A 44,045-nucleotide genomic window follows, 5' to 3' on the forward strand; every position below is an offset into this window, starting at 1 on the left:
CGTCTCCTGCGCGAAGAGGTCGGTGACCCGGCTCAGCGCCTGGGGGAGCGACGCGTCCTGGAGCGCGACCGGCGCGAAGGCGGCCACCAGGGCGCGTGCCTCGGCGAGGTTCTCCCGGGCCGTGTCCTCCATGACCTCCAGACGGTCGCGCACGGTTCCCTCGTCCCCGACGTCGAGCGCCGCCGTCGCAGCCTGCGCCTGCATCACCACGCTCGTGAACCCCTGCGCGAGGGTGTCGTGGATCTCCCGGGCCAGGCGCTCACGCTCGGCCAGCACACCCGCCTCGTGGTTGGTCCGCGCCAGCTCGGCCTGAGCTGCCTGCAGCTCGTCCAGCAGGCGCGAGTGCTGCTCCGCGCGCCGCATCGCCACGTGGAACCACAGGCCCAGCCCGATCGCGAACACGAGGGTCACGAGCATCTGCGGCACCACCTCGGCCAGCACCGCCAGGTCGGAACCCGACCCCACGACGATGCCTCCCGCCACCGCCGTCCCCAGCGCCACGCAGCCCACCACGCCCTGGCGGATCGACTCCAGGAGCATCCACGTCTGCGCGAACGCGATGAACAGCAGCAGCGACGCCACCCCACCCTGCGACACCGTCACCGCCGTGCCCACGACCAGGACCACCAGGTACGCCCTCGCCTGCCGCTGGTCACGGGTCCGCGCCGCCCGCGCGCCCCACGCCACGTACGCCACCACGATCGCGCCCATCGCCGCCAGGGCGACCGCGAGCCGCACACCCCGCGTGCCCTCCAGGACCAGGGCCACGGCGGTCAGCACCACGATCACCCCGAACGCCGCGTCCCACCACCGCACCTGCTGGTCCCACCCGGCGTACAGGCGGTCGACGGCAAGCTCCTCCTCGCCGGCGGGCCGGGCTTCGTCAGCCGTCATCGTGCCGTCGCCAGCGGAACGTCCGGGTGCCCACCAGGAGCGCGACGACCAGCCATGCCGCCAGTACAGCAGCCGTCGCCCCGGGCTGCCAGGCCCCGGACGGCTCGGCCGCCGCGAACGCGTCCGGCAGGAACACCGACCGCATGCCCTGCGCGATCCACTTGAGCGGGAACAGCGACGACAGCTCGATCATCCAGTCCGGGAGCTGGCTGACCGAGAAGAACACGCCCGAGGTGAACTGCAGCACCAGGAGCGGCGTCACGACCACGGCGCTCGCGGACCGCCCGGACCGGGGGACCGACGAGTACGCGACGCCGCACACGGCCCCGGCGGCGGTGCCGAGCACGAAGACCCACGCGAACGTGACCCAGCGAGCCGGGTCGTCGGGGAGGGGGACGTCGAAGGCCAGTGCCGCCACGGCCAGCAGGAGCGCGGTCTGCACCAGCACGGTGGTCAGCGACAGGAAGACCTTGCCCAGGAAGTACGACGTCGCGGGCAGGGGCGTGCCGCGCAGCCGCTTGAGGCTGCCGTCGTCGCGGTCGACGGCGATCGAGATCGCCAGTGTCTGGTAGGTCGAGAGCATGACCCCTGTGGCGACCATGCCCGGCAGGAAGTACTGCGCGAAGCTGACCGTGACGCCGTCCGCGACGATCGGGTCGTCGTCGCCGAACACCGTCGCGAAGATGGCGAGCATGACGATCGGGTAGGCGAAGCCGAAGATGACCGAGTCGCGCTCGCGCACGTACTCCAGCAGCTCCACGCCGCCGCGCACCAGTCCGAGGCGGAGCGTGCCGGGCAGCCGCCAGGCTCGGGCGTCCGTCGTGGGGGCGGTGCTGCCGGTCGTCGTTGTCGTCGTGCTCATCACGCCGCCTCCGTGTTCGCGTCGTCGTTGTCGTCGGGGTCCGTGCCCGCGGCGTCGTCCGCGGTGGGCTCACCGATGAGGGAGAGGTACACGTCCTCCAGGGTCGGCCGCGTCACGGACAGGCCAGGCACCTCGCCGTCGGGCCCCGCCGCCGCGATCAGCTGGGCGACGAGCGCCGTGGGCCGGTCGGTCCGCTCGGTGCGCCGCGCGCCGTCCTGCTCCCACGCGACGAGGGGGGTGCGCGCCGCGGGGCCGCCCAGCGTGTCCGGCGTGCCCTCGGCGACCACCACGCCGTCCCGCACCACGACCACGCGGTCCGCGAGGTACGCCGCCTCGTCCAGGTAGTGGGTCGTCAGCAGGATCGTGGTGCCGGCGTCGCGCAGGCCGGTCACGAGGTCCCAGAAGGAGCGCCGGGCCTGCGGGTCGAAACCCGTGGTCGGCTCGTCGAGGAACAGGAGCTCGGGCCGGCCGACGATCCCGAGCGCCACGTCCAGCCGGCGCCGCTGCCCGCCCGACAGCATGCGCATCCGGGCCCGTGCCTTGTGCTCGAGGCCGACTGCGGCGACGACCTCGGCGGGTTCCCGCGCGTCCGGGTAGGCCGCCGCGGTGGCGCGCACCTGCTCCAGTACCGTGAGCTCGCTCATGTCGCGCGAGTCCTGCATGACGATGCCCGTGCGCGCCCGCCAGCCCCGGCCCGCGCGCCGGGGGTCCTCGCCGAGCACCGCGACCTCGCCGGCGTCCCGGTCACGGAAACCCTCGAGGATCTCGATGGTGGTGGTCTTCCCGGCCCCGTTCGGGCCGAGCACTGCGACGATCTCGCCGTGCGCTACGTCGAGGTCGAGCCCGGCCACGGCGTCCTTGTACCCGCTGCGGGGGGTGCCGTACCGCTTGCGGAGGCCGCGCACCCGGACGGCCCCGGAGTCGTTGTTCTGCATGGTGCGAGCATGCTCCGAGGGGCGGGTGCGGCGGGACGCCCGTTCGGCTGCACCTGGTGTCCGTCGTTCGGTGGACACCGCTCCCGGGGCCGTTCCCGGGGCTGGTGGGAACGGGTTCGACCTACGGCCGTGGGTACCGTACAGTTGTGCCTCGGTGATCGATGCTCACCTGATGTCCTGCGCCCCTCGGGGCACGGTGCGTGGACATTTGACAAGGCATCGGACACAGAGGGTAGTGGCGCAATTGGTAGCGCAGCGGTCTCCAAAACCGCAGGTTGCAGGTTCGAGTCCTGTCTACCCTGCCAGCGTGAACCCCAGCGGGGCCGCGCGCAGCGGGCCCACGTGAGTGGACCTGGCAAGCCAGTCCGCGCCGCCCGGGCGCGCCGGGCCACAGGAGTGGGGTAGCAGTGAGCGACACCGAGGTGATCCAGAGCGCCGCGGAGCGTCCGAGCAAGGGCAACGGCAACATCTTCGCCCGTATCGCGCTCTTCGTGCGCCAGGTGGTGGCCGAGCTCAAGAAGGTCGTGTCGCCGACGCGTTCCGAGCTCGTCACCTACACGACGGTGGTGCTGGTCTTCCTGGTCGTGGTCATGATCTTCGTGGTCGCGCTGGACTACGCCTTCGGCATGCTCGCCGGCTGGGTCTTCGGCTGACCGAGCAGATCCGGGCCGGTCGCTGAGGCGACCGTCGTCGGCCCAGGGCCTGCGGCCCCGATCCGGTCGGGGTGCGCCACGCCGGGGCATGGTGCACGCTGCGCAGTATCTCGCTGTGATCGTTCTCGCCTGTCGCCGATTGTTCCTTCGCGGTGTTTTCGCGCGACAATGAGCGGATACAGCTCGTAGAGGTACGCACACCCGTGCCGGGCGCAGCCCCGGCGCACGAAGAGAAAGCAGGTTCGTTCGTGTCCCAGGACTCTCTGGACCAGACGGAGAACGCCTCGACGCCCGACGGCGACGAGGCGGCCGTCGATGCGCCCCTGGACGCCGAGAACGCTGACGTGCCTGCGGACGCCGAGACTCCCGACGAGGCCACCGAGGAGCGAGTCGTCGACGCCGACGGCGACGTCATCGTGGACGAGGTCGAGGAGTTCAAGCGGACCCTCCGCAGCCAGCCGGGCGACTGGTACGTCATCCACTCGTACGCGGGCTACGAGAAGCGCGTGAAGACCAACCTCGAGAACCGCATCCAGAGCCTGAACATGGAGGACTACATCTTCCAGGTCGAGGTTCCGATGGAAGAGGTCGCCGAGATCAAGAACGCGCAGAAGAAGATCGTGAGCCGGGTCCGCATCCCGGGCTACGTCCTCGTGCGCATGGACCTGACCGACGAGTCGTGGGGCGCCGTCCGGCACACGCCGGGTGTCACGGGCTTCGTCGGGCACACGCACCAGCCGGTCCCGCTGAGCTTCGACGAGATCTACTCGATGCTCGCGCCGTCGATGCTGCCGCAGCAGACGCAGGGTGGCCAGCCCGCAGCGGGCGCCGCCGCGGCGTCGACCGCGGGCAAGGCCCCGGTCCACGTCGACTTCGAGGTGGGCGAGTCGGTGACCGTCACGGACGGGCCGTTCGACACGCTGCCCGCCTCGATCTCCGAGATCAACGTCGAGGCCCAGAAGCTCAAGGTCCTCGTCTCCATCTTCGGCCGGGAGACCCCGGTCGAGCTGGGCTTCAACCAGGTCGCCAAGATCTGACCGTTCGTCCCAGCATTGCAACCGGGTCATCGCCCACGGCGTAGGCCCACCCAACAGAAGGTAGACAACGCATGCCCCCGAAGAAGAAGGTCTCCGGCCTCATCAAGCTGCAGATCCAGGCCGGCGCCGCGACGCCGGCTCCGCCGATCGGCCCCGCGCTGGGTCAGCACGGCGTGAACATCATGGAGTTCTGCAAGGCGTACAACGCGGCGACCGAGTCGCAGCGTGGCAACGTCATCCCGGTCGAGATCACGGTGTACGAGGACCGCTCGTTCACCTTCATCACGAAGACCCCGCCGGCCGCCGAGCTGATCAAGAAGGCCGCCGGTGTGGCCAAGGGCTCCGCGACGCCGCACACGGTCAAGGTCGCCTCGATCACCAAGGACCAGGTCCGCGAGATCGCCACGACCAAGCTGCCGGACCTCAACGCGAACGACCTCGACGCCGCGTCGCTGATCATCGCGGGCACCGCCCGCTCGATGGGCATCACCGTCTCGGAGTGAGCTGAAGGACCACGGTGACCCGGCGAACGGCGTCGGGCGCCACAGTGGCAGGGCCGCGAGGCCCGCTACGACCACAAGAGGAGAGAAACATGGCAAAGCGCAGCAAGGCGTACCTCGCCGCCGCGGAGAAGATCGACAGCGAGAACCTGTACTCGCCGCTCGAGGCCATCCGCCTGGCCAAGGAGACCGCCACGGTCAAGTACGACGCCACCGTCGAGGTCGCGTTCCGGCTGAGCGTGGACCCGCGCAAGGCGGACCAGATGGTCCGCGGCACGGTCAACCTGCCGAACGGCACGGGTAAGACCGCCAAGGTCATCGTGTTCGCCAACGCCGCCAAGGCGGAGGAGGCCCGCGCGGCCGGTGCCGACGAGGTCGGTGGCGACGAGCTCATCGAGAAGGTGGCCGCCGGCTACACCGACTTCGACGCGGCCGTGGCCACGCCGGACCTCATGGGCAAGGTCGGTCGTCTCGGTAAGGTGCTGGGCCCCCGCGGCCTCATGCCGAACCCGAAGACCGGCACCGTGACCATGGACGTCACCAAGGCCGTGTCCGACATCAAGGGCGGCAAGATCGAGTTCCGCGTCGACAAGCACGCGAACCTGCACTTCATCATCGGCAAGTCCTCCTTCTCGGAGGCTCAGCTGCTGGAGAACTACGCCGCCGCGCTCGACGAGGTCCTGCGCCTCAAGCCGTCGTCGTCGAAGGGCCGCTACATCAGCAAGGCCACGATGACGACGACGATGGGCCCCGGCATCCCGCTGGACCAGAGCAAGACCACCAAGCTGCTGGAGGAGCTCTCGGCCTGAGCCGAGCAGCTCTCCTGAGCACAAGGAGGCCCGCATCCCGACAGGGATGCGGGCCTTTTTGATCTGTGCTCAGTCCGATGTATCGAACCTGGTCCTCGTCCCTCTTGTCTGGTGAGCGGCACCCTGCCGCCGTGCGCCGAGGAGAGAGGAGTGCCTGGTGGGCACGGTCTTCCACCTCCCCGGAGCCACGGCGTCGGTCGTAGACTCGGCTGGTCCAAGTACTCCACGTCCTGTGCCGGATGTGGAAACATCCGCCAGCAGAGAATCCCGTGGTGCAATGACAGGATCAAGGGAGGCCCTGCCCGACGTCGACGGGTCTGGTCTCACACTCGGCGATCGCGCGGCGATCGCACTGACCGACTACCGCGAGGGCAACCCCCAGGCGCTGGGCGACCTGGTGCGCGAGGCGACACCGCTGCTCTGGCACACGGTCCGCGCGCAGGGCGTCGAGCCCGACGCCGCAGAGGACGTGGTGCAGAGCACCTGGGTCGCCCTCGTCCGGCACGCGGAGACCATCGCCGAGCCCAAGGCCGTGCTGAAGTGGCTCCTGGTCACCGCGAAGCGCGCCGCCTGGGAGGCCGTGCGCAAGCACCGTGACGACGAGAAGCGCCGCACCGAGCTTCCGGACGACAGTCCTGAGCACCCGGCGTCGCTCCCCGCGAAGGACCCGCTGCCCGATGCCGAGGTCCTGCGCGACGAGCGCGACCGCATCCTGTGGACGTCGCTCCAGAAACTTCCCGGACGCTGCCAAGAGCTGCTGCGTCTGGTGTCGCTCGCCGACCGGCCGGACTACCGGTACATCTCGGCGGCGATCGGAATGCCGATGGGTTCCATCGGCTCGACCCGTGGTCGCTGCCTGGCGAAGCTGCGCACCATCCTCGATGAGCAGGGGGACTTCTCGTGGACCTGACGCCGGAACCGAACAAGGACGACGAGGCCGTGGGGGACCTCTCGTTCGACCCCAAGGGCGTGCTGGACGCCGGGGACGGCGCCGTGCTGACCCGTCTCGCCCGGCTGGTGGAGACGGTGGACCCCGTGCCGGACGACCTCGTGGAGCGATCGCTCTTCGCGATCACGCTGGCCGGCCTGGAGGCCGACCTGATGGAGGCGGTCTACCTGGACACGCCGCTCGCGGGCGTCCGGGGGGCCGCCGCCGCAGCACGTGCCGACGACGCCGCACCGGCCGAGGCCAAGACCATCACCTTCACGCACGACTCGCTGACCGTGATGATCAGCCTGTCGCCGGCTGCCGGTGGCCGCGTTCGCATCGACGGCTGGGCGGCCCCGGCGGCGGGCCTGTCCGTCGAGCTGCACCGCCCGGGGGTCGACGTCGTGACGACGGCCTCCGACGAGGACGGCCGGTTCGCCTTCGACTCTGTCGAGCGAGGGCGCGCGAGCCTGGTGGTGCGCCGGACCGATGGCGGGGGCGGGGCCGTGAGCACGCCGGTCATCGAGCTGTGAGCTGCTGAACTTCCTGAACATCCTGTACTGACTCGGCCGAGGGGCGCGGCCGGGCACTGTCGAGCAATCGTTGTCAATGGAGAGGTATTGCTGTGAGTGAGCCCATGCCCGAGCCGGAGTTGCGCGTACGGGACCATGCCGGGGGGTGGCGGCCGGTCCGTGAGGTGGACCCTGCCTCGGACCGCCTCCCCGGCGGCGGTCGGGTGGCTCCGACCCGCTACGTGCGCGACCGTGTCATTATCCGTGGCGATGTAGAAGGCGGCCACGACGCGCTTTTGGAACTGATCACCGCTCGTGCGCGAGAGAACGGTGTGACTGTATCGACCGGTGAGTTCGACCAGGCGCCATCGCGCCAGAGCGCGGACGTCTTGGGTACGCGGCCCGACGTCGAGGTGCGACTCGACGACGTGCGAGACGGCTGGGACGCGCTTGGGCTCGTGGCGTCAATTGCGGATGACGCCGGGAGCGCACGTACTCGGGTAGCGCTGGACCATGTGGTTACAGGGCACAAGAACCAGGGCGGCTTCGGTGATCCGACCAAGCGCATCCCGGCGACATATCCAGGGCCCGCGCCGGTCCGCCTGCCAGATGGCACGTCGCCCCTCGTGACACTTGAGGGTGTCGACCGGCCAGTTGTGGCGATCCTGGACACGGGTATCGGGCAGCATCCCTGGTTCGACGAGCCAGGAACTGTTGTCCTTCGCAACGTGGATCTCGATGGTCGACCAATTGGCACCTTTCCCGAGGAGGACATCGACGCGGAACGTGAGGGACGTAGGGACGGCAACGCGTCTCCATTGGACCCGTACGCCGGTCATGGCACCTTCATTGCGGGAGTCGTCCACCAGACTTGCCCGGATGCGGCGTTGCTGCCGGTGCGCGTGTACGGCGGAGATGGCACAGCATCAGAGTGGGATTTCGCTCGCTCGCTGGAGCGGCTCCTGGAGTTTCATCTCCGTGGTCTATCAGGAGTTCCGGGGTACTTTCCCATCGACGTCGTAGTGATCGCCAGCGGCTATTACCTGGAGCATCCTGAAGACGACGACGACTACGAGGGCATCTATCGCGGTCGGCTTAGGGATTTGCGCCGCGCGGGTGTGCTGGTGGTCGTCTCTGCAGGAAACGACGGGTCCTCCCGCCGGACCTTCCCAGCAGGTTGGGCACCGCAGGTTCGACGTACGAGACACGGTGCTATCCCGATCGATCCGCACGATCTCAACCCGCACTACACGCCTCTGCTCGGGGTGGCTGCTTCCAACCCAGACGGGACGCTGGCTGATTTCAGCAATGACGGCCCTTGGATTTCTGTGGTGCGCCCCGGCGTACAGGTCCTGAGCACTATGCCGACGACGTTCGACGGTGCCGCAGAGGGACGGCGGACGGCCGACGGCCTACGGCACGCGGTCGATCCGGACGACTTCACAAGTGGATTTGGGACCTGGAGCGGCACGTCGTTCTCAGCACCCTTCCTCGCAGGTCAGCTCGCTGCTGCGATCTTCGCGGGTCGCATCGGCGGCGAGGTTCCCGCAACGGATGCGCGGGGTCGTGTCGCCGAGGCCTGGCATGCTGTGGTCCAGGTCGAGGACCTCTACGCGGAGGTACCAGGGGTGTCGGTGACATGAACTGAGGCAGGGGTGCGGTGAGCAGACGTGGGTAGTACAAGACTCGATACGCTCGCAGAGCGATTCGAGCGGGCACGGGAATGGAACGTCCGTGCCCGCCCGCGTCGCGCTCGTCGTGAATTCCGGGCACTTCTCCGTGATCTTGGACAGCACGACGAGGCAGTCCTGTCCGACGACGATCGCGTGACATGGGCGTGGCTTGTCGCTCGCTCTTGGATGGGGCTCGCGCAGGCCGATCTTGCTTGCACAGGCGACCTTCAAGCAGCACTCCGATCGCTCGATCGAGCGCGTGGTGTTGCTGAACTGCTAGAGGACGAGCACCGGCAACGCATCGAGGCCGTAACGGCGGGGCAGCGTGGGAAGTTCTTGCTTGATGCAGGTGAGCCGATGGAGGCGGTTCGGCTCTTCGATCGAGTGCTTGCGGTCAGCGGAGACGGGGAGCCGCGTGACTTGGCCGTTGCATACCTCAATCGAGCGTTCGCGCTGTCGGACCTTGGTGACGTCGAGGGGGCGCTGGCGGACGACCTGGCGGCAGCGCAGCATGCGGAGATAGCTGACGCTCCGATGTTGGTAGCGTTTGCGCGGCATAACGCGGGTTTCGACCTAAGCATGCTCGGTGACGCTCCCGCAGCGCTCGCTGAGATGGCGGCTGCACGGGAGATCGCGCCTCACCAGGACGACGGGATTCCGCTTCTTGGCCGCGCGGAAGTGCTCTACAGCGTGGGTCTGCTGTACGAGGCTGACTTGCTGCTGGAAGAAGCGATTCCACAATTGCTGAAGGCGGGGCGACGCACTGACCGCGCCATCGCTGAGTACTTCCGAGCCAGGTGCTCACTTGCCCTGCGTCGCTTCGACGATGCATCGGTATTTGCCGCTCGAGCACGCAAGCATTTCACGGCCGCGGGCTACGAGCAGTGGGCAACGCTGGCGCGGGTCCTGGAGCTTGAGGCAGCTTTCGTCCCGGTGCGGCGCGGAGCACGGGGGATGACGACGGCTGCTATCCGCCGCCGGGCGGGCTATGCGCTCGCCGCAGCCGGCGAGGGTGACGCGGCAGGACCTGTGCTTGGCCAGCACCCCGGCCACGCAGCGCGTCTGGTCGCGGCGCAATGGTTCCTCCTCGCCGGCGACTTCGATGCTGCCCGCAACACGCTTGCTGAGCTGCCTCGACGACTGACAGGGGCGCCGTTGACCATGCGGATCCAGAACTACACCGCTCGTGCGGAACTCGCGTTTGCGGAGGGCGACCGAAGTGGCGGTCTCCGCGCTGTGCAGGCGGGTCTGGGCTTACTCGCTGACCACCGCAGCCGTCTGGGCTCAGTCGAGTCGGTGACGGCCGCTGCCGCGCATGGTGTGGATCTGACTCTCGTCGACCTGGAAGCGGCAGTCCGGACGGGAAGGCCCGCGGCGTTGTTCGACGCGCTGGAGCGAGGCCGTGCCACGTTTGCTGGTACCGGGCGGGTCAACCCACCCGATGACCCGAAGGCGGCGGCACTTCTCACCGAGGCGCGGGGCCTGTTGGTCAAGGCCCGGGAGCTCGGTACGACTGATTCGAAGGAACGTGAGCGGCTCACGCGTCGGGCCAGCCGGATTCAGAACGAGGTGCGCGAGCGCTCGTGGCGGCATGCCGGAAACGCAGGCTCTGTACGGCGCCCAGTCACTGTACGTGAGTTGGGGCGTGTGCTTGCCCAACGTGATGACGAAGGTCACGTGGTCGCGAACTTCGCGTTGATCGAAGGCACCCTCCGCTGCGTCCGCGTCGATGCCACCAGCGTCACCACCGTCGACATCGGCCCGGCCGACGAAGTCATCGAACGCGTCCGCCGCCTCACCGCCGACTTCGCCATGGCCGCCAACGACCTCATCCCGCCCCCGCTGCGGGCGGCGGCGACGGCATCCCTGGAACGTAACCTCAAGGCCCTCGACGCCATCCTGCTCGCCCCGCTCCGCGCCGACGGCGACCTGTACGTCGTCGCCCGTGAGCCACTGCTCAGCGTGCCGTGGGCGGCGCTCCCGTCTCGCAGCGGCCTGCGCACCTCCGTGAACTCCTACGTCGCGCGCGGACGTACCCACGCGCGACCCACCGGCGAGCGCAAGCTGCTCGCCGCAGCAGGCCCCGGGGTCCGGCACGGTGCCGACGAGGCCCGGGCCGTCGGTGAGCAGTGGCCCGGTGCAACCGTGCTGACCGGCAAGGACGCAGTCACCCAGCAGGTCCGCAAGGCCCTCGCCACGCACGACGTCGTCCACCTCGCCACGCACGGCCAGCACGACGCCGACAACCCCCTCTTCGCGAGCATCGACCTCGCCGACGGACCGCTGTTCGCCCACGAGCTCGACGGCACACCGCTGCCCGGGTCGGTGGTGATCCTGTCGTCCTGCGAGGTCGGCGGGTCGACCCAGGTACTCGGCGGAGAGCTCCTCGGCCTCACCTCCGTGCTCCTGCGCCTCGGCGCCCGCGCCGTCATCGCCTCGGTCGCCAAGCTCTCCGACGAGCTCGCCGCCCGCGTCATGCCCCGCCTGCACGCCCACCTGCGCGAGACCGACGACCCGGAGGCGGCGCTCGCGGCCGCGCTGACCGACGTCGCCCAGCCCGTGCCTCTCGTCTGCTTCAGCTCGGTCGAGGGACTCACCGCGGGGTGATTCCGCCCCACGGCGATCGTCTTCACCCGAGCCCGACGCGCTGACCTGCGCCGTCGTAGCGGGCGATGACAGCGCCCGTCCCGCCCCGCTATCGTGTCCCGCCCGGCGCCCCACGAGGGCCCGCAGAGGCAAGGGGACAAGCATGTGGCCGGAACTCGAGGCGGAGCTGCTGGCCGCCCGGGAGCTCAACTCCCGGTCGCGGCCCGGCGATGCTCTGCCGCGGTTCCGGGAGGTCCTCGACCGGCTGCGTGTCGTCGATCTGGCAGCGCTCGGTCCCACCGACCGCGAACGCTGGGCGGAGGGCATGGTCCGTTCCCTGGCGGGGGAGGCGGTCGCCCTCCACGCCGTCGGCGAGACGCTGGACAAGCCCCTCGCCCTGCTCGACGACGCCGACGCCCGCGCCGAGTCGGCCCCGCCGCGGGTCCGGCGGCGGCTCACCGCCGTCGTCGACGGCACGCGCGGCCTGCTGCTGCAGCGCGCCGGCCGGCTCGTCGACGCCGTGGCGGCCTTCGACCGGGTGCTCGCGGACGTGGCGGTGCTTCCCGTGCGCGACCATGCGACCGCGCTGCTCAACCGGGGTGCGGCCGCCATCGAGCTCGGCCGGCTGGACACCGCGCTCCGCGACTTCGACGCCTGCCACGAGCTGGCGATGCGTGCCGACCTGCCCGGCATCGCGTCCCTCGCCCTGCACAACACGGGTTTCGTCCGGTACGCGCTCGGCGACCTGCCGGGCGCGCTCCAGGCCATGGCCGCCGCTCGCGCCGTCGACCCGGAGCGTGCCGACGGCGTGCTCGACATCGGCCGCGGCGCCGTCCTCTACGAGGCCGGGCTGCTGGAGGACGCCGAACAGGTCCTCACCCAGGCGATCTCCCGCATGGTGGTGCCTGGCCGCGCGCACCACCGTGCCGAGGCCGAGTACTTCCGCGCCCGCTGCCTCATGGCGCTGCACCGCTGGGACGAGGCCCGGGCGGGAGCGGCCTTCGCGCGGCGGTACTACACCGGCGTCGGCCATCCGCAGCGTGCCGCCGTCGCACGCGTCGCCGAGCTGGAGGCGATCCTCCTGCCGATCCGGCGCGGCGAGGCCCCCGTGCCCGACGACGCCCGCCAGCGGGCCGAGCAAGCCATGGCCGCCGCCGAGGCGGGCGACGAGGTGGACCCCCTGCTCGGCCAGCATCCCGGCCTGACCGCACGGTTCGTCGCCGCTCACTGGTACCTGCTGGCGGGCGACGTCCCCGCGGCCCGGGCCGTGCTCGACAGCCTCCCGGCCGCCATCGTCGACGCCCCGCTGTCCACCCGGATCCAGCGGCAGACGGTGCTCGCGCAGCTCGCGTTCGCTGCCGGCGACCGGTCGGCCGGCATCGAGGCGGTGAGCACGGGCCTCGGCCTGCTCGCCGACCATCGCGTGGGTCTCGGCTCGGTGGAGTCCGTGACCGCCGCGGCCGTGCACGGCGTCGACCTGCAGTGGACCGACGTGCGTGCCGCGCTGCAGACCGGTCGGCCGGACTGGCTGTTCGAGGCCGTCGAGCGGGGGCGGGCCACCTTCGCCGGGGTGGGCGGTACCACCGCACCGGACGAACCTGCCGTCGGGGCGCTCGTCACCGAGGCTCGCGGCCTCGTCGCCCGCGCCCGGACGCTCACCGACCGGGACGGCGCGACCGAGCGCGCCTACCTGTTCGAGCGATCGCGCAGGCTCCTGGCAGCGGCACGCGAGCGCGCCTGGCACCGCACCGGTGCCCACCACGGCGTCGTCGAGGACCGCCCAGCCGGCGCGGCGGAGGTTCGGGAACTGCTCGCCGCCCGCGACGACGGCGCCGTCGTCGCCAACTTCTTCGTGATCGACGGCGTGCTGCGCTGCGTCCGCGTCGACGCGCACGGCGCGCGACTGCTGGAGCTGGGGTCGCGGGCCGAGGTCACCGAACGCGTGCTCCGGGCGCGTGCCGACCTCGGCGTGTGCGCCAACGACCTCGTGCCGCCCGGCCTGCACGAGGCCGCCCGGCGTTCCCTGACCCGGAACCTCGACGCCCTCGACGCGCTCCTGGCGCGGCCGCTGGACGCCGACGGCCCGCTCTACGTCGTCGGCCGCGAGCCGATCGTCGGGGTGCCGTGGACGGCGCTCCCGTCCCGGCGGGGACGGCGCACGACGATGCGCTCCTACATGGCACGCGGCCGAGCGCCCGCAGCCCCGGGAAAGGCCCACCGCCTGCTGGCCGCCCACGGACCCGGCGTGACCCTCGGCGCGAGCGAGGTGCTGGCAGTCGGCGGGATGTGGCCCGGCGCGACAGTCCTCACCGGCGCCGCCGCCACGACCACGGCCGTACGCGAGGCGCTCGCCACGCACGACATCGTGCACCTCGCGACCCACGGCACGCACGACGCCGACAACCCCCTCTTCGCCAGCATCGACCTCGCGGACGGCCCGCTGTTCGCCCACGAGCTCGACGGCACGCGCCTGCCCGGGTCGGTGGTGATCCTGTCCGCCTGCGAGGTCGGCGGCTCCTCCCAGGTGGTCGGCGGCGAGGTGCTCGGCCTGACGGCGGTGCTGCTGCGCCTCGGCGCGCGCGCCGTCGTCGCCGCCGTCGCCCCGCTCTCGGACGCCGTGGCCGCCCGGGTGATGCCGCGGTTCCACGCCCACCTCCGGGCCACCGACGACCCCGAGGCGGCGCTGGCGGCGGCAGTCGCACCCGAGCCCGACCCGGCGCCCCTGGTGTGCTTCGCGTCCCTGGAGGCCCTACCCCGTTGACGCCGACCTCGCCGGCTCCGTGTGGTGAGTGACACCCGGCGCCCGTGCGGCGGCACGCCCGTCGCCATGTATAGTTCTCGGGTAACCCAAGACCGCCGGTCGTCCGACGCTGCCCGCTCCTCGGAGCATCAGGGAGAGCAGAAGACCGAAGTCCCGCTGAGAGCGGGGGCCTGCGCAGGTGACGAACTCGAGTGCAGCCCTGCTGCACGAACCGAGCCCCGTGCGCCTGCGCCGGGGCTCTTTCTCGTTCCGGGGCCATGCCCGGGGCTCACGCCCCAGGGAGCCGGTGGTACCACCACCGGAAGGATTGCCATGGCGAGGCCGGACAAGGCAGCCGCTGTCGCAGAGCTCGCGGACAAGTTCCGCGACTCCAGCGCGGCCGTGCTGACCGAGTACCGCGGGCTCACCGTCGCGCAGCTCAAGGAGCTGCGTCGGTCGCTCAGCGGCAACGCAACCTACGCCGTGGTGAAGAACACGCTGACGGGGATCGCGGCCAAGGAGGCCGGTGTCGATGGTCTCGACGCCGACCTGAAGGGCCCGTCCGCCATCGCATTCGTGACCGGGGACCCGGTCGAGGCTGCGAAGGGTCTGCGTGACTTCGCCAAGGCGAACCCTGCTCTGGTCATCAAGGGTGGCGTGCTCGACGGCCGCCCGATGTCCAGCGCAGAGATCACGAAGCTCGCGGACCTCGAGTCCCGCGAGGTTCTGCTGGCCAAGGTGGCCGGCGGTCTGAAGGCCACGCTGACGCGTGCCGCTTACGCCTTCACCGCCAAGCCCGCCCAGGTCGCCCGCGCTATCGATGCCCTGCGTCAGAAGCAGGAATCGGAGGGCGCTGCCGCCTGATCAGGCGGTCGCGCTAGAACAAAACCCCCTGCTTCTGGCGGGCCGTGCCCGGCCCGCGGAGCGCAAACCGAAAGGAACGCCATCATGGCGAAGCTCAGCACCGACGAGCTCCTGTCCGCCTTCGAGGAGCTCACCCTCATCGAGCTCTCCGACTTCGTGAAGGCCTTCGAGGAGAAGTTCGACGTCACCGCCGCCGCTCCGGCCGCCGTGGCCGTGGCCGCCCCCGCGGGTGGCGACGCCGGCGCTGCCGCCGCCGAGGAGAAGTCGGAGTTCGACGTCATCCTCGAGGCCGCCGGCGACAAGAAGATCGCGGTCATCAAGGAGGTGCGCGGCCTCACCTCCCTCGGTCTGAAGGAGGCCAAGGACCTGGTGGACGGCGCCCCCAAGCCCGTTCTGGAGGGTGTCGACAAGGACGCCGCCGACAAGGCCAAGGCTGCCCTCGAGGGCGCCGGCGCCACCGTCACGCTCAAGTGACCTGAGGGCTCACGCCCTCGTGACGGCGTGACGCCGCCGGGGTTTCGTCCCGGGCGGCGTCCGCCGGACGCAGCAGAGGCCCGCACCCGTGAGGGTGCGGGCCTCTCTTGTGTCTCAGGTGCGCCTCGGGCCGTTCGACGAGGTCGCCGGCGGGAATGTCACCCGCGGTTCACCCGTTGACCCCCGGGAAGGGCAAGATCTGGCCGCAGCGTCGCGGCAGTGCGGATACGCAACGATTCGAGGTTTACCACAGTCTCGACGTGCGCGCGCTGGGGGTACTGGACATACTTACGGGAGATAGGTATGCTAGCGCTTTGCGCCCGCGTGTGCCCTCGACGCCTCCCCCTGCTTCCCGAAAGTCCTGGTCCCGTCCCCGCCTGTGGGACGGCCTCCGGTGACCGGTGAAGACCGGCAGAGCTTCCTGCAGCACCGCAGAGCGTACAGCGTTCACCCGAACTGCAGGGAAGGACCCCTCTTGGCTGCCTCGCGCACCCCTTCAGCTCCGTCCGCCGAAGCCATTGCGAACCGTACCGCTTCCCGTCGTGTTTCCTTCGCAAAGATCTATGAGCCACTCGAGGTCCCGGACCTGCTTGGCCTCCAGACCGAGAGCTTCGACTGGCTCCTCGGTAACCCAGCCTGGCAGGCGAGGGTAGAAACTGCCAAGGCGGCTGGCCGTAATGATGTCCCGGAAACCTCGGGTCTGGAAGAGATCTTCGAGGAGATCTCCCCGATCGAGGACTTCGGCTCCTCGATGTCCCTCTCCTTCTCGAACCACCGCTTCGAGCCGCCGAAGTACACGGCGGACGAGTGCAAGGAGAAGGACTTCACCTACGCGGCCCCGCTGTTCGTCACCGCGGAGTTCGTCAACTACACCACCGGTGAGATCAAGAGCCAGACGGTCTTCATGGGCGACTTCCCGCTCATGACCGCCCGCGGCACCTTCATCATCAACGGCACCGAGCGCGTCGTCGTCTCGCAGCTGGTGCGTTCCCCGGGCGTGTACTTCGAGCGCACCCCGGACAAGACCAGCGACAAGGACGTCTTCTCCGCGAAGATCATCCCGTCGCGTGGCGCCTGGCTGGAGTTCGAGATCGACAAGCGCGACGCCGTCGGCGTGCGCGTCGACCGCAAGCGCAAGCAGTCCGTCACCGTGCTGCTCAAGGCGCTCGGCATGACCGAGGCGCAGATCCGCGAGGAGTTCGCCGAGTTCCCGTCGGTGCTCGACACGCTGGAGAAGGACCACGTCCACACCGAGGACGAGGCCCTGGTCGACCTGTACCGCAAGATCCGCCCGGGCGAGCCGCCGACCGTCGAGGCCGGCCGCGCGCTGCTGGAGAACTTCTACTTCAACCCGAAGCGCTACGACCTCGCCAAGGTCGGCCGCTACAAGGCGAACAAGAAGCTGGGTGTCGACGCGGAGCTGGCCGAGTCCACGCTGTCGCTGACCGACGTGGTCGCCACGATCAAGTACCTGGCCGCGCTGCACGCGGACAAGACCACCCTGGACGGCGTCCGCAACGGCCAGCCGGTCGAGGTGCGTGTCGAGGTCGACGACATCGACCACTTCGGCAACCGCCGCATCCGCGCCGTGGGCGAGCTCATCCAGAACCAGGTGCGCACGGGCCTGTCCCGCATGGAGCGTGTCGTTCGCGAGCGCATGACCACGCAGGACGTCGAGGCCATCACGCCGCAGACGCTGATCAACATCCGCCCCGTGGTGGCGTCGATCCGCGAGTTCTTCGGCACCTCGCAGCTGTCGCAGTTCATGGACCAGAACAACCCGCTGGCCGGTCTGACGCACAAGCGGCGTCTGAACGCGCTGGGCCCGGGTGGTCTGTCCCGTGACCGCGCCGGCATGGAGGTCCGTGACGTCCACCCGTCGCACTACGGCCGCATGTGCCCGATCGAGACCCCTGAGGGTCCGAACATCGGTCTGATCGGCTCGCTCGCGTCGTTCGGTCGCATCAACCCGTTCGGCTTCATCGAGACGCCGTACCGCAAGGTCGTCGACGGCAAGGTCACGGACCAGATCGACTACCTGACGGCGGACGACGAGGACCGTTACATCATCGCGCAGGCGAACACGCCGCTGGCCGAGGACGGCACGTTCCTCCTCGACCGCGTGCTGGTGCGTACCAAGGGTGGCGAGACCAACGACATCCCAGGTGCCGAGGTCGACTACATGGACATCTCGCCGCGCCAGATGGTGTCGGTCGCGACGGCCCTGATCCCGTTCCTCGAGCACGACGACGCCAACCGCGCCCTCATGGGTGCGAACATGCAGCGCCAGGCCGTGCCGCTGGTGCGGTCCGAGGCCCCCGTGGTCGGTACCGGCATGGAGCGCCGTGCGGCGGTCGACGCCGGCGACGTCATCGTGGCGACCAAGCCCGGTGTGGTCACCGAGGTCTCGGCCGACCTGGTCCTCGTGGCGAACGACGACGGCACGACGGGCTCGTACCGCGTGCACAAGTTCGTGCGCTCCAACCAGGGCACGAGCTACAACCAGCGCGTGCTGGTCGAGGAGGGCGCGCGGGTCGAGGTCGGCTCCGTGCTCGCCGACGGCCCGGCGACGGACGAGGGCGAGCTCGCGCTCGGCCGCAACCTGCTGGTCGCGTTCATGTCGTGGGAGGGTCACAACTACGAGGACGCGATCATCCTGTCGCAGCGCCTCGTGGAGGACGACGTCCTCTCCTCGATCCACATCGAGGAGCACGAGGTCGACGCGCGTGACACCAAGCTCGGCCCCGAGGAGATCACGCGGGACATCCCGAACGTCTCCGAGGAGGTCCTCGCGGACCTCGACGAGCGCGGCGTGATCCGCATCGGTGCCGAGGTCGGCGCGGGCGACATCCTGGTCGGCAAGGTCACCCCCAAGGGTGAGACCGAGCTGACCCCGGAGGAGCGCCTGCTGCGCGCCATCTTCGGTGAGAAGGCGCGCGAGGTGCGCGACACCTCGCTCAAGGTGCCCCACGGCGAGCAGGGCACGGTCATCGCCGTGCGCGAGTTCAACCGTGAGGACGGCGACGAGCTGCCCGCCGGCGTGAACCAGCTGGTGCGCGTGTACATCGCGCAGCGCCGCAAGATCACCGTGGGCGACAAGCTGGCCGGCCGTCACGGCAACAAGGGCGTCATCTCGAAGATCCTCCCGCAGGAGGACATGCCGTTCCTCGAGGACGGCACGCCGGTCGACGTCATCCTCAACCCCCTGGGTGTGCCGGGCCGCATGAACGTGGGCCAGGTGCTGGAGACCCACCTCGGGTGGATCGCCAAGCAGGGCTGGGACGTCAGCCTGGCCGAGGACAAGGGCGGCGAGTGGCTGGAGAGCCTGCCCGAGATCGCCCACAAGAGCGAGCCGGGTCGCCCGGTCGCCACGCCGGTGTTCGACGGTCTCGAGGAGGTGGCGCTCCGCGGTCTCTTCGGGGCGACCCTGCCGAACCGTGACGGTCAGCGCATGGTCAACCAGGACGGCAAGGCGCGGCTGTTCGACGGCCGCTCCGGCGAGCCGTTCCCGGAGCCCGTCTCCACCGGTTACATGTACATCCTGAAGCTGCACCACCTGGTCGACGACAAGATCCACGCGCGCTCGACCGGCCCGTACTCGATGATCACGCAGCAGCCGCTGGGTGGTAAGGCGCAGTTCGGTGGTCAGCGTTTCGGTGAGATGGAGGTCTGGGCGCTCGAGGCGTACGGCGCCGCGTACACGCTCCAGGAGCTGCTCACCATCAAGTCCGACGACGTCCCGGGCCGCGTGAAGGTCTACGAGGCGATCGTCAAGGGCGAGAACATCCCCGACTCGGGTATCCCGGAGTCCTTCAAGGTGCTTCTCAAGGAGATGCAGTCGCTGTGCCTGAACGTCGAGGTGCTCTCGAGCGACGGTGTCTCCATCGAGATGAAGGAGTCCGACGACGAGGTGTACCGCGCTGCTGAGGAGCTCGGCATCGACCTCTCGCGGCGGCCGAACGCCGCCTCCAGCGTCGACGAGATCTGACACCGGTCGGCGCCCGGGCCCCCCGGGCGCCGACCTGGACACCAGGCGCGGTCCTGGACACCAAGGATTTTCGAGAACTTCAGGAAGTAGGACATCTTGCTCGACGTCAACGTCTTCGACGAGCTGCGTATCGGCCTCGCCACGGCCGAGGACATCCGTGCCTGGTCGCACGGTGAGGTGAAGAAGCCCGAGACCATCAACTACCGCACCCTCAAGCCGGAGAAGGACGGGCTCTTCTGCGAGAAGATCTTCGGCCCCACCCGTGACTGGGAGTGCTACTGCGGCAAGTACAAGCGCGTGCGCTTCAAGGGCATCATCTGCGAGCGCTGCGGTGTCGAGGTCACGCGCTCCAAGGTGCGCCGTGAGCGCATGGGCCACATCGAGCTGGCCGCCCCCGTCACGCACATCTGGTTCTTCAAGGGCGTGCCGTCCCGCCTGGGCTACCTGCTGGACCTCGCCCCGAAGGACCTGGAGAAGGTCATCTACTTCGCGGCGTACATGATCACCTCGGTCGACGAGGAGGCGCGCCAGGAGGACCTGCCCAACCTGCAGAACGAGATCGACCTCGAGAAGAAGGAGATCTCCGACCGCCGGGACAACGACATCAACACCCGCGCCCAGAAGCTCGAGGCCGACCTGGCCGAGCTCGAGGCCGAGGGTGCCAAGGCCGACGCGCGCCGCAAGGTGCGCGACTCCGCCGAGCGCGAGATGGCTCAGATCCGCAAGCGCGCGGACCAGGAGCTGGACCGCCTCGAGCAGGTCTGGGACCGGTTCAAGAACCTCAAGGTCGCCGACCTCGAGGGCGACGAGATGCTGTACCGCCAGCTCCAGGACCGCTACGGCACCTACTTCGAGGGTGCGATGGGCGCGAACGCGATCCAGCAGCGCCTGCAGAACTTCGACCTGGAGGCCGAGGCCGAGTCCCTGCGCGAGACCATCCGCTCGGGCAAGGGCCAGCGCAAGACCCGCGCCCTCAAGCGCCTCAAGGTCGTGAACGCGTTCCTGACGACCACCAACTCGCCCACGGCGATGGTGCTCGACGCCGTCCCGGTCATCCCGCCGGACCTGCGCCCGATGGTGCAGCTCGACGGTGGCCGGTTCGCGACGTCGGACCTGAACGACCTGTACCGCCGCGTCATCAACCGGAACAACCGCCTCAAGCGGCTCCTGGACCTGGGCGCGCCGGAGATCATCGTCAACAACGAGAAGCGGATGCTCCAGGAGGCCGTGGACTCGCTGTTCGACAACGGCCGTCGTGGTCGCCCGGTCACGGGCCCCGGCAACCGTCCGCTGAAGTCGATCTCCGACATGCTCAAGGGCAAGCAGGGCCGGTTCCGTCAGAACCTGCTCGGCAAGCGCGTCGACTACTCGGGCCGTTCGGTCATCGTCGTCGGCCCGCAGCTCAAGCTGCACCAGTGCGGTCTGCCCAAGCAGATGGCGCTCGAGCTGTTCAAGCCGTTCGTCATGAAGCGGCTCGTGGAGCTGAACCACGCGCAGAACATCAAGAGCGCCAAGCGCATGGTCGAGCGCACCCGCCCCGTGGTCTGGGACGTGCTCGAAGAGGTCATCACGGAGCACCCCGTGCTCCTGAACCGTGCGCCGACGCTGCACCGCCTGGGCATCCAGGCGTTCGAGCCGCAGCTCGTCGAGGGCAAGGCCATCCACCTGCACCCGCTCGTCTGCGGCGCGTTCAACGCCGACTTCGACGGTGACCAGATGGCCGTGCACCTGCCCCTGAGCGCCGAGGCGCAGGCCGAGGCCCGCATCCTCATGCTCTCGAGCAACAACATCCTCAAGCCGTCGGACGGCCGTCCGGTGACCATGCCCTCGCAGGACATGATCATCGGTCTGCACCACCTCACGAGCGACCGTCCGGGCGCCGTGGGCGAGGGTCGTGCGTTCGGTTCCGTGGCCGAGGCCATCATGGCCTTCGACCGGGGCGAGCTGGACATCAACGCCAAGATCAAGCTTCGGATGTCGGACCTCGTGCCGCCGCTGAAGGACTTCGAGGCGCCCGAGGGCTGGGAGCAGGGGCAGCAGCTCCTGTTCGACACCACCCTCGGCCGGTACCTGTTCAACGAGGCGCTGCCCGTCGACTACCCGTACGAGAACGGTGTGGCCGACAAGAAGCGCCTGTCGACGATCGTCAACGACCTCGCGGAGCGGTACCCGAAGGTGGAGGTGGCCGCGGCGCTGGACGCGCTGAAGGACGCCGGCTACCGCTGGGCCACGCGCTCCGGTGTCACGATCGCCATCTCGGACGTCGCGGCACCGACCGTCAAGGGCGAGATCCTCGACGAGCACGAGGCCCGGGCCCTCAAGGTCCAGCAGCAGTTCGACAAGGGTCTGATCACCGACGACGAGCGCCGTCAGGAGCTCATCGAGATCTGGACGCAGGCCACCGACCGCGTCGCCTCGGCGATGCGGGAGAACCTCGAGAGCGACCAGCGCAACACCGTCATGCGCATGGTGGGCTCGGGTGCCCGTGGTAACTGGATGCAGGTCCGTCAGATCGCCGGTATGCGCGGTCTCGTGGCGAACCCGAAGGGCGAGATCATCCCTCGTCCGATCAAGTCCAACTACCGCGAGGGCCTGTCCGTCCTCGAGTACTTCATCGCGACGCACGGTGCCCGTAAGGGTCTGGCCGACACGGCCCTCCGTACGGCGGACTCGGGCTACCTGACCCGTCGTCTGGTGGACGTCTCGCAGGACGTCATCATCCGCGAGGAGGACTGCGGCACCGAGCGTGGCCTCACGCTGCCCGTCGCGGAGAAGCTGCCGGACGGCTCGCTCGTCCCGCACGACCGCGTCGAGACCAGCATCTACTCGCGTACCTTCGCGACCGACGTGGTGGACGCCGACGGCAACGTCATCGCGGCCGCCGGTTCGGACGCGGGCGACGTCATCATCGACAAGGTCATCGCCGCGGGCATCGAGAACGTCAAGGTCCGTTCGGTCCTGACGTGCGAGTCCCGCGTCGGTACCTGCGCCAAGTGCTACGGCCGCTCCCTGGCCACGGGTCTGCTCGTGGACATCGGCGAGGCCGTCGGCATCATCGCGGCGCAGTCGATCGGTGAGCCGGGCACGCAGCTGACGATGCGTACCTTCCACACCGGTGGTGTGGCCGCGGCCGAGGACATCACGCAGGGTCTGCCGCGTGTCACCGAGCTCTTCGAGGCCCGCACCCCCAAGGGTGAGGCGCCCATCGCGGAGTACACGGGTCGCGTGACGATCGAGGACACCGAGCGGACGCGTCACCTCGTGCTGACGCCGGACGACGGTGGCGAGGAGATCAAGTACCCGGTCACGAAGCGTGCGCGCCTCAAGATCGCGGACGGCGACCACGTGACGGTCGGTACCCAGCTCGTCCAGGGTGCCGTCGACCCGAAGAAGGTGCTGCGCATCCTCGGCCCCCGTGCCACGCAGACGCACCTGGTGGACCAGGTCCAGGAGACCTACCGCAGCCAGGGTGTGGACATCCACGACAAGCACATCGAGGTCATCGTGCGGCAGATGCTGCGTCGCGTGACCGTGCTCGACTCGGGTGACTCGCAGCTGCTGCCGGGTGAGCTCGCGGAGCGCATGCGCTTCGAGGACGCGAACCGCAAGGCCGTGTCGGAGGGTGGCCAGCCGGCCGCCGGCCGTCCGGAGCTGATGGGTATCACGAAGGCGTCGCTCGCGACCGACTCGTGGCTCTCGGCGGCCTCCTTCCAGGAGACCACCCGGGTGCTCACCGAGGCGTCGATGAGCGGTCGTCGCGACCCGCTGCTGGGCCTCAAGGAGAACGTCATCATCGGTAAGCTCATCCCGGCCGGTACGGGTCTGCCCCGTTACCGCAACGTCGAGGTCGAGCCCACCGAGCAGGCCAAGGCCGAGCTCTACCCGAGCTTCGGCTACGACGAGATCGACTTCCCGACGCTCGGCATGGGCTCGGGCGAGGCGATCCCGCTGGAGGACCTGGACCTCGGCGACTTCCGCTGATCCGGTCCTGACCGCGAAGTAGCGAACCTGTCAGAAGCGCGCTGACGTGTCAGACGTGCAGGTCATTCCCGTGACCTGCACGTCTGGGACGGCGGGGGCATCTGGCAGGTTCGCTCGCTTGTTCCCGCGGTTTCTCGGGCGCACCTCACACCCGATTCGTTTTGACCCCCCGTAAACACGCGGGTAACCTAGGAGTCCGTGCCTGCGCCGTCGGGCCGCACCTCCTGAAGGCCGCCGCAAGGCGGCTTCGGAAGCGGCCGATGTGAGTGCGTGGGCACCCCGGCGAGAACCTCCCGGGGCACGTCGTGCCCCGACGGCGGAGCCGGGCCATCGAGCCGGTGGTAAGTGGCGTAGCAGTCCCCGTGGGGGCTGTGGGTGCCGCATGCGATCGGCACGCACAAGCCAGAACCATCGACGGGGACGCCGGCAGGGCGTCGCCGAAGCTCAAGAAGACGACGGAGACGTAGTGCCTACGATCCAGCAGCTCGTCCGCAAGGGGCGGACCTCGAAGGCCGGGAAGTCGAAGACCCCGGCCCTCAAGGGTTCCCCGCAGCGGCGCGGCGTGTGCACCCGTGTGTACACCACCACCCCCAAGAAGCCGAACTCGGCCCTCCGCAAGGTCGCCCGTGTGAAGCTCTCCTCGCAGGTCGAGGTCACCGCGTACATCCCCGGTGTCGGCCACAACCTCCAGGAGCACTCCATCGTGCTCGTGCGTGGTGGCCGTGTGAAGGACCTCCCCGGTGTCCGCTACAAGATCGTCCGCGGCGCGCTCGACACGCAGGGCGTGAAGGGCCGCAAGCAGGCTCGGTCCCGTTACGGCGCCAAGAAGGAGAAGAGCTGATGCCCCGCAAGGGTCCGGCCCCGAAGCGGCCGCTCATCGTCGACCCGGTGTACGGGTCCCCGGTCGTCACGCAGCTGATCAACAAGGTCCTGCTCGACGGCAAGAAGTCGACCGCCGAGGCGATCGTCTACGGTGCGCTCGAGGGCGTCCGTGCCAAGACCGACGGTGACCCGGTCGTCGTGCTCAAGCGCGCGCTCGACAACGTCCGTCCCGCGCTCGAGGTGCGTTCGCGCCGCGTCGGTGGTGCCACGTACCAGGTGCCGGTCGACGTGCGCCCGGCTCGCGCCACGACGCTCGCGCTGCGCTGGCTCACCGACTTCTCCCGCGCTCGTCGCGAGAAGACGATGACCGAGCGCCTGATGAACGAGATCCTCGACGCGTCGAACGGTCTCGGTGCCGCGGTCAAGCGCCGCGAGGACATGCACAAGATGGCCGACTCCAACAAGGCCTTCGCGCACTACCGCTGGTAGTAGCTTCCGAACGGCCCCGGGTGACCCCCGGGGCCGTCGGTGGATGCAGCCGCCGGCTCCCCACCCACCTTTAGACCAAGGGGTAAGACACCGTGGCACTCGACGTGCTGACCGACCTGAACAAGGTCCGCAACATCGGCATCATGGCCCACATCGATGCCGGCAAGACCACGACGACCGAGCGCATCCTGTTCTACACGGGTGTGAACTACAAGATCGGTGAGACGCACGACGGCGCGTCGACGATGGACTGGATGGAGCAGGAGCAGGAGCGCGGCATCACGATCACGTCCGCCGCGACGACCTGCTACTGGAAGAACAACCAGATCAACATCATCGACACGCCGGGTCACGTCGACTTCACGGTCGAGGTGGAGCGTTCGCTCCGCGTGCTCGACGGTGCCGTTGCCGTGTTCGACGGCAAGGAGGGTGTCGAGCCCCAGTCGGAGACCGTGTGGCGCCAGGCGGACAAGTACGACGTCCCGCGCATCTGCTTCGTCAACAAGATGGACAAGCTCGGTGCGGACTTCTACTTCACCGTGGACACCATCATCAACCGCCTCAAGGCGAAGCCGCTCGTCATCCAGCTCCCGATCGGTGCTGAGAACGACTTCGAGGGCGTCGTCGACCTGGTCGAGATGAAGGCGCTCACGTGGCGCGGCGACACCAAGATGGGCGAGGAGTACGAGGTCGAGGAGATCCCGGCCGACCTCCAGGAGAAGGCGGAGGAGTACCGCGCCCAGCTGGTCGAGGCCGTCGCCGAGACCGACGAGGAGCTCCTGGAGAAGTACCTCGGTGGTGAGGAGCTGACGGTCGCCGAGATCAAGGGCGGCATCCGCAAGCTCGTCATCAACTCGGAGGCCTTCCCGGTCCTGTGCGGCTCGGCGTTCAAGAACAAGGGCGTGCAGCCCATGCTCGACGCCGTGATCGACTACCTGCCCTCGCCGCTCGACGTCCCCTCCATCGAGGGCCACGACGTCAAGGACGAGGAGAAGGTCGTCGTGCGGCACGCGGACGCCACGGAGCCGTTCTCGGCGCTGGCGTTCAAGGTCGCGTCGCACCCGTTCTTCGGCAAGCTCACCTACGTCCGCGTCTACTCCGGCAAGGTCGCCCAGGGCGCCCAGGTCCAGAACTCGACCAAGGGCAAGAAGGAGCGCATCGGGAAGCTCTTCCAGATGCACTCCAACAAGGAGAACCCGGTCGAGGAGGCGCAGGCCGGCCACATCTACGCGTTCATCGGGCTCAAGGACGTCACCACCGGTGACACCCTGAGCGACCCGGCGAACCCGGTGATCCTGGAGTCGATGACCTTCCCGGAGCCGGTCATCGACGTGGCCATCGAGCCGAAGACGAAGGCCGACCAGGAGAAGCTGTCGACCGCCATCCAGAAGCTCGCCGAGGAGGACCCGACCTTCCGCGTGAAGCTGGACGAGGAGACCGGCCAGACCGTCATCGGCGGTATGGGCGAGCTCCACCTCGACATCCTCGTCGACCGCATGCGTCGCGAGTTCAAGGTCGAGGCGAACGTCGGCAAGCCGCAGGTCGCGTACCGCGAGACGATCCGCCGGGTGGCGGAGAAGATCGACTACACGCACAAGAAGCAGACCGGTGGTTCCGGCCAGTTCGCCAAGGTCCAGGTGACCTTCGCGCCGCTGGAGACGACGGAGGGCGAGCTCTACGAGTTCGAGAACGCCGTCACCGGTGGTCGTATCCCGCGCGAGTACATCCCGTCCGTGGACGCCGGTATCCAGGCGGCCATGCAGCAGGGTGTGCTGGCCGGCTTCCCCGTGGTCGGCGTGAAGGCGACGCTGATCGACGGTGCCTACCACGACGTCGACTCCTCGGAGATGGCGTTCAAGATCGCCGGTTCGATGGTCTTCAAGGAAGGCGTCAAGCGCGCCGACCCGGTCCTGCTCGAGCCGGTCATGGCCGTCGAGGTGCGTACGCCCGAGGAATACATGGGCGACGTGATCGGCGACATCAACTCCCGACGTGGCATGATCCAGTCCATGGAGGACGCGACCGGTGTCAAGGTCGTTCGCGCCCAGGTGCCGCTGAGCGAGATGTTCGGCTACATCGGTGACCTGCGGTCGAAGACCCAGGGTCGCGCGGTGTACTCGATGCAGTTCGACAGCTATGCCGAGGTTCCCAAGGCGGTTGCCGAAGAGATCATCAAGAAGACCCGGGGCGAGTGAGTCCCCACAGGTCGACCCGCACAACCAACCTGTAGGAAAAACCGCAACGCCCCGCAGTTGTAGGCTTCTTGGCCGAGCATCTGCAACGTTCGGAACATCTACCCAAGTCCCAGGAGGACCCCAGTGGCTAAGGCCAAGTTCGAGCGGACCAAGCCGCACGTCAACATCGGCACGATCGGTCACGTCGACCACGGCAAGACGACGCTGACCGCGGCGATCTCGAAGACCCTCGCGGACAAGTACCCGGACCTGCCGGCGAACGTCCAGCGCAACTTCGACGAGATCGACGCCGCGCCGGAGGAGAAGCAGCGCGGTATCACGATCAACATTGCGCACATCGAGTACGAGACGCCCAAGCGTCACTACGCGCACGTTGACGCCCCGGGTCACGCCGACTACATCAAGAACATGATCACCGGTGCCGCCCAGATGGACGGCGCGATCCTGGTGGTCGCCGCCACCGACGGTCCGATGGCCCAGACGCGTGAGCACGTGCTGCTCGCCCGCCAGGTCGGCGTGCCCTACCTGCTCGTGGCGCTCAACAAGGCCGACATGGTCGACGACGAGGAGATCCTCGAGCTCGTCGAGATGGAGGTCCGCGAGCTGCTGTCGTCGCAGGAGTTCGACGGCGACAACGCTCCCGTCGTCCGCGTCTCGGGCCTCAAGGCCCTCGAGGGTGACCCCGAGTGGGTCGAGAAGGTCCTCGAGCTGATGGAGGCCGTGGACGAGAACGTCCCGGAGCCGCAGCGTGACCTGGACAAGCCGTTCCTCATGCCGATCGAGGACGTCTTCACGATCACCGGTCGTGGCACCGTCGTGACCGGTAAGGTCGAGCGTGGCACGCTGGACATCAACTCCGACGTCGAGATCGTCGGTATCCGCGAGCCGCAGAAGACCACGGTCACCGGTATCGAGACGTTCCACAAGCAGATGGACCAGGCTCAGGCCGGCGACAACACCGGTCTGCTCCTGCGCGGCATCAAGCGCGAGGACGTCGAGCGCGGCCAGGTCGTCGTGAAGCCGGGTTCGATCACCCCGCACACGAACTTCGAGGCTCAGGTCTACATCCTGGGCAAGGACGAGGGTGGCCGTCACAACCCGTTCTACTCGAACTACCGCCCGCAGTTCTACTTCCGCACCACGGACGTCACCGGCGTCATCACGCTGCCCGAGGGCACCGAGATGGTCATGCCCGGCGACAACACCGAGATGACGGTCGAGCTGATCCAGCCGATCGCCATGGAGGAGGGCCTGGGCTTCGCCATCCGCGAGGGTGGCCGCACGGTCGGTTCCGGCCGTGTCACCAAGATCCTCAAGTGATCTTGGAGCACAGGTTCATCTGACGGAAGTCAGCTGACACGAGGGGGCCCGGGCGCTTCGGCGTCCGGGCCCCTTCGCGCACGTAGCGGGCGTCACACGCGCTCCGTTTGGCCGATGCCAGGACGTGTGGCAAGATTGCATAGTTGCCTGTAACAGGCGCGCTCTTTCAAGTGTCGAACAGTGTGCAGAACCGCAGTCCTCGGTCCGGTCAGTCCGGACCGACAGAGGCTGGAGCGGTCACCCACCCGGGGAGAAGTCCGGGTAAGGGGTCGCGGGTTGTCGCCTGTTTCGATCTGTACAGGGCGCCCCGCGGAGCACACGTTCTCCGGATCTCCGGAGGCACTGTTCCGAGCAGGCTCGGCAAACGTCGTGGTCGGTCCCGGTCTCGTACCAGGGCAGATCACTTCCCAACGGCCCCGGCACCAGGAATGGTGCTCTGCGCCCGGCTGTGCCGCTCCAAGCGACACGCCCGAGTGCGTGGGTCGGTCAGTAGCGGTTCGAGAGAGAGAGTCAGACGACGCCATGGCGGGACAGAAGATCCGCATCCGGCTCAAGTCCTACGACCACGAGGTCATCGACAGCTCGGCGCGCAAGATCGTCGACACGGTGACTCGCGCTGGTGCGACGGTCGTGGGTCCGGTGCCGCTGCCGACGGAGAAGAACGTCTTCGTCGTGATCCGGTCGCCTCACAAGTACAAGGACAGCCGCGAGCACTTCGAGATGCGTACGCACAAGCGGCTCATCGACATCATCGATCCCACGCCCAAGGCCGTCGACTCGCTCATGCGACTCGACCTGCCGGCGGACGTGAACATCGAGATCAAGCTCTGAGGCTGGAGGACATCATGACCAACCAGCAGAAGAACGTGACCGCGTTGCTCGGGACCAAGCTCGGTATGACCCAGCTCTGGGACGAGGCGGGTCGCCTCGTGCCGGTGACCGTGGTCTCCGTGGGCACGAACGTGGTGACCCAGATCCGCACGGTGGACACCGACGGCTACGCGGCTGTGCAGCTCGCGGCCGGCCAGGTGGACCCGCGCAAGGTCACCAAGCCCCTCAAGGGCCACTTCGAGAAGGCCGGTGTGACGCCGCGTCGTCACGTCGCCGAGATCCGCACCGAGAACGCGTCCGAGTTCACGCTCGGCCAGGAGATCACCGCCGAGGTGTTCGAGGCCGGTGCCGTGGTCGACGTGGTCGGCACCACCAAGGGCAAGGGCACCGCCGGTGTCATGAAGCGCCACGGCTTCGCCGGCGTGAGCGCCTCGCACGGTGCGCACCGCAACCACCGCAAGCCGGGTTCGATCGGTGGCGCCTCGACGCCGTCGCGAGTCTTCAAGGGCCTGCGGATGGCTGGTCGGATGGGTAACGCCCGTCAGACCACCCAGAACCTGACCGTTCACGCGGTCGACGCCGAGAAGGGTCTGCTGCTCGTCAAGGGCGCGGTTCCCGGCCCCAAGGGTGGCGTCGTCCTCGTGCGTAACGCCGCGAAGGGAGCGTGACCGCAGCCATGACCACGCAGACCGCTCTGTCCGTGGACGTCGTCGACGCCCAGGGCAAGAAGTCCGGCACGGCCGAGCTCCCCGCTGAGGTGTTCGACGTCGCCGTGAACGTCCCGCTGATCCACCAGGTGGTCGTCGCGCAGCGCGCCGCCGCCCGCCAGGGGACGCACGCCACCAAGACCCGCGGCGAGGTCCGCGGTGGTGGCAAGAAGCCGTACAAGCAGAAGGGCACCGGCCGCGCCCGTCAGGGTTCGACCCGCGCCCCGCAGTTCGCCGGCGGTGGCACCGTCCACGGCCCGCAGCCGCGCAAGTACGACCAGCGCACCCCGAAGAAGATGAAGGCCGCCGCCCTGCGTGGCGCTCTCTCGGACCGCGCCCGTGCCGGTCGCGTGCACGTCGTCACCGGCTTCGGCCTGGACGGCGCACCGTCGACCAAGACGGCGCTCGGCACGATCGCGAAGCTGACCACGCGCGAGCACGTGCTCGTCGTGACCCAGCGGGACGACGAGATCACGATCAAGTCGCTGCGCAACGTCCCCGAGGTGCACCTCCTGGTCGCCGACCAGCTGAACACCTACGACGTGCTCGTCTCCGACGACGTCATCTTCACCGAGGGCGCGCTCGCCGCGTTCCTCGAGGGCCCGGCCAAGGGCGCGAAGGCTGTCGCCACGGAGTCCGAGGCCGAGACCGCTGAGGAGACCGCAAAGTGAGCGTCACCGTGAAGGACCCGCGCGACATCCTGCTCGCGCCGGTCGTCTCCGAGAAGAGCTACAACCTTCTCGACGAGGGCAAGTACACCTTCATCGTGGACCCGAGCGCCAACAAGACCGAGATCAAGATCGCGATCGAGAAGGTCTTCAGCGTCAAGGTCGCCTCGGTGAACACGATCAACCGCAAGGGCAAGACGCGTCGCACGCGTTTCGGCCTCGGCAAGCGCAAGGACACGAAGCGTGCGATCGTCACCCTCCGCGAGGGCACGATCGACATCTTCGGCGGTCCGGTCGGCTGAGCTGACGAGAGACGATTGAGGACAGGTTTCCATGGGAATCCGTAAGTACAAGCCGACGACGCCCGGCCGTCGTGGCTCCAGCGTCGCCGACTTCGTCGAGGTCACGCGCTCGCAGCCCGAGAAGTCGCTGATCCGCCCGCTGAGCAAGACCGGTGGTCGTAACAACACCGGTCGCATCACGACGCGGCACAAGGGTGGCGGCCACAAGCGCGCCTACCGCGTCATCGACTTCCGTCGCCACGACAAGGACGGCGTGCCCGCGAAGGTCGCTCACATCGAGTACGACCCCAACCGCACGGCTCGCATCGCGCTCCTGCACTACGCGGACGGCGAGAAGCGCTACATCATCGCGCCGAACAAGCTGTCGCAGGGCGACCGCATCGAGGCCGGTGCAGGCGCCGACATCAAGCCCGGCAACAACCTGCCGCTGCGCAACATCCCGACCGGTACGGTCATCCACGCCATCGAGCTCCGGCCCGGCGGCGGTGCGAAGATCGCGCGTTCGGCTGGTGCGTCGGTGCAGCTCGTTGCCAAGGACGGCCCGTACGCGCAGCTGCGCATGCCGTCCGGCGAGATCCGCAACGTCGACCTGCGCTGCCGCGCGACGGTCGGCGAGGTCGGCAACGCCGAGCAGTCGAACATCAACTGGGGCAAGGCCGGCCGCATGCGCTGGAAGGGCAAGCGCCCGACCGTCCGTGGTGTCGCCATGAACCCGGTCGACCACCCCCACGGTGGTGGTGAGGGTAAGACGTCCGGTGGTCGTCACCCCGTCAGCCCCTGGGGCCAGGCGGAGGGTCGTACCCGCCGTCCGAACAAGTCGAGCGACCGGATGATCGTCCGTCGCCGTCGTACCGGCAAGAAGCGCTGATAGGAGCCTGAAACATGCCTCGTAGCCTGAAGAAGGGCCCCTTCGTCGACGGCCACCTCCAGAAGAAGGTGGACGTCCAGAACGAGAAGGGGACCAAGAACGTCATCAAGACCTGGTCCCGTCGGTCGGTCGTCACGCCCGACTTTCTCGGTCACACCTTTGCCGTGCACGACGGTCGCAAGCACGTCCCGGTCTTCGTGACCGAGGCGATGGTCGGCCACAAGCTCGGCGAGTTCGCTCCCACGCGGACCTTCCGCGGCCACGTGAAGGACGACAGGAAGGGTCGTCGCCGCTGAGGCGTGGGGATCTCCCCACCCACAGCAGTGATGACCTGGACTGTCTGAGAAAAGGAAGCAGGACAGCAATGGAAGCCAAGGCGCAGGCGCGGTTCGTCCGTGTCACGCCCCAGAAGGCCCGGCGCGTCGTGGACCTCATCCGTGGCAAGCAGGCCTCTGAGGCCGTCGCGGTGCTGAAGTTCGCACCGCAGGCCGCCAGCGAGCCGATCCGCAAGGTTGTGGAGAGCGCGATCGCCAACGCTCGGGTGAAGGCCGACCGCGCCAGCGAGCGCTTCGACGAGAACGACCTGGTCGTCTCCGTCGCGTTCGTCGACGAGGGGCCGACGCTCAAGCGGTTCCGCCCGCGGGCTCAGGGACGTGCCACGCGCATCCTCAAGCGCACGAGCCACGTCACCGTGGTGATCGCCGACAAGCAGACCGTCAAGGAAGGGGCCCGATAGTGGGACAGAAGGTTCACCCGCACGGGTACCGCCTCGGTATCACCACCGACCACCGGTCGCGCTGGTTCGCCGACAGCACCAAGCCTGGTCAGCGGTACCGCGACTACGTCCGTGAGGACGTGCAGATCCGCAAGCTCATGGGCACCGGCCTCGAGCGGGCCGGCATCTCCAAGGTCGAGATCGAGCGCACCCGCGACCGCGTCCGCGTGGACATCCACACGGCGCGTCCGGGCATCGTGATCGGCCGCCGGGGTGCCGAGGCCGACCGCATCCGCGGCGAGCTCGAGAAGCTTACGGGCAAGCAGGTCCAGCTCAACATCCTCGAGGTCAAGAACGCCGAGATCGACGCGCAGCTGGTTGCTCAGGGCATCGCCGAGCAGCTCGCCAGCCGTGTCTCCTTCCGTCGTGCGATGCGCAAGGGCATGCAGTCCGCGCAGCGCGCCGGCGCGAAGGGCATCCGCGTGCAGGTCTCGGGTCGCCTCGGCGGCGCCGAGATGAGCCGTTCGGAGTTCTACCGCGAGGGCCGTGTGCCCCTGCACACGCTCCGTGCGTACATCGACTTCGGCTTCTACGAGGCCCGCACCACGTTCGGCCGTATCGGCGTGAAGGTGTGGATCTACAAGGGCGAGGTCACCGAGAAGGAGTTCGCCGCCCAGCAGGCCACCGCCGCTCCCCGTCAGGGTCGTGGCCGTGGCGAGCGCGGTGAGCGTGGCGGCGAGCGTCGTGGCGGCCGTCGCAACGAGCGTCCGGCCGAGCGCAGCGCAGAGTCCGCCCCCGCGGCGGAGGCCGCTGCCGCTCCGGCCGCAGAGACCGGAACGGAGGCCTGACCATGCTGATCCCGCGCAGGGTCAAGCACCGCAAGCAGCACCACCCGTCGCGCTCCGGCGCGGCCAAGGGTGGCACCCAGATCGCGTTCGGCGACTTCGGCATCCAGGCTCTGGAGCCGGCGTACGTCACCAACCGCCAGATCGAGGCGGCGCGTATCGCGATGACTCGTCACATCAAGCGTGGCGGCAAGGTGTGGATCAACATCTACCCGGACCGTCCGCTGACCAAGAAGCCTGCCGAGACCCGCATGGGTTCCGGTAAGGGTTCGCCGGAGTGGTGGGTCGCCAACGTCAAGCCCGGCCGCGTCGTCTTCGAGCTGGCCGGTGTTGACGAGTCCCTTGCTCGCGAGGCCATGCGCCGCGCGATGCACAAGCTCCCGATGAAGTGCCGTTTCGTGGTGCGCGAGGGTGGTGTCTGATGGCTATCGGTACGCAGGGGCTGGCCCCCATCGATCTGGATGGCATGGACGACGAGACTCTCGTCGCCAAGCTGAAGGAAGCCAAGGAGGAGCTGTTCAACCTCCGCTTCCAGTCGGCGACCGGCCAGCTCGAGAGCCACGGCCGGCTCAAGGCCGTGCGTCGCGACATCGCCCGGATCTACACGATCCTGCGCGAGCGCGAGCTCGGTATCCGTACGGCTCCGAGCGTGAGTGAGTGAGGCAATGAGCGAGAACACGACTGCTGAGGCCGCGCAGGCCCAGCGCACGACGCGTAAGGTGCGCCGTGGCTACGTGGTCAGCGACAAGATGGACAAGACCATCGTGGTCGAGGTCGAGGACCGGGTGAAGCACCCGCTCTACGGCAAGGTCATCCGTCGCACCAACAAGGTCAAGGCGCACGACGAGCAGAACACCGCCGGCATCGGCGACCTGGTCGTCATCATGGAGACCCGCCCGCTGTCCGCTACCAAGCGGTGGCGTCTGGTGGAGATCGCCGAGAAGGCCAAGTAAGACTTCTCTTCCCGCCGGGGGCGGTGCGTGACACACGTACGCGTGGCGCCCCCGGCACAGCAACTATCCGTTCGACCAGGCTCGCCGGAAGCAGTCCGAGCGAGAACCAGTTCGACGACAGGAGTTCACTCACATGATCCAGCAGGAGTCGCGACTTCGGGTCGCCGACAACACGGGTGCCAAGGAGATCCTCTGCATCCGCGTTCTCGGTGGCTCCGGCCGTCGCTACGCCGGTATCGGCGACACCATCGTCGCCACCGTCAAGGACGCGATCCCGGGCGGCAACGTGAAGAAGGGCGACGTCATCAAGGCCGTCGTCGTCCGGACCGCCAAGGAGCGCCGCCGTCCCGACGGTTCCTACATCAAGTTCGACGAGAACGCCGCCGTCATCCTGAAGAACGACGGCGAGCCTCGCGGCACCCGTATCTTCGGCCCGGTCGGCCGTGAGCTGCGCGACAAGCGGTTCATGAAGATCATCTCGCTGGCCCCGGAGGTGCTCTGACCATGGCGAAGATCAAGAAGGGCGACCAGGTCATCGTGATCTCGGGTCGCGACAAGGGCAAGACCGGCCGCGTGCTCGAGGTCCTCAAGGACTCCGACCGCCTCGTGGTCGAGGGCGTGCAGCGCGTCACGAAGCACACCAAGGTGGGCCAGTCGCAGCGCGGCACCCGTACCGGTGGCATCGAGACGGTCGAGGCGCCGATCCACGTGAGCAACGTGATGATCGTCGACCCGGAGACCAAGAAGGGCACCCGGGTCGGGTACCGCCTCGAGCAGGTGGAGCGTGACGGTCGTACCAAGACCGTCCGAATCCGCGTCGCGAAGCGCTCCGGGAAGGACATCTGATGACCGAGACGACCATCGAGGCCCCGGCCCAGCCGCGCCTCAAGCTGAAGTACCGCGAGGAGATCCTCCCGGCGCTGATCGAGGAGTTCGGCCACAAGAACGTGCACCAGGCCGGCGGTCTCACCAAGATCGTCGTGAACATGGGTGTCGGCGACGCGGCCAAGGACTCGAAGCTCATCGAGGGCGCGATCCGCGACCTCTCGGCGATCACCGGTCAGAAGCCGCAGGTCACCAAGGCTCGCAAGTCGATCGCGCAGTTCAAGCTGCGCGAGGGCATGCCGATCGGCGCGCACGTGACGCTCCGTGGCGACCGGATGTGGGAGTTCCTCGACCGCCTGCTGGCGATCGCCCTCCCGCGTATCCGCGACTTCCGCGGTCTGTCGCCCAAGCAGTTCGACGGGCACGGCAACTACACCTTCGGTCTCACGGAGCAGTCGATGTTCCACGAGATCGACCAGGACAAGATCGACCGGGTCCGCGGTATGGACATCACGGTCGTGACGACGGCGACGACCGACGACGAGGGCCGCTCCCTGCTGCGCCGTCTCGGCTTCCCCTTCAAGGAGAACTGACATGGCGAAGAAGGCCCTGATCAACAAGGCGGCCGGCAAGCCGAAGTTCGCGGTTCGCGCCTACACCCGGTGCCAGAAGTGCGGTCGCCCGCACTCCGTCTACCGCAAGTTCGGCCTGTGCCGCATCTGCGTGCGGGAGATGGCCCACCGTGGCGAGCTTCCCGGCGTCACCAAGAGCAGCTGGTAACACAACTACGCCGTAGGTCCGCCCGGCCGAGCATGGCCGTCCGGATACCCCGGTGAGGAAGGGCAAGAGCCCGATATGACTATGACCGACCCGATCGCAGACATGCTGACCCGTCTGCGGAACGCGAACTCGGCGCACCACGACACGGTCACCATGCCGTCGTCGAAGCTGAAGACGCACATTGCTGAGATCCTGCAGGCCGAGGGCTACATCGCCGGCTGGACCGTGGAGGACGCCCAGGTGGGCAAGTCCCTCACGATCGAGCTGAAGTACGGCCAGAACCGGGAGCGCGCCCTCGCGGGCGTTCGCCGCATCTCGAAGCCCGGCCTGCGCGTCTACCGCAAGTCCACCGAACTGCCCAAGGTCCTCGGCGGCCTGGGCGTGGCGATCCTGTCCACGTCCTCCGGCCTGCTGACCGACCGGCAGGCACAGGCCAAGGGCGTGGGCGGCGAAGTCCTCGCCTACGTCTGGTAATCCGGAAAGGAGAAAACGCCAATGTCTCGAATCGGCAAGCTTCCCGTTCCGGTCCCGGCCGGCGTGGACATCACCGTCAGCGGCGCGCTGGTGACCGTGAAGGGCCCCAAGGGTTCTCTCGAGCACACCGTGCCCGCACCCATCAATGTCGCCCAGGAGGACGCCCAGCTCGTGGTGTCCCGTCCGGACGACGAGCGGAACTCCCGTGCGCTGCACGGCCTGACCCGCACCCTGATCGCCAACATGATCACGGGCGTCACCCAGGGCTACGAGAAGAAGCTCGAGATCGTCGGTACTGGTTACCGCGTCGTGGCGAAGGGTTCGAGCCTCGAGTTCGCGCTCGGCTTCAGCCACCCCGTCGTCGTCGAGCCCCCTGCGGGCGTCACGTTCGCGGTCGAGAGCCCCACCAAGTTCTCGGTCTCGGGCATCGACAAGCAGCAGGTCGGCGAGGTCGCGGCGAACATTCGCAAGATCCGCAAGCCTGAGCCCTACAAGGGCAAGGGCGTGCGCTACGCCGGCGAGAACGTCCGCCGCAAGGTCGGAAAGGCTGGTAAGTGACGATGGCTATCAAGATCCTGGGCAAGGGCAAGGCCGTCGCTCGCCAGCGTCGTCACTCGCGCCTGCGCAAGAAGATCACCGGCACCGCCGTCCGTCCGCGTCTGGTCGTCACCCGCTCCTCGCGCCACATGGTGGCGCAGGTCGTGGACGACACCGTGGGCAAGACCGTCGCCTCGGCGTCGACCCTCGAGGCCGACCTGCGTGCGTTCGACGGCGACAAGACGGCCAAGGCCCGCAAGGTCGGCGAGCTCGTCGCCGAGCGTGCCAAGGCTGTCGGCGTCGACACCGTCGTGTTCGACCGCGGCGGCAACAAGTACCACGGTCGCGTCGCTGCTGTGGCTGACGGCGCCCGCGAGGGCGGTCTGGCCCTGTGATGACCAACGCACGGAAGAAGAGGACTCTCTGATGGCTGCAGGGCAGCGCAGCGGCGCCCCCCAGGGTGCCGCCACCGAGAACAAGGACCGTAACGACCGCCGTGGTGGCGGTCGTCGGGACGACCGTCGCGGCGGGCGCGAGGAGAAGAGCGCCTTCGTCGAGAAGGTCGTCACCATCAACCGCGTCGCCAAGGTCGTCAAGGGCGGCCGTCGCTTCAGCTTCACCGCGCTCGTCGTGGTGGGCGACGGCGACGGCACCGTCGGCGTCGGCTACGGCAAGGCCAAGGAGGTGCCCGCGGCGATCGCCAAGGGTGTCGAGGAGGCGAAGAAGAACTTCTTCCGCGTCCCTCGCATCCAGGGCACCATCCCGCACCCCATCCAGGGTGAGGCCGCCGCCGGTGTCGTGTTCCTGCGTCCGGCGTCGCCGGGTACCGGTGTGATCGCCGGTGGTCCGGTGCGCGCCGTGCTGGAGTGCGCCGGTATCCACGACGTGCTGAGCAAGTCGCTCGGTTCGTCCAACGCGATCAACATCGTGCACGCCACGGTCGCGGCCCTGAAGGGCCTCGAGGAGCCGGCTGCTGTTGCCGCTCGTCGTGGTCTCGCGCTGGAGGACGTGGCCCCGGCCGCGCTCCTGCGGGCCCAGGCCGCCGGTCGTGCCGAGTCGGCTGCGAAGGCAGGTGCGTGATGGCTCGGCTCAAGGTGACCCAGACCAAGTCCGCCATCGGCGGCAAGCAGAACCAGCGTGACACGCTGCGGACGCTCGGCCTCAAGCGGATCGGCGACACCGCCGTGAAGGAGGACCGCGCGGAGATCCGTGGCATGGTCAAGACGGTGGCGCACCTCGTCGCCGTCGAGGAGGTCGAGTGATCATGGCGGAGAACAAGCCGCTGAAGGTCCACCACCTCCGTCCGGCCCCCGGCGCCAAGACCGCGAAGACCCGTGTGGGTCGCGGTGAAGGCTCGAAGGGTAAGACGGCGGGCCGTGGAACCAAGGGTACGAAGGCTCGTTACCAGGTCCCCGCGGGCTTCGAGGGTGGGCAGATGCCTCTGCACATGCGCCTCCCGAAGCTCCGTGGCTTCAAGAACCCGTTCCGGGTCGAGTTCCAGGTCGTGAACCTGGACAAGCTTTCCGAGCTGTTCCCCGAGGGTGGCTCCGTCACCGTCGAGGACCTGGTCGCGAAGGGCGCGGTCCGCAAGGGCCAGCCCGTGAAGGTGCTCGGCAACGGCGACGTCACCGTCAAGCTCGAGATCGCGGTCGACCGCGTCTCGGCGTCCGCCAAGGAGAAGATCCTGGCGGCCGGCGGTACGGTCTCGGAGGCCTGAGACAGCTGACAGGGCCGGCGGCGCGTGAGCGCGGCCGGCCCTGTGTGCTCTCTTGAGTATTTCCCGGAGCGAACGTGGTCCACGGACCCGCGTGAGCAACGTAGAATCCGACACGGTCTGGCTGCACCGTTGTGGTCTGGCCCACGTTCGACACACCTCGCCGGCGTCCCGCCGGCGACACGAGATCCCGCAACGGCGGGCCAGGAGGATAGGGTGCTCAGCGCTTTCGGCCGGGCTTTCCGGACGCCAGACCTGCGGCGCAAGCTGCTGTTCACGATCGCGATCATGGCGATCTTCCGGCTCGGGTCGTTCATCCCGACCCCCGGTGTGGACTATGCGAACGTGCAGCAATGTATCGCCCTCGCGGGTGACAACAGCCTGCTCGGCCTGATCAACGTCTTCAGCGGCGGTGCTCTGCTGCAGCTGTCGATCTTCGCCCTCGGCATCATGCCGTACATCACGGCGAGCATCATCGTGCAGCTGCTTCGCGTGGTCATCCCGCGCTTCGAGGCGCTGCACAAGGAGGGCCAGTCGGGTCAGACCAAGCTGACCCAGTACACCCGCTACCTGACGATCGCCCTCGCGATCCTGCAGTCCACCACCGTCATCACGACGGCGCGCCAGGGCCTGCTGTTCCAGGGTTGCGACCTCGACGTCATCGCGAGCGACAGCATCCTCACCTCGGTCTTCATGGTCATCACCATGACCGCCGGTACCGGCCTTGTCATGTGGCTCGGCGAGCTCATCACCGAGCGCGGCGTCGGCAACGGCATGTCGCTGCTGATCTTCACGTCGATCGCGGCCAGCTTCCCGACCTCGCTGTGGTCGATCGCCGGTGGCGCCAACGGTGCCCTGAACTTCACCATCATGATCCTGGTCATCATCCTGGTGGTCGGCCTCGTGGTGTTCGTCGAGCAGTCGCAGCGGCGCATCCCCGTGCAGTACGCGAAGCGGATGGTGGGGCGCCGGATGTACGGCGGCACCAGCACCTACATCCCGATCAAGATCAACATGTCCGGCGTGATCCCCGTGATCTTCGCGGCGTCGATCCTCGCCATCCCCGGCCTGATCGCCCAGTTCGGCGACCAGACGGAGGAGTGGGTCGTCTGGATCTCGAACAACCTGGTCCAGCAGTCGTCGCCGCTGTACATCGCGATCTACACGCTGATGATCATCTTCTTCTGCTTCTTCTACACCTCGATCACGTTCAACCCGGACGAGGTCGCGGACAACATGAAGAAGTACGGCGGCTTCATCCCCGGCATCCGGGCCGGCCGCCCCACGGCGGAGTACCTCGACTTCGTGATCACCCGCATCACCTCCGCCGGTTCCCTGTACCTTGCGCTGATCGCGCTGATCCCGACGCTGGTGCTCGTCTTCCTGGGCGTCACCACCAGCCTGCCGTTCGGCGGCAGCTCCATCCTCATCGTGGTCGGTGTCGGGCTGGAGACGGTCAAGCAGATCGACTCCCAGCTGCAGCAGCGCCACTACGAAGGATTCCTCCGTTGAGCCAGACTCCCACCACCACCTCTCGCCGCGAGCTGCACGCTCGTCCGGACCAGGAGGGCCAGGTCACGCGTCTGGTCATCATGGGCCCGCAGGGCGCGGGCAAGGGTACGCAGGCCGCCCGCCTCGCCGAGGTCTTCGGCATCGTCCCGATCTCGACGGGTGACATCTTCCGCGCGAACATCGCGGGGGAGACCGAGCTGGGCCGGACCGCGCAGGAGTACACGAACAAGGGTGAGCTCGTCCCGGACGAGGTCACCAACGCCATGGTCCGCGACCGGCTCGGTGAGCCGGACGTGAAGCAGGGCTTCATCCTCGACGGATACCCGCGCAACGCGGCCCAGGTGACGGAGCTCGACCAGATCCTCGCCGGTCTCGGCTGGGAGCTGGACGGCGTCATCGAGCTGACGGCGGACCGTGCCGAGCTGCTCGCGCGCATCGCCAAGCGCGCGGAGCAGGAGGGTCGCGAGGACGACACCGAGGAGGCCATCGCCCGCCGCCTCGACATCTACGCGGAGCAGACCGCCCCGCTGACGGCGGCGTACGGCGAGCGCAACCTCCTGGTGCAGGTGGACGGCCTGGGCGAGATCTCGGACGTCACCGACCGCATCGTCGCTTCGCTCGCGACGCAGCTGGGCTGAGGCGTGGTCTTCGGCCGGGAGCGGATCGAGTACAAGACGCCGGACCAGGTGCGCCTCATGCGGCGCGCCGGTCTGGTGGTCGCCGACACGCTCGCGGCGGTCCGCTCGGCGGCCCGGCCGGGCATGACCACGGCCGACCTCGACGCCGTCGCCGCGCGGTCGATCGAGGATGCCGGTGCCAAGCCCTCGTTCCTGGGCTACCACGGCTTTCCCGGCGTCATCTGCACGTCGGTGAACGAGGAGGTCATCCACGGCATCCCGGGCGGCCGGGTGCTCGGGGCGGGCGACCTCGTCTCCATCGACTGCGGTGCGATCGTCGAGGGCTGGCACGGTGACTCCGCCATCTCCTTCGTCCTGGGCGCCGAGGGCGCTCTGGACCACAGGCTGCCCGACGACGACCTGGTCGCCGCCGGGGCGGACCTCGCCGACATCGCGCTCGTCCGGGCGACCGACGCGGCCATGTGGGCGGGCATCGCGGCGCTGGCCTCCGGGAAGCGCCTGAACGCCGTGGGCGAGGCGGTCGAGGCGGCGGTCGAGATGGCCGGCGAGTTTGTCGGTACCGAGTACGGGATCGTCGAGGAGTACGTGGGGCACGGCATCGGCAGCGCCATGCACCAGCCCCCGGACGTCCACAACTACAGGACGTCCGGCCAGGGCCCGCGGCTGCGCCCGGGCATGTGTCTGGCCATCGAGCCGATGATCACGCGGGGCGGCGCGGAGACGAGCGTCCTTCAGGACGACTGGACCGTGGTCACCGTCGACGGGTCCCGGGCGGCGCACTGGGAGCACTCGACCGCGATCACGGAGGACGGCATCGTCGTCCTGACCGCGATCGACGGGGGAGCGGAGCGCCTCGGCGTCTTCGGGGTGCAGCCGGTCGACCTCGGCTGAGCGATTCCGTCCCGAGGACTATTTAACCTGGGGTCAGTTGGCTACGATCACCGGGTGACCAAGGAAGCGCACACTCCCTCGGGTGGCACGGCCCCCTCGCGAGCTGGCGCCCGCCCGCGCGGGGAGGCGCCCCGTACGACGCCCGAGCACGCGGTGCCAGGGTCTTCCGGGCGCCCGTGGTACGCCCGGGTGCTTCCCGCCGCCGGCCGGGGCCTGCGGCGCCTCGGCCGCTGGTCGGCGGTATGGGCACGGCGCCTCGTGCCGAGCCCGTTCCTGTGGGTGGGCATCGTGCTCGGGTTCGGCACGTCGCTCCTCGTCTGGGAGTCGGTGCTCCTGCTCGGCGTGGTGGTGTGGCTGGTCGGGGTGTGGCTGTGGACGGCTCGCGGCAGCTCGGTGCTCGTGGCGCTCGGGCTGGGCATGGTGCTCGGCTGGCTCCCGATGCTGTTCTTCCTCGTCGGCAGCCTGCCGCACACGATGATCGGACCACCTGGCGTCGAGTACGACCTGTGACCGGACGCCGGCCGAGCGGCGCCTCGACCGCGGGCACTGCGGGGTGCGTGGCGAGACTCACGGCCCGCGGGCGGCGTCGGCGTGGGCCTGCGCTTTGAATGCTTTCCGAAGTGGCGTAGGCTGGACCGCTGGGTGTAGTCCGTTCAACGCCTCCAGTTCTTGAAAGGGTGCCACGAGCGCCTGCCGGTCCCCGCGCGAGCGGGGCGCAGGTCGAGGCACACGAGGCAGGCGGCACACGGACGCACACGACATCCACACCCGACTGCCGGTTGCGCAGGGTACCTGCGACGCCGTGGGCGTGGAAGCAGTCACGACGAGAGTTAGCGGAGGATATGGCAAAGAAGGACGGTGTCATCGAGATCGAGGGCAGCGTGGTCGAGGCTCTGCCGAACGCGATGTTCCGCGTGGAGCTGTCGAACGGTCACAAGGTTCTCGCGCACATCTCGGGCAAGATGCGGCAGCACTACATCCGGATCCTCCCCGAGGACCGCGTGGTGGTGGAGCTCAGCCCGTACGACCTGTCCCGCGGCCGGATCGTCTACCGCTACAAGTAGTCAGTCCCCGATCCGGGGCTATGTCACTCACGGCCTGGCCAGAGGTGACGTCGCCGCACGATCGACCACCCACGACACTGCCTCGTGCTCACCCGGGCGACCGGACGCGCGTGGCGGAGGAAAATCCGATGAAGGTCAAGCCGAGCGTCAAGAAGATCTGCGACAAGTGCAAGGTGATCCGCCGGCACGGTCGCGTCATGGTGATCTGCGACAACCTGCGCCACAAGCAGCGCCAGGGCTGATCATCCTCCGGGCACCTGCCCGGGCCGGTGGCTGAGGCCACCACCAGCGCACCACCTCGAACCACTCCGCGCGACGCGGGGCGGGGAACCCTCGGTCCGGAGGCCGGGGCCCGTGAGAAACCACGGGATGGCGGTGCGGCAGACCTCCGACGAGCAGTACAGGAGCCGGAAGGCACATGGCACGTCTTATCGGCGTCGACCTCCCCCGCGACAAGCGGCTTGAGGTTGCGCTCACGTACATCTTCGGTGTGGGTCGTACCCGCGCGAAGGAGACCCTGGCCGCCACGGGCATCAGCCCGGACGTCCGCGTGAAGGACCTCGGCGACGCCGAGCTCGTTGCGCTCCGCGACTACCTCGAGGGCAACTACAAGCTCGAGGGTGACCTCCGCCGTGAGGTCGCGGCCGACATCCGCCGCAAGGTCGAGATCGGCACCTACCAGGGCCTGCGCCACCGCCGCGGCCTGCCGGTGCGCGGTCAGCGCACCAAGACCAACGCGCGCACCCGCAAGGGTCCCAAGCGCACCGTTGCGGGCAAGAAGAAGGCCCGCTGACAGCAGTCCGTGGAGCGGTCGCTCGCTGAGCTAGACCGCCCCGGTCCGATCAGACCAGGAGATAGAAGAACAGATGCCTCCCAAGACTCGCGCTGCCGCCGGCCGCAAGCCGCGCCGCAAGGACAAGAAGAACGTCCCGCTCGGCCAGGCGCACATCAAGTCCACCTTCAACAACACGATCATCTCGATCACCGACCCGTCCGGTGCCGTGGTGTCGTGGGCCTCTGCCGGCCACGTCGGCTTCAAGGGCTCCCGCAAGTCCACGCCGTACGCCGCGCAGATGGCCGCCGAGTCGGCCGCTCGCCGCGCGCAGGAGCACGGCGTCAAGAAGGTCGACGTCTTCGTGAAGGGCCCGGGTTCCGGTCGCGAGACCGCCATCCGCTCGCTCCAGGCGACCGGCCTCGAGGTCGGCTCGATCCAGGACGTGACGCCCCAGGCGCACAACGGCTGCCGTCCCCCGAAGCGCCGCCGCGTCTGATGCTTGTCGCACCACGGTGCGGTCGCGCGGCCGCCGGGCCCCGCCCCCCCCCCCCCCGTGGGGCCACCCCGCACCACCCCCGGGGGGCCCCCCCCCCCGCGCGGGCTGAAAGGTGGTGCGAAAAGAACCCACCGATACAGTTGGGGGGGGGGGCCACCCGCCAAAATAAATGGGCGGTGGATGCGCGG

At 68.6% G+C, this 44,045-nt stretch carries 49 protein-coding genes and 1 tRNA gene (1 of these 50 cut by a window edge); 47 read left to right on the forward strand and 3 right to left on the reverse strand.

Annotated elements, in window-relative coordinates:
* The 3 genes in view from ACIG47_RS21085 to ACIG47_RS21095 are tightly spaced (each overlapping or abutting the next) and all read right to left on the reverse strand, a layout consistent with a single transcriptional unit that may run on beyond the window.
* Nucleotides 1-894, reverse strand: partial view of a sensor histidine kinase gene (locus tag ACIG47_RS21085; RefSeq protein WP_397433039.1) — the 5' portion only. Its footprint begins 561 nt before the window's first position; only the first 894 of its 1,455 coding nucleotides appear in the window; the start codon lies at nucleotides 892-894; its stop codon lies off the left edge, out of view.
* A complete protein-coding gene (locus ACIG47_RS21090; RefSeq protein WP_397433040.1) occupies nucleotides 884-1,756 on the reverse strand; it encodes an ABC transporter permease in 873 nt (290 codons plus the stop codon). Before ACIG47_RS21090 ends, ACIG47_RS21085 begins: the two co-directional genes overlap by 11 nt.
* On the reverse strand, nucleotides 1,756-2,691 hold the full coding sequence (locus ACIG47_RS21095) for an ABC transporter ATP-binding protein (protein WP_397433041.1): 936 nt from the start codon (nucleotides 2,689-2,691) through the stop codon (nucleotides 1,756-1,758). Before ACIG47_RS21095 ends, ACIG47_RS21090 begins: the two co-directional genes overlap by 1 nt.
* Before the next feature lie 229 nt (nucleotides 2,692-2,920).
* Here ACIG47_RS21095 and ACIG47_RS21100 point away from each other — a divergent pair.
* From ACIG47_RS21100 to rpsK, 47 genes are all read left to right on the forward strand, one after another.
* Nucleotides 2,921-2,996, forward strand: a tRNA-Trp gene (locus ACIG47_RS21100).
* Between the two features lie 102 nt (nucleotides 2,997-3,098).
* Nucleotides 3,099-3,344 carry a preprotein translocase subunit SecE gene (gene secE / locus ACIG47_RS21105; protein ID WP_119139948.1) on the forward strand — a complete coding sequence of 82 codons (246 nt, stop codon included), beginning with the start codon at nucleotides 3,099-3,101 and terminating at the stop codon, nucleotides 3,342-3,344.
* A 248-nt stretch (nucleotides 3,345-3,592) separates the two neighbouring features.
* Complete coding sequence (gene nusG, locus ACIG47_RS21110) at nucleotides 3,593-4,381, forward strand: transcription termination/antitermination protein NusG (RefSeq protein ID WP_397433042.1); 789 nt, start codon at nucleotides 3,593-3,595, stop codon at nucleotides 4,379-4,381.
* Between the two features lie 71 nt (nucleotides 4,382-4,452).
* Nucleotides 4,453-4,884, forward strand: coding sequence for a 50S ribosomal protein L11 (gene rplK, locus ACIG47_RS21115; protein WP_020016098.1), 432 nt, complete (start codon nucleotides 4,453-4,455; stop codon nucleotides 4,882-4,884).
* A gap of 89 nt (nucleotides 4,885-4,973) precedes the next feature.
* Nucleotides 4,974-5,690 carry a 50S ribosomal protein L1 gene (gene rplA, locus ACIG47_RS21120; RefSeq protein WP_397417213.1) on the forward strand — a complete coding sequence of 239 codons (717 nt, stop codon included), beginning with the start codon at nucleotides 4,974-4,976 and terminating at the stop codon, nucleotides 5,688-5,690.
* Nucleotides 5,691-5,967: 277 nt separating this feature from the next.
* Nucleotides 5,968-6,600 (forward strand): RNA polymerase sigma factor, encoded by a 633-nt coding sequence (locus ACIG47_RS21125; protein ID WP_397417211.1) that lies wholly within the window; start codon nucleotides 5,968-5,970, stop codon nucleotides 6,598-6,600.
* Nucleotides 6,591-7,151 (forward strand): hypothetical protein, encoded by a 561-nt coding sequence (locus ACIG47_RS21130; RefSeq protein ID WP_397417209.1) that lies wholly within the window; start codon nucleotides 6,591-6,593, stop codon nucleotides 7,149-7,151. Before ACIG47_RS21125 ends, ACIG47_RS21130 begins: the two co-directional genes overlap by 10 nt.
* 203 nt (nucleotides 7,152-7,354) lie before the next feature.
* Complete coding sequence (locus ACIG47_RS21135; protein WP_397433043.1) at nucleotides 7,355-8,773, forward strand: S8 family peptidase; 1,419 nt, start codon at nucleotides 7,355-7,357, stop codon at nucleotides 8,771-8,773.
* 216 nt (nucleotides 8,774-8,989) lie between these two features.
* Nucleotides 8,990-11,410, forward strand: coding sequence for a CHAT domain-containing protein (locus ACIG47_RS21140; protein ID WP_397433044.1), 2,421 nt, complete (start codon nucleotides 8,990-8,992; stop codon nucleotides 11,408-11,410).
* 142 nt (nucleotides 11,411-11,552) lie between these two features.
* On the forward strand, nucleotides 11,553-14,150 hold the full coding sequence (locus ACIG47_RS21145; RefSeq protein ID WP_397433045.1) for a CHAT domain-containing protein: 2,598 nt from the start codon (nucleotides 11,553-11,555) through the stop codon (nucleotides 14,148-14,150).
* Nucleotides 14,151-14,462: 312 nt separating this feature from the next.
* Nucleotides 14,463-14,993 carry a 50S ribosomal protein L10 gene (rplJ, locus tag ACIG47_RS21150; RefSeq protein WP_253835535.1) on the forward strand — a complete coding sequence of 177 codons (531 nt, stop codon included), beginning with the start codon at nucleotides 14,463-14,465 and terminating at the stop codon, nucleotides 14,991-14,993.
* An 84-nt stretch (nucleotides 14,994-15,077) separates the two neighbouring features.
* A complete protein-coding gene (gene rplL, locus ACIG47_RS21155) occupies nucleotides 15,078-15,467 on the forward strand; it encodes a 50S ribosomal protein L7/L12 (protein WP_397433046.1) in 390 nt (129 codons plus the stop codon).
* Nucleotides 15,468-15,942: 475 nt separating this feature from the next.
* Nucleotides 15,943-19,455, forward strand: coding sequence for a DNA-directed RNA polymerase subunit beta (gene rpoB / locus ACIG47_RS21160; protein ID WP_397417198.1), 3,513 nt, complete (start codon nucleotides 15,943-15,945; stop codon nucleotides 19,453-19,455).
* Between the two features lie 96 nt (nucleotides 19,456-19,551).
* Nucleotides 19,552-23,436 (forward strand): DNA-directed RNA polymerase subunit beta', encoded by a 3,885-nt coding sequence (locus tag ACIG47_RS21165; RefSeq protein WP_397417196.1) that lies wholly within the window; start codon nucleotides 19,552-19,554, stop codon nucleotides 23,434-23,436.
* A gap of 466 nt (nucleotides 23,437-23,902) precedes the next feature.
* Complete coding sequence (gene rpsL / locus ACIG47_RS21170) at nucleotides 23,903-24,277, forward strand: 30S ribosomal protein S12 (protein ID WP_020016109.1); 375 nt, start codon at nucleotides 23,903-23,905, stop codon at nucleotides 24,275-24,277.
* Nucleotides 24,277-24,747: a 30S ribosomal protein S7 gene (rpsG, locus tag ACIG47_RS21175; protein WP_119139920.1), complete on the forward strand. Its 471-nt coding sequence runs from the start codon at nucleotides 24,277-24,279 to the stop codon at nucleotides 24,745-24,747. The genes rpsL and rpsG overlap by 1 nt, the downstream gene beginning before the upstream one ends.
* Nucleotides 24,748-24,839: 92 nt before the next feature.
* Nucleotides 24,840-26,942 (forward strand): elongation factor G, encoded by a 2,103-nt coding sequence (gene fusA, locus ACIG47_RS21180; RefSeq protein WP_397417193.1) that lies wholly within the window; start codon nucleotides 24,840-24,842, stop codon nucleotides 26,940-26,942.
* A gap of 123 nt (nucleotides 26,943-27,065) precedes the next feature.
* Nucleotides 27,066-28,262: an elongation factor Tu gene (tuf, locus tag ACIG47_RS21185; protein WP_397417191.1), complete on the forward strand. Its 1,197-nt coding sequence runs from the start codon at nucleotides 27,066-27,068 to the stop codon at nucleotides 28,260-28,262.
* Nucleotides 28,263-28,784: 522 nt separating this feature from the next.
* Nucleotides 28,785-29,093, forward strand: a complete 309-nt coding sequence (gene rpsJ, locus ACIG47_RS21190) for a 30S ribosomal protein S10 (protein WP_019146773.1) — start codon at nucleotides 28,785-28,787, stop codon at nucleotides 29,091-29,093.
* A gap of 14 nt (nucleotides 29,094-29,107) precedes the next feature.
* Nucleotides 29,108-29,761 (forward strand): 50S ribosomal protein L3, encoded by a 654-nt coding sequence (rplC, locus tag ACIG47_RS21195; protein ID WP_397417189.1) that lies wholly within the window; start codon nucleotides 29,108-29,110, stop codon nucleotides 29,759-29,761.
* A gap of 8 nt (nucleotides 29,762-29,769) precedes the next feature.
* A complete protein-coding gene (gene rplD, locus ACIG47_RS21200) occupies nucleotides 29,770-30,471 on the forward strand; it encodes a 50S ribosomal protein L4 (RefSeq protein WP_397417186.1) in 702 nt (233 codons plus the stop codon).
* Nucleotides 30,468-30,770 (forward strand): 50S ribosomal protein L23, encoded by a 303-nt coding sequence (rplW, locus tag ACIG47_RS21205; protein ID WP_020016115.1) that lies wholly within the window; start codon nucleotides 30,468-30,470, stop codon nucleotides 30,768-30,770. Before rplD ends, rplW begins: the two co-directional genes overlap by 4 nt.
* Nucleotides 30,771-30,801: 31 nt before the next feature.
* Entirely contained in the window at nucleotides 30,802-31,638 is an 837-nt protein-coding gene (rplB, locus tag ACIG47_RS21210; protein ID WP_020016116.1) for a 50S ribosomal protein L2, read from the forward strand.
* A gap of 14 nt (nucleotides 31,639-31,652) precedes the next feature.
* A complete protein-coding gene (rpsS, locus tag ACIG47_RS21215) occupies nucleotides 31,653-31,934 on the forward strand; it encodes a 30S ribosomal protein S19 (RefSeq protein WP_020016117.1) in 282 nt (93 codons plus the stop codon).
* 68 nt (nucleotides 31,935-32,002) lie between these two features.
* Complete coding sequence (gene rplV, locus ACIG47_RS21220; RefSeq protein WP_397433047.1) at nucleotides 32,003-32,374, forward strand: 50S ribosomal protein L22; 372 nt, start codon at nucleotides 32,003-32,005, stop codon at nucleotides 32,372-32,374.
* A complete protein-coding gene (gene rpsC / locus ACIG47_RS21225; protein WP_397417177.1) occupies nucleotides 32,374-33,201 on the forward strand; it encodes a 30S ribosomal protein S3 in 828 nt (275 codons plus the stop codon). The genes rplV and rpsC overlap by 1 nt, the downstream gene beginning before the upstream one ends.
* Before the next feature lie 2 nt (nucleotides 33,202-33,203).
* On the forward strand, nucleotides 33,204-33,620 hold the full coding sequence (gene rplP, locus ACIG47_RS21230) for a 50S ribosomal protein L16 (protein WP_119139900.1): 417 nt from the start codon (nucleotides 33,204-33,206) through the stop codon (nucleotides 33,618-33,620).
* Nucleotides 33,620-33,859 carry a 50S ribosomal protein L29 gene (gene rpmC, locus ACIG47_RS21235; RefSeq protein ID WP_116673593.1) on the forward strand — a complete coding sequence of 80 codons (240 nt, stop codon included), beginning with the start codon at nucleotides 33,620-33,622 and terminating at the stop codon, nucleotides 33,857-33,859. Before rplP ends, rpmC begins: the two co-directional genes overlap by 1 nt.
* 4 nt (nucleotides 33,860-33,863) lie before the next feature.
* Nucleotides 33,864-34,151: a 30S ribosomal protein S17 gene (gene rpsQ / locus ACIG47_RS21240; RefSeq protein ID WP_253835551.1), complete on the forward strand. Its 288-nt coding sequence runs from the start codon at nucleotides 33,864-33,866 to the stop codon at nucleotides 34,149-34,151.
* A 133-nt stretch (nucleotides 34,152-34,284) separates the two neighbouring features.
* Nucleotides 34,285-34,653, forward strand: coding sequence for a 50S ribosomal protein L14 (gene rplN / locus ACIG47_RS21245; RefSeq protein ID WP_020016123.1), 369 nt, complete (start codon nucleotides 34,285-34,287; stop codon nucleotides 34,651-34,653).
* Nucleotides 34,654-34,655: 2 nt separating this feature from the next.
* Complete coding sequence (gene rplX / locus ACIG47_RS21250) at nucleotides 34,656-34,997, forward strand: 50S ribosomal protein L24 (RefSeq protein ID WP_020016124.1); 342 nt, start codon at nucleotides 34,656-34,658, stop codon at nucleotides 34,995-34,997.
* Entirely contained in the window at nucleotides 34,997-35,569 is a 573-nt protein-coding gene (gene rplE / locus ACIG47_RS21255; RefSeq protein WP_397417174.1) for a 50S ribosomal protein L5, read from the forward strand. Before rplX ends, rplE begins: the two co-directional genes overlap by 1 nt.
* Nucleotide 35,570: 1 nt before the next feature.
* On the forward strand, nucleotides 35,571-35,756 hold the full coding sequence (locus ACIG47_RS21260; protein ID WP_020016126.1) for a type Z 30S ribosomal protein S14: 186 nt from the start codon (nucleotides 35,571-35,573) through the stop codon (nucleotides 35,754-35,756).
* A 75-nt stretch (nucleotides 35,757-35,831) separates the two neighbouring features.
* On the forward strand, nucleotides 35,832-36,230 hold the full coding sequence (gene rpsH, locus ACIG47_RS21265; RefSeq protein WP_119139892.1) for a 30S ribosomal protein S8: 399 nt from the start codon (nucleotides 35,832-35,834) through the stop codon (nucleotides 36,228-36,230).
* 21 nt (nucleotides 36,231-36,251) lie between these two features.
* Complete coding sequence (gene rplF, locus ACIG47_RS21270) at nucleotides 36,252-36,788, forward strand: 50S ribosomal protein L6 (RefSeq protein ID WP_119139890.1); 537 nt, start codon at nucleotides 36,252-36,254, stop codon at nucleotides 36,786-36,788.
* Between the two features lie 2 nt (nucleotides 36,789-36,790).
* Nucleotides 36,791-37,162: a 50S ribosomal protein L18 gene (rplR, locus tag ACIG47_RS21275; protein ID WP_397417170.1), complete on the forward strand. Its 372-nt coding sequence runs from the start codon at nucleotides 36,791-36,793 to the stop codon at nucleotides 37,160-37,162.
* A 31-nt stretch (nucleotides 37,163-37,193) separates the two neighbouring features.
* Entirely contained in the window at nucleotides 37,194-37,847 is a 654-nt protein-coding gene (rpsE, locus tag ACIG47_RS21280) for a 30S ribosomal protein S5 (RefSeq protein ID WP_397417167.1), read from the forward strand.
* Nucleotides 37,847-38,029 (forward strand): 50S ribosomal protein L30, encoded by a 183-nt coding sequence (gene rpmD / locus ACIG47_RS21285; RefSeq protein WP_020016131.1) that lies wholly within the window; start codon nucleotides 37,847-37,849, stop codon nucleotides 38,027-38,029. The genes rpsE and rpmD overlap by 1 nt, the downstream gene beginning before the upstream one ends.
* 2 nt (nucleotides 38,030-38,031) lie before the next feature.
* Nucleotides 38,032-38,484: a 50S ribosomal protein L15 gene (gene rplO, locus ACIG47_RS21290; protein ID WP_026365835.1), complete on the forward strand. Its 453-nt coding sequence runs from the start codon at nucleotides 38,032-38,034 to the stop codon at nucleotides 38,482-38,484.
* A gap of 213 nt (nucleotides 38,485-38,697) precedes the next feature.
* Complete coding sequence (secY, locus tag ACIG47_RS21295) at nucleotides 38,698-39,993, forward strand: preprotein translocase subunit SecY (RefSeq protein ID WP_397417163.1); 1,296 nt, start codon at nucleotides 38,698-38,700, stop codon at nucleotides 39,991-39,993.
* A gap of 80 nt (nucleotides 39,994-40,073) precedes the next feature.
* Complete coding sequence (locus tag ACIG47_RS21300; RefSeq protein ID WP_397417330.1) at nucleotides 40,074-40,631, forward strand: adenylate kinase; 558 nt, start codon at nucleotides 40,074-40,076, stop codon at nucleotides 40,629-40,631.
* Between the two features lie 3 nt (nucleotides 40,632-40,634).
* The gene (gene map / locus ACIG47_RS21305; RefSeq protein WP_397433049.1) at nucleotides 40,635-41,522 is read left to right on the forward strand and encodes a type I methionyl aminopeptidase; all 888 of its coding nucleotides are present in this window, start codon (nucleotides 40,635-40,637) and stop codon (nucleotides 41,520-41,522) included.
* Between the two features lie 189 nt (nucleotides 41,523-41,711).
* The gene (locus ACIG47_RS21310) at nucleotides 41,712-42,032 is read left to right on the forward strand and encodes a hypothetical protein (protein WP_397433050.1); all 321 of its coding nucleotides are present in this window, start codon (nucleotides 41,712-41,714) and stop codon (nucleotides 42,030-42,032) included.
* A gap of 332 nt (nucleotides 42,033-42,364) precedes the next feature.
* Nucleotides 42,365-42,586, forward strand: a complete 222-nt coding sequence (gene infA / locus ACIG47_RS21315) for a translation initiation factor IF-1 (RefSeq protein WP_029290613.1) — start codon at nucleotides 42,365-42,367, stop codon at nucleotides 42,584-42,586.
* A 128-nt stretch (nucleotides 42,587-42,714) separates the two neighbouring features.
* On the forward strand, nucleotides 42,715-42,828 hold the full coding sequence (rpmJ, locus tag ACIG47_RS21320) for a 50S ribosomal protein L36 (RefSeq protein ID WP_003956441.1): 114 nt from the start codon (nucleotides 42,715-42,717) through the stop codon (nucleotides 42,826-42,828).
* A 176-nt stretch (nucleotides 42,829-43,004) separates the two neighbouring features.
* Nucleotides 43,005-43,379 (forward strand): 30S ribosomal protein S13, encoded by a 375-nt coding sequence (gene rpsM, locus ACIG47_RS21325; RefSeq protein ID WP_119139878.1) that lies wholly within the window; start codon nucleotides 43,005-43,007, stop codon nucleotides 43,377-43,379.
* Nucleotides 43,380-43,452: 73 nt separating this feature from the next.
* Nucleotides 43,453-43,857: a 30S ribosomal protein S11 gene (gene rpsK, locus ACIG47_RS21330; RefSeq protein WP_020016139.1), complete on the forward strand. Its 405-nt coding sequence runs from the start codon at nucleotides 43,453-43,455 to the stop codon at nucleotides 43,855-43,857.
* The last annotated feature ends 188 nt before the right edge of the window (nucleotides 43,858-44,045 follow it).

This window comes from Promicromonospora sp. NPDC052451 (genome assembly GCF_044547525.1).
Taxonomy (GTDB): domain Bacteria; phylum Actinomycetota; class Actinomycetes; order Actinomycetales; family Cellulomonadaceae; genus Promicromonospora.

What these genes read in the sequence shown, in the direction of transcription:
- ACIG47_RS21090 (WP_397433040.1), bottom strand. Translation starts at nt 1,756, where the DNA reads ATGAGCACGACGACAACGACGACCGGCAGCACCGCCCCCACGACGGAC.
- ACIG47_RS21095 (WP_397433041.1), bottom strand. Translation starts at nt 2,691, where the DNA reads ATGCAGAACAACGACTCCGGGGCCGTCCGGGTGCGCGGCCTCCGCAAG.
- rplK (WP_020016098.1), top strand. Translation starts at nt 4,453, where the DNA reads ATGCCCCCGAAGAAGAAGGTCTCCGGCCTCATCAAGCTGCAGATCCAG.
- rplA (WP_397417213.1), top strand. Translation starts at nt 4,974, where the DNA reads ATGGCAAAGCGCAGCAAGGCGTACCTCGCCGCCGCGGAGAAGATCGAC.
- ACIG47_RS21125 (WP_397417211.1), top strand. Translation starts at nt 5,968, where the DNA reads ATGACAGGATCAAGGGAGGCCCTGCCCGACGTCGACGGGTCTGGTCTC.
- ACIG47_RS21140 (WP_397433044.1), top strand. Translation starts at nt 8,990, where the DNA reads ATGGGGCTCGCGCAGGCCGATCTTGCTTGCACAGGCGACCTTCAAGCA.
- ACIG47_RS21145 (WP_397433045.1), top strand. Translation starts at nt 11,553, where the DNA reads ATGTGGCCGGAACTCGAGGCGGAGCTGCTGGCCGCCCGGGAGCTCAAC.
- rplJ (WP_253835535.1), top strand. Translation starts at nt 14,463, where the DNA reads ATGGCGAGGCCGGACAAGGCAGCCGCTGTCGCAGAGCTCGCGGACAAG.
- rplL (WP_397433046.1), top strand. Translation starts at nt 15,078, where the DNA reads ATGGCGAAGCTCAGCACCGACGAGCTCCTGTCCGCCTTCGAGGAGCTC.
- rpsG (WP_119139920.1), top strand. Translation starts at nt 24,277, where the DNA reads ATGCCCCGCAAGGGTCCGGCCCCGAAGCGGCCGCTCATCGTCGACCCG.
- rpsJ (WP_019146773.1), top strand. Translation starts at nt 28,785, where the DNA reads ATGGCGGGACAGAAGATCCGCATCCGGCTCAAGTCCTACGACCACGAG.
- rplC (WP_397417189.1), top strand. Translation starts at nt 29,108, where the DNA reads ATGACCAACCAGCAGAAGAACGTGACCGCGTTGCTCGGGACCAAGCTC.
- rplD (WP_397417186.1), top strand. Translation starts at nt 29,770, where the DNA reads ATGACCACGCAGACCGCTCTGTCCGTGGACGTCGTCGACGCCCAGGGC.
- rplB (WP_020016116.1), top strand. Translation starts at nt 30,802, where the DNA reads ATGGGAATCCGTAAGTACAAGCCGACGACGCCCGGCCGTCGTGGCTCC.
- rpsS (WP_020016117.1), top strand. Translation starts at nt 31,653, where the DNA reads ATGCCTCGTAGCCTGAAGAAGGGCCCCTTCGTCGACGGCCACCTCCAG.
- rplV (WP_397433047.1), top strand. Translation starts at nt 32,003, where the DNA reads ATGGAAGCCAAGGCGCAGGCGCGGTTCGTCCGTGTCACGCCCCAGAAG.
- rplP (WP_119139900.1), top strand. Translation starts at nt 33,204, where the DNA reads ATGCTGATCCCGCGCAGGGTCAAGCACCGCAAGCAGCACCACCCGTCG.
- rpmC (WP_116673593.1), top strand. Translation starts at nt 33,620, where the DNA reads ATGGCTATCGGTACGCAGGGGCTGGCCCCCATCGATCTGGATGGCATG.
- rpsQ (WP_253835551.1), top strand. Translation starts at nt 33,864, where the DNA reads ATGAGCGAGAACACGACTGCTGAGGCCGCGCAGGCCCAGCGCACGACG.
- rplN (WP_020016123.1), top strand. Translation starts at nt 34,285, where the DNA reads ATGATCCAGCAGGAGTCGCGACTTCGGGTCGCCGACAACACGGGTGCC.
- rplX (WP_020016124.1), top strand. Translation starts at nt 34,656, where the DNA reads ATGGCGAAGATCAAGAAGGGCGACCAGGTCATCGTGATCTCGGGTCGC.
- rplE (WP_397417174.1), top strand. Translation starts at nt 34,997, where the DNA reads ATGACCGAGACGACCATCGAGGCCCCGGCCCAGCCGCGCCTCAAGCTG.
- ACIG47_RS21260 (WP_020016126.1), top strand. Translation starts at nt 35,571, where the DNA reads ATGGCGAAGAAGGCCCTGATCAACAAGGCGGCCGGCAAGCCGAAGTTC.
- rpsH (WP_119139892.1), top strand. Translation starts at nt 35,832, where the DNA reads ATGACTATGACCGACCCGATCGCAGACATGCTGACCCGTCTGCGGAAC.
- rplF (WP_119139890.1), top strand. Translation starts at nt 36,252, where the DNA reads ATGTCTCGAATCGGCAAGCTTCCCGTTCCGGTCCCGGCCGGCGTGGAC.
- rplR (WP_397417170.1), top strand. Translation starts at nt 36,791, where the DNA reads ATGGCTATCAAGATCCTGGGCAAGGGCAAGGCCGTCGCTCGCCAGCGT.
- rpsE (WP_397417167.1), top strand. Translation starts at nt 37,194, where the DNA reads ATGGCTGCAGGGCAGCGCAGCGGCGCCCCCCAGGGTGCCGCCACCGAG.
- rpmD (WP_020016131.1), top strand. Translation starts at nt 37,847, where the DNA reads ATGGCTCGGCTCAAGGTGACCCAGACCAAGTCCGCCATCGGCGGCAAG.
- rplO (WP_026365835.1), top strand. Translation starts at nt 38,032, where the DNA reads ATGGCGGAGAACAAGCCGCTGAAGGTCCACCACCTCCGTCCGGCCCCC.
- ACIG47_RS21300 (WP_397417330.1), top strand. Translation starts at nt 40,074, where the DNA reads ATGGGCCCGCAGGGCGCGGGCAAGGGTACGCAGGCCGCCCGCCTCGCC.
- infA (WP_029290613.1), top strand. Translation starts at nt 42,365, where the DNA reads ATGGCAAAGAAGGACGGTGTCATCGAGATCGAGGGCAGCGTGGTCGAG.
- rpmJ (WP_003956441.1), top strand. Translation starts at nt 42,715, where the DNA reads ATGAAGGTCAAGCCGAGCGTCAAGAAGATCTGCGACAAGTGCAAGGTG.
- rpsM (WP_119139878.1), top strand. Translation starts at nt 43,005, where the DNA reads ATGGCACGTCTTATCGGCGTCGACCTCCCCCGCGACAAGCGGCTTGAG.
- rpsK (WP_020016139.1), top strand. Translation starts at nt 43,453, where the DNA reads ATGCCTCCCAAGACTCGCGCTGCCGCCGGCCGCAAGCCGCGCCGCAAG.